At 66.9% G+C, this 55,309-nt stretch carries 58 protein-coding genes and 1 pseudogene (1 of these 59 cut by a window edge); 25 read left to right on the top strand and 34 right to left on the bottom strand.

Going from position 1 to position 55,309, the window contains the following annotated elements:
* From AAHM44_RS09280 to AAHM44_RS09230, 11 genes and pseudogenes are all read right to left on the bottom strand, one after another.
* Window positions 1-323 carry the 5' portion of a DUF6628 family protein gene (locus AAHM44_RS09280; RefSeq protein WP_342249788.1) on the bottom strand. It extends 109 nt beyond the left edge of the window, so 323 of the gene's 432 nt are visible here — the first part of the coding sequence; the start codon lies at window positions 321-323; its stop codon lies off the left edge, out of view.
* Window positions 324-452: 129 nt separating this feature from the next.
* Entirely contained in the window at window positions 453-1,760 is a 1,308-nt protein-coding gene (locus tag AAHM44_RS09275) for a bifunctional folylpolyglutamate synthase/dihydrofolate synthase (RefSeq protein ID WP_342249787.1), read from the bottom strand.
* A gap of 22 nt (window positions 1,761-1,782) precedes the next feature.
* Complete coding sequence (accD, locus tag AAHM44_RS09270; RefSeq protein WP_184166047.1) at window positions 1,783-2,637, bottom strand: acetyl-CoA carboxylase, carboxyltransferase subunit beta; 855 nt, start codon at window positions 2,635-2,637, stop codon at window positions 1,783-1,785.
* Window positions 2,634-3,434, bottom strand: a complete 801-nt coding sequence (trpA, locus tag AAHM44_RS09265) for a tryptophan synthase subunit alpha (RefSeq protein WP_342249786.1) — start codon at window positions 3,432-3,434, stop codon at window positions 2,634-2,636. The genes accD and trpA overlap by 4 nt, the downstream gene beginning before the upstream one ends.
* Complete coding sequence (locus AAHM44_RS09260) at window positions 3,421-3,849, bottom strand: hypothetical protein (protein WP_342249785.1); 429 nt, start codon at window positions 3,847-3,849, stop codon at window positions 3,421-3,423. Before AAHM44_RS09260 ends, trpA begins: the two co-directional genes overlap by 14 nt.
* Entirely contained in the window at window positions 3,846-4,052 is a 207-nt protein-coding gene (locus tag AAHM44_RS09255; protein ID WP_342249784.1) for a hypothetical protein, read from the bottom strand. Before AAHM44_RS09255 ends, AAHM44_RS09260 begins: the two co-directional genes overlap by 4 nt.
* The gene (locus AAHM44_RS09250) at window positions 4,049-4,240 is read right to left on the bottom strand and encodes a hypothetical protein (RefSeq protein ID WP_269575369.1); all 192 of its coding nucleotides are present in this window, start codon (window positions 4,238-4,240) and stop codon (window positions 4,049-4,051) included. Before AAHM44_RS09250 ends, AAHM44_RS09255 begins: the two co-directional genes overlap by 4 nt.
* Window positions 4,237-5,460 (bottom strand): tryptophan synthase subunit beta, encoded by a 1,224-nt coding sequence (gene trpB / locus AAHM44_RS09245; protein WP_342249783.1) that lies wholly within the window; start codon window positions 5,458-5,460, stop codon window positions 4,237-4,239. Before trpB ends, AAHM44_RS09250 begins: the two co-directional genes overlap by 4 nt.
* Before the next feature lie 96 nt (window positions 5,461-5,556).
* Window positions 5,557-6,180, bottom strand: a pseudogene (locus tag AAHM44_RS09240) (phosphoribosylanthranilate isomerase); the annotation flags it as partial.
* A complete protein-coding gene (locus AAHM44_RS09235; RefSeq protein ID WP_269575372.1) occupies window positions 6,180-6,689 on the bottom strand; it encodes a GNAT family N-acetyltransferase in 510 nt (169 codons plus the stop codon). The gene AAHM44_RS09235 and the pseudogene AAHM44_RS09240, both read right to left, overlap by 1 nt.
* A 157-nt stretch (window positions 6,690-6,846) precedes the next feature.
* Window positions 6,847-7,236: a winged helix-turn-helix transcriptional regulator gene (locus tag AAHM44_RS09230; protein ID WP_342249782.1), complete on the bottom strand. Its 390-nt coding sequence runs from the start codon at window positions 7,234-7,236 to the stop codon at window positions 6,847-6,849.
* 98 nt (window positions 7,237-7,334) lie between these two features.
* Between AAHM44_RS09230 and AAHM44_RS09225 the strand changes: the two genes are divergently transcribed.
* The gene (locus tag AAHM44_RS09225; protein ID WP_342249781.1) at window positions 7,335-8,075 is read left to right on the top strand and encodes an SDR family oxidoreductase; all 741 of its coding nucleotides are present in this window, start codon (window positions 7,335-7,337) and stop codon (window positions 8,073-8,075) included.
* Between the two features lie 3 nt (window positions 8,076-8,078).
* Here the strand turns inward: AAHM44_RS09225 and AAHM44_RS09220 are convergent, their stop codons facing one another.
* From AAHM44_RS09220 to purM, 10 genes are all read right to left on the bottom strand, one after another.
* Window positions 8,079-8,528, bottom strand: coding sequence for a hypothetical protein (locus AAHM44_RS09220; protein ID WP_342249780.1), 450 nt, complete (start codon window positions 8,526-8,528; stop codon window positions 8,079-8,081).
* Between the two features lie 22 nt (window positions 8,529-8,550).
* Window positions 8,551-9,225, bottom strand: a complete 675-nt coding sequence (gene pyrF / locus AAHM44_RS09215) for an orotidine-5'-phosphate decarboxylase (protein WP_269575376.1) — start codon at window positions 9,223-9,225, stop codon at window positions 8,551-8,553.
* A complete protein-coding gene (locus AAHM44_RS09210; protein ID WP_269575377.1) occupies window positions 9,222-9,569 on the bottom strand; it encodes a lipopolysaccharide assembly protein LapA domain-containing protein in 348 nt (115 codons plus the stop codon). The genes pyrF and AAHM44_RS09210 overlap by 4 nt, the downstream gene beginning before the upstream one ends.
* 62 nt (window positions 9,570-9,631) lie before the next feature.
* Window positions 9,632-11,926, bottom strand: a complete 2,295-nt coding sequence (locus AAHM44_RS09205) for a patatin-like protein (protein WP_342249779.1) — start codon at window positions 11,924-11,926, stop codon at window positions 9,632-9,634.
* A complete protein-coding gene (locus AAHM44_RS09200) occupies window positions 11,926-12,621 on the bottom strand; it encodes an endonuclease/exonuclease/phosphatase family protein (protein ID WP_269575379.1) in 696 nt (231 codons plus the stop codon). The genes AAHM44_RS09205 and AAHM44_RS09200 overlap by 1 nt, the downstream gene beginning before the upstream one ends.
* Before the next feature lie 43 nt (window positions 12,622-12,664).
* Entirely contained in the window at window positions 12,665-12,865 is a 201-nt protein-coding gene (locus AAHM44_RS09195) for a hypothetical protein (protein ID WP_269575380.1), read from the bottom strand.
* 103 nt (window positions 12,866-12,968) lie between these two features.
* Window positions 12,969-13,346: an MmcQ/YjbR family DNA-binding protein gene (locus AAHM44_RS09190; protein ID WP_269575381.1), complete on the bottom strand. Its 378-nt coding sequence runs from the start codon at window positions 13,344-13,346 to the stop codon at window positions 12,969-12,971.
* A 10-nt stretch (window positions 13,347-13,356) separates the two neighbouring features.
* Window positions 13,357-13,833 (bottom strand): energy transducer TonB, encoded by a 477-nt coding sequence (locus AAHM44_RS09185; protein WP_342249778.1) that lies wholly within the window; start codon window positions 13,831-13,833, stop codon window positions 13,357-13,359.
* The gene (gene purN / locus AAHM44_RS09180) at window positions 13,824-14,390 is read right to left on the bottom strand and encodes a phosphoribosylglycinamide formyltransferase (RefSeq protein WP_342249777.1); all 567 of its coding nucleotides are present in this window, start codon (window positions 14,388-14,390) and stop codon (window positions 13,824-13,826) included. Before purN ends, AAHM44_RS09185 begins: the two co-directional genes overlap by 10 nt.
* Complete coding sequence (gene purM / locus AAHM44_RS09175; protein ID WP_342249776.1) at window positions 14,383-15,477, bottom strand: phosphoribosylformylglycinamidine cyclo-ligase; 1,095 nt, start codon at window positions 15,475-15,477, stop codon at window positions 14,383-14,385. Before purM ends, purN begins: the two co-directional genes overlap by 8 nt.
* Before the next feature lie 223 nt (window positions 15,478-15,700).
* Here purM and AAHM44_RS09170 point away from each other — a divergent pair, with 223 nt between their 5' ends.
* The 5 genes from AAHM44_RS09170 (at window position 15,701) to AAHM44_RS09150 (ending at window position 22,438) form a co-directional block, all read left to right on the top strand.
* Window positions 15,701-16,996: a heavy-metal-associated domain-containing protein gene (locus AAHM44_RS09170; protein WP_342249775.1), complete on the top strand. Its 1,296-nt coding sequence runs from the start codon at window positions 15,701-15,703 to the stop codon at window positions 16,994-16,996.
* Window positions 16,993-17,598 (top strand): DnaA ATPase domain-containing protein, encoded by a 606-nt coding sequence (locus AAHM44_RS09165; protein ID WP_269575386.1) that lies wholly within the window; start codon window positions 16,993-16,995, stop codon window positions 17,596-17,598. The genes AAHM44_RS09170 and AAHM44_RS09165 overlap by 4 nt, the downstream gene beginning before the upstream one ends.
* 46 nt (window positions 17,599-17,644) lie before the next feature.
* A complete protein-coding gene (locus AAHM44_RS09160; protein ID WP_269575387.1) occupies window positions 17,645-19,786 on the top strand; it encodes an RNA degradosome polyphosphate kinase in 2,142 nt (713 codons plus the stop codon).
* On the top strand, window positions 19,783-21,282 hold the full coding sequence (locus tag AAHM44_RS09155) for a Ppx/GppA family phosphatase (protein WP_342249773.1): 1,500 nt from the start codon (window positions 19,783-19,785) through the stop codon (window positions 21,280-21,282). The genes AAHM44_RS09160 and AAHM44_RS09155 overlap by 4 nt, the downstream gene beginning before the upstream one ends.
* A 67-nt stretch (window positions 21,283-21,349) precedes the next feature.
* Window positions 21,350-22,438 (top strand): serine hydrolase domain-containing protein, encoded by a 1,089-nt coding sequence (locus AAHM44_RS09150; protein WP_342249772.1) that lies wholly within the window; start codon window positions 21,350-21,352, stop codon window positions 22,436-22,438.
* A 6-nt stretch (window positions 22,439-22,444) separates the two neighbouring features.
* On the opposite strand, the gene AAHM44_RS09145 is transcribed toward AAHM44_RS09150, so the two are convergent.
* The 3 genes from AAHM44_RS09145 to rnd all read right to left on the bottom strand — a co-directional run bounded on the left by AAHM44_RS09145 (window position 22,445) and on the right by rnd (window position 24,375).
* Window positions 22,445-22,732, bottom strand: a complete 288-nt coding sequence (locus tag AAHM44_RS09145; RefSeq protein ID WP_184165989.1) for an I78 family peptidase inhibitor — start codon at window positions 22,730-22,732, stop codon at window positions 22,445-22,447.
* A gap of 177 nt (window positions 22,733-22,909) precedes the next feature.
* On the bottom strand, window positions 22,910-23,200 hold the full coding sequence (locus tag AAHM44_RS09140) for an I78 family peptidase inhibitor (RefSeq protein ID WP_269575391.1): 291 nt from the start codon (window positions 23,198-23,200) through the stop codon (window positions 22,910-22,912).
* A complete protein-coding gene (gene rnd / locus AAHM44_RS09135; RefSeq protein ID WP_269575392.1) occupies window positions 23,197-24,375 on the bottom strand; it encodes a ribonuclease D in 1,179 nt (392 codons plus the stop codon). Before rnd ends, AAHM44_RS09140 begins: the two co-directional genes overlap by 4 nt.
* 175 nt (window positions 24,376-24,550) lie before the next feature.
* On the opposite strand from rnd, the gene aspS reads away from it, so the two are divergent.
* The gene (gene aspS / locus AAHM44_RS09130) at window positions 24,551-26,389 is read left to right on the top strand and encodes an aspartate--tRNA ligase (RefSeq protein ID WP_342249771.1); all 1,839 of its coding nucleotides are present in this window, start codon (window positions 24,551-24,553) and stop codon (window positions 26,387-26,389) included.
* 165 nt (window positions 26,390-26,554) lie between these two features.
* Entirely contained in the window at window positions 26,555-27,946 is a 1,392-nt protein-coding gene (locus AAHM44_RS09125) for an L-serine ammonia-lyase (protein WP_269575394.1), read from the top strand.
* Between the two features lie 6 nt (window positions 27,947-27,952).
* Here AAHM44_RS09125 and AAHM44_RS09120 read toward each other — a convergent pair whose 3' ends face one another.
* On the bottom strand, window positions 27,953-29,134 hold the full coding sequence (locus tag AAHM44_RS09120; protein WP_184165977.1) for a PQQ-dependent sugar dehydrogenase: 1,182 nt from the start codon (window positions 29,132-29,134) through the stop codon (window positions 27,953-27,955).
* Between the two features lie 277 nt (window positions 29,135-29,411).
* Between AAHM44_RS09120 and AAHM44_RS09115 the strand changes: the two genes are divergently transcribed.
* The 6 genes from AAHM44_RS09115 to AAHM44_RS09090 all read left to right on the top strand — a co-directional run bounded on the left by AAHM44_RS09115 (window position 29,412) and on the right by AAHM44_RS09090 (window position 35,061).
* On the top strand, window positions 29,412-30,428 hold the full coding sequence (locus AAHM44_RS09115) for a 2-hydroxyacid dehydrogenase (protein WP_269575396.1): 1,017 nt from the start codon (window positions 29,412-29,414) through the stop codon (window positions 30,426-30,428).
* A 92-nt stretch (window positions 30,429-30,520) separates the two neighbouring features.
* Entirely contained in the window at window positions 30,521-31,894 is a 1,374-nt protein-coding gene (locus AAHM44_RS09110; protein ID WP_342249770.1) for a serine hydrolase domain-containing protein, read from the top strand.
* Window positions 31,895-31,908: 14 nt separating this feature from the next.
* On the top strand, window positions 31,909-32,457 hold the full coding sequence (locus tag AAHM44_RS09105) for a hypothetical protein (RefSeq protein ID WP_342249769.1): 549 nt from the start codon (window positions 31,909-31,911) through the stop codon (window positions 32,455-32,457).
* A 58-nt stretch (window positions 32,458-32,515) separates the two neighbouring features.
* Window positions 32,516-33,289 (top strand): polyphosphate kinase 2 family protein, encoded by a 774-nt coding sequence (locus AAHM44_RS09100; protein ID WP_342249768.1) that lies wholly within the window; start codon window positions 32,516-32,518, stop codon window positions 33,287-33,289.
* Window positions 33,290-33,385: 96 nt separating this feature from the next.
* Entirely contained in the window at window positions 33,386-34,420 is a 1,035-nt protein-coding gene (locus AAHM44_RS09095; RefSeq protein ID WP_342249767.1) for a S41 family peptidase, read from the top strand.
* A 62-nt stretch (window positions 34,421-34,482) separates the two neighbouring features.
* Complete coding sequence (locus tag AAHM44_RS09090; RefSeq protein ID WP_342249766.1) at window positions 34,483-35,061, top strand: NAD(P)H-dependent oxidoreductase; 579 nt, start codon at window positions 34,483-34,485, stop codon at window positions 35,059-35,061.
* Here the strand turns inward: AAHM44_RS09090 and AAHM44_RS09085 are convergent.
* Entirely contained in the window at window positions 35,058-35,687 is a 630-nt protein-coding gene (locus AAHM44_RS09085) for a carbonic anhydrase (RefSeq protein ID WP_184165958.1), read from the bottom strand. The two genes, AAHM44_RS09090 and AAHM44_RS09085, sit on opposite strands and share 4 nt — an antisense overlap.
* Window positions 35,688-35,812: 125 nt before the next feature.
* Between AAHM44_RS09085 and lipA the strand changes: the two genes are divergently transcribed.
* The gene (lipA, locus tag AAHM44_RS09080; protein ID WP_269575402.1) at window positions 35,813-36,739 is read left to right on the top strand and encodes a lipoyl synthase; all 927 of its coding nucleotides are present in this window, start codon (window positions 35,813-35,815) and stop codon (window positions 36,737-36,739) included.
* 162 nt (window positions 36,740-36,901) lie between these two features.
* Window positions 36,902-37,408 (top strand): type II toxin-antitoxin system RatA family toxin, encoded by a 507-nt coding sequence (locus AAHM44_RS09075; RefSeq protein ID WP_184165952.1) that lies wholly within the window; start codon window positions 36,902-36,904, stop codon window positions 37,406-37,408.
* Here the strand turns inward: AAHM44_RS09075 and AAHM44_RS09070 are convergent.
* Both AAHM44_RS09070 and AAHM44_RS09065 read right to left on the bottom strand, forming a co-directional pair.
* Window positions 37,324-37,869: a CinA family protein gene (locus AAHM44_RS09070; RefSeq protein ID WP_260396040.1), complete on the bottom strand. Its 546-nt coding sequence runs from the start codon at window positions 37,867-37,869 to the stop codon at window positions 37,324-37,326. The genes AAHM44_RS09075 and AAHM44_RS09070 overlap by 85 nt on opposite strands.
* Window positions 37,870-38,056: 187 nt before the next feature.
* A complete protein-coding gene (locus AAHM44_RS09065; protein ID WP_269575403.1) occupies window positions 38,057-39,181 on the bottom strand; it encodes a bifunctional 2-C-methyl-D-erythritol 4-phosphate cytidylyltransferase/2-C-methyl-D-erythritol 2,4-cyclodiphosphate synthase in 1,125 nt (374 codons plus the stop codon).
* 89 nt (window positions 39,182-39,270) lie between these two features.
* Between AAHM44_RS09065 and AAHM44_RS09060 the strand changes: the two genes are divergently transcribed.
* The 8 genes from AAHM44_RS09060 (at window position 39,271) to hflX (ending at window position 49,164) form a co-directional block, all read left to right on the top strand.
* Window positions 39,271-39,648 (top strand): TonB family protein, encoded by a 378-nt coding sequence (locus AAHM44_RS09060; protein ID WP_342249765.1) that lies wholly within the window; start codon window positions 39,271-39,273, stop codon window positions 39,646-39,648.
* A 357-nt stretch (window positions 39,649-40,005) separates the two neighbouring features.
* Window positions 40,006-41,004, top strand: a complete 999-nt coding sequence (gene dusB / locus AAHM44_RS09055; protein ID WP_342249764.1) for a tRNA dihydrouridine synthase DusB — start codon at window positions 40,006-40,008, stop codon at window positions 41,002-41,004.
* A complete protein-coding gene (locus AAHM44_RS09050; RefSeq protein WP_446745977.1) occupies window positions 40,980-42,083 on the top strand; it encodes a two-component system sensor histidine kinase NtrB in 1,104 nt (367 codons plus the stop codon). The genes dusB and AAHM44_RS09050 overlap by 25 nt, the downstream gene beginning before the upstream one ends.
* Window positions 42,080-43,525: a nitrogen regulation protein NR(I) gene (gene ntrC / locus AAHM44_RS09045; RefSeq protein ID WP_342249763.1), complete on the top strand. Its 1,446-nt coding sequence runs from the start codon at window positions 42,080-42,082 to the stop codon at window positions 43,523-43,525. The genes AAHM44_RS09050 and ntrC overlap by 4 nt, the downstream gene beginning before the upstream one ends.
* A 60-nt stretch (window positions 43,526-43,585) precedes the next feature.
* Window positions 43,586-45,841: a sensor histidine kinase NtrY-like gene (locus AAHM44_RS09040; RefSeq protein ID WP_269575408.1), complete on the top strand. Its 2,256-nt coding sequence runs from the start codon at window positions 43,586-43,588 to the stop codon at window positions 45,839-45,841.
* Window positions 45,838-47,217 carry a nitrogen assimilation response regulator NtrX gene (gene ntrX, locus AAHM44_RS09035; protein ID WP_342249762.1) on the top strand — a complete coding sequence of 460 codons (1,380 nt, stop codon included), beginning with the start codon at window positions 45,838-45,840 and terminating at the stop codon, window positions 47,215-47,217. The genes AAHM44_RS09040 and ntrX overlap by 4 nt, the downstream gene beginning before the upstream one ends.
* Before the next feature lie 94 nt (window positions 47,218-47,311).
* On the top strand, window positions 47,312-47,866 hold the full coding sequence (gene hfq, locus AAHM44_RS09030; protein ID WP_342249761.1) for an RNA chaperone Hfq: 555 nt from the start codon (window positions 47,312-47,314) through the stop codon (window positions 47,864-47,866).
* An 8-nt stretch (window positions 47,867-47,874) separates the two neighbouring features.
* Complete coding sequence (hflX, locus tag AAHM44_RS09025; RefSeq protein ID WP_342249760.1) at window positions 47,875-49,164, top strand: GTPase HflX; 1,290 nt, start codon at window positions 47,875-47,877, stop codon at window positions 49,162-49,164.
* 3 nt (window positions 49,165-49,167) lie between these two features.
* Here hflX and AAHM44_RS09020 read toward each other — a convergent pair whose 3' ends face one another.
* From AAHM44_RS09020 to metG, 6 genes are all read right to left on the bottom strand, one after another.
* Complete coding sequence (locus tag AAHM44_RS09020; protein WP_342249759.1) at window positions 49,168-49,497, bottom strand: low molecular weight protein tyrosine phosphatase family protein; 330 nt, start codon at window positions 49,495-49,497, stop codon at window positions 49,168-49,170.
* Window positions 49,494-50,255, bottom strand: coding sequence for a nucleoside triphosphate pyrophosphohydrolase (mazG, locus tag AAHM44_RS09015; protein WP_342249758.1), 762 nt, complete (start codon window positions 50,253-50,255; stop codon window positions 49,494-49,496). The genes AAHM44_RS09020 and mazG overlap by 4 nt, the downstream gene beginning before the upstream one ends.
* Window positions 50,256-50,488: 233 nt before the next feature.
* Window positions 50,489-51,133, bottom strand: a complete 645-nt coding sequence (locus AAHM44_RS09010) for a retropepsin-like aspartic protease family protein (RefSeq protein WP_342249757.1) — start codon at window positions 51,131-51,133, stop codon at window positions 50,489-50,491.
* Window positions 51,130-51,897 carry an MBL fold metallo-hydrolase gene (locus AAHM44_RS09005; RefSeq protein ID WP_342249756.1) on the bottom strand — a complete coding sequence of 256 codons (768 nt, stop codon included), beginning with the start codon at window positions 51,895-51,897 and terminating at the stop codon, window positions 51,130-51,132. Before AAHM44_RS09005 ends, AAHM44_RS09010 begins: the two co-directional genes overlap by 4 nt.
* Window positions 51,894-52,673 (bottom strand): TatD family hydrolase, encoded by a 780-nt coding sequence (locus AAHM44_RS09000; protein WP_342249755.1) that lies wholly within the window; start codon window positions 52,671-52,673, stop codon window positions 51,894-51,896. The genes AAHM44_RS09005 and AAHM44_RS09000 overlap by 4 nt, the downstream gene beginning before the upstream one ends.
* Window positions 52,670-54,169: a methionine--tRNA ligase gene (gene metG, locus AAHM44_RS08995; protein ID WP_342249754.1), complete on the bottom strand. Its 1,500-nt coding sequence runs from the start codon at window positions 54,167-54,169 to the stop codon at window positions 52,670-52,672. Before metG ends, AAHM44_RS09000 begins: the two co-directional genes overlap by 4 nt.
* A gap of 362 nt (window positions 54,170-54,531) precedes the next feature.
* Between metG and AAHM44_RS08990 the strand changes: the two genes are divergently transcribed.
* Window positions 54,532-55,167, top strand: a complete 636-nt coding sequence (locus AAHM44_RS08990; RefSeq protein WP_342249753.1) for a hypothetical protein — start codon at window positions 54,532-54,534, stop codon at window positions 55,165-55,167.
* The last annotated feature ends 142 nt before the right edge of the window (window positions 55,168-55,309 follow it).

Here is a 55,309-nt window from a genome sequence, read left to right as displayed (position 1 = left end):
AGCACTGCGGAGAGCTGGGGCTGGGTGCGGACGCGGCCGAGCACCTGGAGCAGCGCGGCTTCCGCGCCGGTCATCCGGGCGCAGCACCAGGGCGCGATCTGGATCGGCCCGGCGGAGAGCGCCGACATCTCCTGCATAAGCGCGCGCAGCAGCACCAGCGGGCGCTGGAAGCTCTTGCCGAAAGCGGTGACGAAGGCGTGGGCGGTACAGGCGTCGTGGATGCCGTGCGCGCCCATCTGGCGGACGCCGAACAACAGCAGCCGCGCGCCGGGATCCTCGGGCTGGAGTTCGGGCAGGGCGGTGAGGGTTGCGCTGACGGTCATGGGGACTCCGATCACTATGACCGGAAATCTTGCGCATCCGCTATTGATAGTCAATCGCATTAGCAAAGAATGCGGGATGCAACTGGTCGTGTTTGCTGAACCGTTCCCCGGTGAAAACCGGGAGCAGGATCAGGTGGGCAATTCCTCGTTAGCCGCAAGCACGGTGCCCGCGAGATAGAGCGAGCCGAGCACCAGCACGAGCGGGGCACCCCCCTCGCGGGCGATCGCGGTGAGCGCGCGAGGCACGTCGGGCGCGACCGAGGCGTGGGGGATGCCGAGCGTCTGCGCGACTTCGGCAAGCCTGGCGGGGACGTGGTGCTCATGGCCGGGCACCGGTACCGCGTGCAGGCCGGCCGCGAGCTTCGCGAAGGGCGCGAGCAGGCCCTGCGCATCCTTGTTGGCGAGCATGCCGAGCACGAGTTGCACCGGGCGGCCCTGCGCGACCTGGGCGAGCGTGGCACTTACTGCGGCGGCGGCGGCTTCGTTATGCCCGCCGTCGAGCCACAGCTCGCTGCCCGGGGGCAGGAGGTGGAGGAGGGGGCCGTCGCCGAGCTTCTGCATGCGCGCGGGCCAGCGCGTGCCGGTCGCCGTGGCGGCGAAGGCGGCGTCCGGCACCGTGAGCGCCTGCTGGTGGCGCAGCATCGCGATGGCGAGCGAGAGATTGGCCGGCTGGTGCGGCCCGGCCATGGCGGGGAGGGGCGTCTCCACCTCGCCGCGGGCATCGCGGTACACGAGCCGGTCGCCACGCGTCTCGAAATCCCAGGCGGTGCCCTGCGCGAACACCGGCGCGCCGGCAGCGGCGACGATCTCGGCGATGTGCGGGGCATAGCGCATCGTCACCAGCGGCACGCCGGGCTTGGCGATGCCGGCCTTCTCCGCCGCGATCTTCTCCAGCGTGTCGCCAAGGAAGCTCTGGTGGTCGATGCCGAGCTGGGCAATGCCGGTCACCGCCGGCCGATCGACCACATTGGTCGCATCGAGCCGCCCGCCAAGGCCCACTTCGAGGACCAGCGCATCCGCCGGTACCCGGGCAAAGGCAAGGAAGGCGGCGGCGGTGGTAACCTCGAAGAAGCTCGCGCCGATATCGCCGCCCGCGTCGAGCACTTCCTCGAGCAAGGGCGCCAGGATCGCATCTGCGATCAGCTCGCCCGACAGGCGAATACGCTCGTTGAAGCGGACGAGATGCGGGCTCGAATAGACATGCGCGCGCATGCCCGACGCCTCTATCGCGCCGCGCAGGAAGGCACAGGTCGAGCCCTTGCCGTTGGTGCCGGCGACATGAAGCACCGGCGGCAATGCAAGCTGCGGGCTGCCGACCCGCTCGAGCAGCCGGGTGATCCGGTCGAGCCCGAGGATGTCGGCACCCGGCGAGAGCGCGGTCAGCCGGTCGAGCTGCCGCTGGACATGCGGATCGGAGGAGACGGCGTGGTCGGCCATGGCTCTGCTTCCAGCCCGGGCCTTACGCTGCCTTCTTGCCCTCGCAGAGCAGCCCGATCAGCTGGCCGAGCGTCTCGCGCAGGTCCTTGCGGTGGGTGACCATGTCGATCAGGCCGTGCTCGCGATAATATTCCGAGGTCTGGAAATCGTCGGGCAGCTTCTCGCGGATCGTGTTCTCGATCACGCGGCGGCCGGTGAAGGCCAGGGTGGCGCGCGGCTCGGCGATCTGGACGTCGCCCAGCATCGCATAGGCCGCCATCACGCCGCCCGAGGTCGGGTCGGTCAGCACGACGATATAGGGCAGGCCGGCATCGTGGAGCATCTCGATCGCCACGGTGGTGCGCGGCATCTGCATCAGGGAGAGGATGCCCTCCTGCATGCGCGCGCCGCCCGAGGCGGTGAAGGCGATGAACGGCGCCCGCGCGGCGATCGCCGCCTCGACGCCTTGGATGAAAGCCTCGCCCACGGCCTGGCCCATCGAGCCGCCCATGAAGGCGAAGTCCTGCACGCCGATCACCGCCTTGCGGCCAAGGATCTTGCCCGAGGCGTTGATGAATGCGTCCTGCTCGCCAGTGCTGGTCCGCGCGGCCTTGAGGCGCGCAGGGTAGGGTTTCTGGTCGCGGAACTTGAGCGGATCCTCGGCCACCTTCGGCGTGGCGAGCACGGTGTAGCTACCCTCGTCGAACAGATAGGCGAAGCGCTCGGCCGGGCCGATGCGGTCATGATGATCGCAATGCGGGCAGACATGCTGGTTCGCCTCCAGCTCCTTCATGAAGGTCATCTGCCCGCAACCCTTGCACTTGTGCCAGAGGTTGTCGGGGGTGTCCTTCTTGGGCGTGAAGGCCAGGACGTTGCGGACGCGATCGATCCAGCTCATGCGACTTCTTTCCTTGCGGCCTCCACGGCCGTCTTGAGGGAGTGGATATAGGCGCGGATGGGTTCCGGCGCATCCTTCCCGTGTTTTCCGACAAGTTCAACGATTGCGGAGCCGACGACGACGCCATCGGCCACCCGCGCGATCGCCTCGGCCTGTTCCGGCGTACGGACGCCGAAGCCGACTGCGACGGGGATCTCGGTGGCGGCCTTGAGCCGTGCCACGGCGTCCTCGATCGATCCCTGGGCAGCCTGTTGCAGCCCGGTGATCCCGGCGACCGAGACGTAGTAGAGGAAGCCCGACGCGCCCTTGAGTACCGCCGGCAGCCGCGCGGCATCGGTGGTGGGGGTGGCGAGGCGGATCACGTCGATGCCGTTCGCGGTAAACGGCGCGACTTCGGCGGCCTCTTCGGGCGGGATATCGACGATGATGACGCCGTCCGCACCAGCCTCGGCCGCCTTTGCGGCAAAGGCTTCGGGCGTGGGCCGGGTCATCGTGTTGGCATAGCCCATCAGCACCAGCGGCACGTTCGGGTGACGTGCGCGGAACCCGCTGGCGATGGCGAGCACATCGGCGGTGCGCGTGCCGGCACCGAGCGCGCGCAGGTTTGCCGCCTGGATCGCCGGGCCGTCGGCCATCGGATCGGTGAAGGGCATGCCCAGCTCGATCACGTCCGCACCGCCCGCGACCAGCGCGTCGAGATTGGCGGCAGTATCGCCGTCACCCGCGGTGATGAAAGTGACCAGCGCGGCATGGCCTCGGGCCTCCGTACCGGCAAAGGCCGTCTCAAGCCTGGACATGCGACGTCCTTTCAAAGCGCGAACGATAGAAGATGAAGAGGCCGCCGAAGAGGATTCCGCTCATCACGATATAGGCAGTCAGGTCGCTGCCAGCCTGCTTCCGCCAGAGTTCGAAAACCACCGGGTCGCACGCGAGAACGGCGACTGCGCCAGCTTGGATCTGCTGCCGAGCATGGTCCAGGCATGCAGTCTGGTCCAGCCCGGCGACATGCCGGCGGTAAACCATCAGTGCGGCCATAGTCCCAAGGCTGAGCAGGAAATGGCTCACTGCGGCGATCGGCAGAATTGCAGCATTGAAGTGTCGTTGGGCGACGCGGGCGCGAATGAACAGCGCAAGACCGAAGAGCGCGACCAGCACCACAGTTGCGACCAGCAGGAAAGGGGCAAGGTTCGCCACGTAGCCGAGGGGCGTCACGACCGCACCCTGCACTGCGGCTTAGCTCCGGCACGCGTGAAGGCGCGCATGCCGTACACGCTGATCAGCACGCCCGCAGTCATGGTCAGCAGGCGGTAGACATCGGCGGGAATCTGCCAGGCCTCGGCGATCTCGCGCATCAACGCGACGTCGAACAGCAGCGCCAGCACCAGCGCGGCGATCAGGATCGGAAGTCGGCTCATTTGATGGCTCCGGTTGGAGCGAAGAACCGGTCGAACACCGTTCCTCCCGTGAGCAACGCAGCCACGCCAAGTACGGCACCCAGACCGCCGCCCCATCCGAAGAAAGACTGGCCGATGCCAATACCCACGGCCATCGCCACGATAACGAGCGCGATAATGAAGGCTGCCCGAGCGAACCTACGGCTCACAGCTCCACTCCTAGCGCGTCCGCCACCGTGAAGATGTCCTTGTCGCCACGGCCCGAGACGTTGACCACGATGATCTTGTCCGGCCCCATTTCCCGTGCCTTGGTCTCCAAGGCTGCGAGTGCGTGCGAACTTTCGAGCGCGGGGATGATCCCCTCCAGCTTGCAGCAGAGCTGGAAGGCGTCGAGTGCCTGCTGGTCGGTGATCGGGAAATATTCCACCCGGCCGCTCTCGTGCAGCCAGCTATGCTCGGGGCCGATGCCCGGATAGTCGAGGCCCGCCGAGATCGAGTGCGCCTCGGTGATCTGGCCGTCTTCGTCCTGGAGCAGATAGGTGCGGTTGCCGTGGAGGATGCCCGGGCTGCCGCCCTTGAGCGAGGCGGCATGCTGGCCGGTCTCGATGCCGTGACCTGCCGCTTCCACGCCGATCATCGCGACGTCCGCATCGTCTAGGAAGGGATGGAACAGCCCGATCGCGTTAGATCCGCCGCCCACCGCAGCGATCAGCAGGTCGGGCAGGCGGCCCTCCGCCTTCTGGATCTGCTCGCGCGCCTCGATACCGATCACGCTCTGGAAGTCGCGAACCAGCTCGGGATAGGGGTGCGGGCCCGCCGCAGTGCCGATGATGTAGAACGTGTCGTGGACGTTCGCGACCCAATCTCGAAGGGCTTCGTTCATCGCGTCCTTGAGCGTCTCCGCGCCGCTGGTCACCGGATGCACTTCGGCCCCGAGCAGCTTCATCCGGAATACGTTCGGCTTCTGCCGCTCGACATCCTTGGCGCCCATGAAGATCACGCAGGGCAGGCCGAAGCGCGCTGCAACCGTCGCGGTGGCGACGCCGTGCTGCCCCGCACCGGTCTCGGCGATGATCCGGGTCTTGCCCATCCGCATCGCGAGCAGGATCTGACCGATGCAGTTGTTGATCTTGTGCGCGCCGGTGTGGTTCAGCTCCTCGCGCTTGAAGTAGATCTTCGCGCCGCCGTAATGCTCGGTCAGCCGCTCGGCGAAATAGAGCGGGCTCGGGCGGCCGACATAATGCTCGAGCAGGTCGTCGAACTCGGCCTTGAACGCAGGATCCGCCTTGGCCGCGCGATATTCGCGCTCCAGGTCGAGGATCAGCGGCATCAGCGTCTCGGCGACGAAGCGGCCACCGAACTGGCCGAAATGGCCATGCTCGTCAGGCAGGTTGCGCAGGGAATTGGGCAGGGTTGCAGGGTCGGTCATTGCGTCTCTCATGATTTCGGATGGCGGGCGCTGGCGTGGGAGCGAGCGATCAACGCCATCGAAACTCGATGCGGACAGGGGCGAACGGCCTCAACATTGCCCGACCGCTTTAAGGAATGCAGCGATCTTGGCAACATCCTTGACGCCCGGCGCGCTCTCTACGCCCGAGGAGACATCGACCAGCCTGGCGCCCGTGACGCCCACCGCCTCGCGGACGTTGCCGGCATCGAGCCCGCCTGAAAGCGCCCAGGGCAAGGGCTGGGGGAGGTTCTCGAGCAGCTTCCAATCGAAACGCAGGCCCATGCCGCCGGGCAGGGCGGCGCCCTCCGGGGTTTTCGCGTCGTAGAGGATGCGATCGGCTGCGCCGCGATACGCAGCGGCCTGGCCGAGATCGGCGCGGGTCTTCACCGCAATCGCCGCCCAGACGGGCACGCGCATCCGGATCGCGGCGGCACGGTCGGGCGCGGTCTTGTGGAGCTGTACCGCCTGGATACCGGTGGCGAGCGCGGCGCTGAGCAGCGCCTCGTCCGGATCGACGAACACGCCGACGGTGCCGACATGTGCCGGCACCCGCGCGATCAGCGCGCGGGCCTGTTCGAACGAGAGGTTGCGCGGGGAAGGCGGGAAGAAGACGAAGCCGACATGGCTCGCGCCACCCTGCACCGCGGCATCGAGCGTCTCGGGCGTGGACAGGCCGCAGATCTTGGCAGTGACCGGCATCAGAGGCCCTTGACCAGCACGACCATGAACAGGGGTGGGTCGAGCGGCACCGGGAAATCGCGCTTCTCGCCCGAATTGCGATAGCCGCGGCGCTCGTAGAAGGCGATCAGCTCGGCGCGCTTGTCGATCACCGTCATCTCCATCACGCTGGCGCCGAAAGTCTCGCGCGCGCAATCCTCGGCGGCGGTGACCAGCTGCTTGCCGAGTCCGCCCGACTGCAGCCCCGGGTCGACGCAGAGCAATCCGAGATAGGCGAGGCCATCGCCCTTGCTGGTCACCTGCACGCAGCCGAGCAGGCCATTGCCGGTGTCGGCGACCAGCAGGCGCTGGCCAGGATCGTCGACGATGGCAATCAGCGTCGCGATGTCGGTCCGCGGGCTGTCGATGATCAGGTCCGCCTCATGCGTCCATCCGGCGCGCGCGGTCTCGCCGCGATAAGCGCGCTCGATGATCGGGTGGATCGCGGGCAAGTCATCGCGCGTGGCGGGACGGATGATGGGGTCAGGCATGGGGCTGCTGTCGGATGGTAGGCCGCGTTTGGCAAGTACACCTAATCTGTTCACCGGCGAAGACCGGGGGCCAGTCTCGGCGCACTATCGATGGCGCGTAAGACTCTCGAACGACTTGGCAACTAGACCCGACCTTCGCCGGGGAACGGATGGATTGCTAGTCGATGGCCCGCGCATCGAAATCCGCCCGTGACGTCTCGATCCGCTCCAGGTTGCGCGCCGCCCATACCCATACGCCGCAGAATGCCTCGGCCAGGCTGCCGCCCAGTTCGGTGAGGCGATATTCGACGCGCGGCGGGATCACCGGGTGGACGGTACGGATCAGCAGCCCGTCGCGCTCCATCTGTCGCACCGTCTGGGTGAGCATCTTCTGACTGATCCCGCCGCATTCCGCACGCAGCTTCGAGAAGCGCAGCTCGCCATGCTCGGTCAGCGCCTCGAGCACGATCATCGTCCATTTGTCGGCGACGCGGCCGATGATCTCGGTGACGAGCGCCTCCACCCGCGGATCGAGATCGGGATAGTCGTGATGGGGATTGGTCGCCATAGTTTCCAAAAGGTATGTATGAATATTTTGGGTGCCTACTCCCCATTAGGTACCACGATACGATATCCGGCGTCCAGACATTCGAAAGGAGCTCGACCATGGACATCACCGGCAACACCATCCTGATCACCGGCGGCGGCACCGGCATCGGCCGCGCGCTTGCCGAGGCGCTACATGCGCGGGGCAACAAAGTGATCGTCTCGGGACGCCGGGCCAGCGCGCTGGAGGAAGTCGCCGCCGCCAATCCGGGCATCGCCACCGCGACGCTCGACGTCGCCGATGCCGAGGACATTGCCCGCTTCGCCCGCGAGATCGTCGCGGCGCATCCGGCGCTCAACGTCGTGATCCATAATGCCGGGATCATGCAGGCCGAGAAGCTGGTCGCACCGGGATCGGACCTGGCCATCGCCGAAGCGACGATCGCCACCAACCTGCTCGGGCCGATCCGCCTCAACGCCGCGCTGCTGCCGCACCTGCTGGCCCAGCCCAGGGCGACGGTCGCCACGGTGAGCTCGGGCCTGGCCTTTGTCCCGCTCACTGCCACGCCGACCTATTCGGCGACCAAGGCGGCGATCCACAGCTGGAGCCAGTCGCTGCGCGACCAGCTCAAGGGCACCAGCGTCGAAGTGATCGAGATCGCGCCGCCGGCGGTGGCCACTGACCTGATGCCGGGCCATGCCGAGGACCCGCGCTCGATGCCGCTCGCCGACTATATCGCCGAGACGATGGCGCAGTTCGAGGCGGGCGCGGCCGAGAACCTGACCGAGCGGGTCAAGTTCCTGCGCTTCGCCGAAGCGCGAGGGGACTATGCGCAGGTGTTCGCCGCGCTCAACGGGTAAGCGTCAGGCCATGCCGTTGAAGGCGAGATGGCTGATCGCATCCATCTCGACATCATATTCGGCGCCGAAGAAGCCGGGGCCGCCATCGCAGACCATGATTGGATGGCGACCCCGGCCCGGCTCGTACTGCTCGACCGAAGCCGGTGCGAAATTGCCGTAAATGAAGCGCTTTCCGCCGCGGACTATGCCCACATATTGGCGGATCCAGCCCTTGGGCGCGCTCTGGAGTACGAGCTCCTTATAGGCATAGGGACTCAGTGCCGCGACCTGGAATGCGCCGGGAAGCTTCGCTTCAAGCCTGGCAATGTCCGCCACAGTCGGTGTCCAACCGCCTTCGCCGGGCTTCGGCACCGAGCGCGAGCATTGGCTAAGCAGCTCTCTCGCCCGATCCGGCTCGAAGATCACGATGCCGCCCGATGGTGGCGCGGTCTGCGGAAACAGCAGCGCGAGCAACAGAGCCGCGCCACCGATCATGCTAGAGCGTCGCCTCGATCTCGCGCGCGGCGAGATCCGGGTCGGCGGCCTGGGTGATCGGGCGACCGACCACCAGGATCGAGGCACCGGCATCGAGCGCGGCGCGGGGGGTGACCACGCGCTTCTGGTCGCCGATCACGCCGTTCGCCGGGCGCACGCCGGGGATGACGAAGAAGCCATCGTGCCAGATCTTCTTGGCCGCCGCGACTTCGTTGCCCGAGCAGACGATGCCGTCGACTCCCGAGGACTTGGCCAGTTCGGTCAGCCGCATCACCTGCTCATGCGGGTCGGGCTTGAGGCCGATCGAAGTGAGGTCGCTGTCGTCGAGGCTGGTGAGCATCGTCACCGCCACCACCTTGGTCCCGGTCGGTGCCGCGGCCTTGGCGTCTTCCAGCATCGCGCGGCCGCCGGCTGCGTGCACGGTCAGGATCGCCGGCTCGAGCGGGCGCAGCGCCTGGATCGCCTTGGCGACGGTGTTGGGGATGTCATGGAACTTCAGGTCGAGGAAGATCGGCAGGCCGATGTCATGCATCTCGTGCACGCCGGCGCGACCGTTCGCCATGAAGAATTCGAGGCCGAGCTTGATGCCCCCGACATGCGCCTTCACGCGTTGGGCGATGCTCTTGGCGCGCTCCAAGTCGGGCGTGTCGATCGCGACGTAGATGGGGCTCATCATGCGTCTCCCAGCGGCAGGCCGCCCTGGGGCGAAGCGGGGAGGGCAGCTACGGGCTCGGGCGTGACCGGCGCGGGCTCTGGCATCGCATTGATTGCGCGCACATCGTTCAGCGCGCGCTCCAGTCCGGTGATCCGCTGCCGCATCCGCCAGCGCAGCGCATGATAGGCGAGCAGCACGGGCAGCAGCCCGGCGAGAAAGACGAGGATCAGGAGCAGCGGCAGGCTGAAATCGGCGATCAACCCGCTCCACAGGTGCACGTTCACGCGCTCGTCGCCATTATAGATCACGAAGCCCGCGACAAGGCCGCCCAGCAACAGCCAGAACAGCACCTTCAGAAACCGCATCCGTCTCCCTTCCCGCGTTAGGTCGAGGCGGTTCTATGCCGGGAAGCACGATTTGGCCAGCCTCAGCCGATCTCCGCCCGCAGCTCCGCGAACAGGCCGGGGATCCTGGTCAACCGCGGCTCCTCCTCGTCGAGGATCGCATGGAACATCCGCCGCTTGATCGCCGCCGTCCGCTCCTCCGACAGCCGCACCGCGGGATCGAGGGTGGAAAGGACGATGTCGATCAGCCGGTCCGCGCCGTGCAGGCGGCCCCAGAGATAGTCGTTCTCGCGGTATGCCCGGCTGAAAAAGGCACCGAAGCTGTTGAACTGGATGCCCTTGAGCGTCGCCTCGGCGCCGCCGGTGCGGATCGCCGTGGCGTCGTCGGGGGCGATGCGGTCCACCCGGATCGGGTCGAACTCGTCGACGCCCTCGCCCTGGAGCAACGGCAGCGTGGCGATGTCGTAGAAGGGGAAGCCGAGATGCGCGAGCAACATCGGCCGGCGCAGCTCCTTCGACAGCGTGCTCAGCCCCTCGGCCAGCCGCGCATCGGTCTCGCCATCCAGCTTCTTGAGCTGCATCCGCTCCGCCAGCCGATCGAGGATCGGGCCGGCATCGTCGGTCATCATACGGATCTCGTCGCGCAGATCGGCATAGGTGTCGGCGCGCTTGAGCTCGAGATAGCTGGCAAGCGAATCATAGATCGCCTCGCGCATCGGCCTGAGTTCGCCGTGGCTGGTCGGCAAGTCGATCTCGGTCAGGCGCCGGGCAAGCAGGCGCAGCCGACGGATTCGAAAGCCCAGGTCGTGCGCGCGCAGGAACTCCAGTGTCTCGGGCGAAGCGCCATTGGAATGCATCGCGCCGAACCGGTCCGCCCCGCGCGACTGGACCGCGGCGGCCAGTGCTTCGCGGATCTCGTGCAGCCGCTCAGGACCATGCTGCTCGCCGACCGTATAGAGCAGCCGCGCGGTGCGATCGATCGCGCCCTCGACCTTGAGCAGGCCGTAGGCCGTGTGCCCATAGCCCGCCTTGGCCGCCGCGGAGACCTGGGCGCGCTTGCGCCAGGCGGCGAGCCGCTTGGGGTTGGGATAGTCGAGCCACAGCGTGTAGCCGAACAGCGCCTCGACCTGGGTTTCGACATCGGCGCGGATCTCGGCGAGGATACCCAGCATCCGCTCGATCCGGTGCGAACGCCGTGCGATCTCGTCGAGATTGTCGCGGATCGGCTGCTCGCGCGGCAGCTCGGACAGCGCGCCGATAATCGTGGCGAAGAAGCCGGGGGGCGTCCCTTCGTCGCCGCCGTAAAAGTCGAAGCGGAAATTGGGGAAGGGATCGACGAAGACAAAGCGCCGGTCGACCTGGCGACGGGCGGGGCGTTCCTTCAGTGCTTCCATGGCCGGGCGGAAGGGCGCGTTGGCGAGCACCGATCCGTCGATCAGCACCGCCTTCTCGGCCTTGTTCTCCGCCCATTGGCGCGGCAGCACCCGCTGGAGGAACGCGCTGCGCTGCGGCCAGGCCTGTTTCCGCTCGGCGAGCAGGTCGTCCATCTCGGCCAGGGTCATCGGCGGGAAGGCGCCCGGGAAGCTGGAAGTGGCGCGCGCCGCGAAGGTGAGGCTCGGCGCGTCGGCGAACTTCTCGTCCGGATAGCCGCGATCGGTGAACGAGAAGACCAGCCGGTGTTCATTCTCCATGACGCTGGCCGGCGAATTGAGCCGCAGCGCCTCGGGATGGCCGCGGAAATCGGTGACGGTGACGAACAGGTCGAGCGGCTGCCCCTCGGGCAACAGACGCTTCTCCTTCGGCCCCTTGGCCATCGCGCCAAAGGCGTCGAGGATCGTGTTGGCCAGCCGCTTGCCGCCAAAGGGCGGCTCGAACCAGCGCGAGCGGACGAAATGCTCGAGCTTGGTGCGCACTTCCTCACGCGCGCCGGCTTCCACCGTCTCGTCGACCGTCTTGGAGCGATTGGCGACAAGCCAGGCGATCGGCACCGCCCATAGCTTGGCGAAGCGGTGCGACGGGCGCTGGCGCGGCTCGAGCAGCGCCTCGACATCGGCATTGTCCATCCACAGGTCGGTCAGCGGATCGAGCGACTGGCCGGTGGCGATCGCCTGGGCTAGGAACACCGTGTTGATCCCACCTGCGCTGGCGCCGGCCAGGATATCGACCAAAACGCGCAGGTTCACCCCGCAGCTCTCGCGGATCTCCTCGAGCAATTCGCGATAGACATCGGGGCCGCCATTGGCACCGTCGCGCTCGGCGCAACTCGCCCGGGCGAGGCGCCAGATCTCCTTGGTGATGCCGTGCATGTACACGGCCAGGCTGATCCCGCCGTAGCAGACCAGTGCGAGCCGCAGTTCCTTGTCGCGCGTTTCGGCCATTAGACCTTTATAGTCGCCCAGATGGGCAGGTGGTCGGACGCGGTGCGCGCCTGCAGGCTGTCGTGCACCCCGGCATCGGTTATGGTCAACTCCGGACTGGCCATGATCCGGTCGAGCCGCGCCATCGGGCGGCGGGCATGGAAGCTCTTGCCGGTGCTGGCGAATGCGTAATGGCTGGAGAAATCGCGAAGGCAGCCGGACTGGGCGCTCCATTCGTTCAGGTCGCCCATCAGGATCGTCGGATACTGGTGGGTGCTCGCCTGGAGGTGCGTGATGATCGCATGCGCCTGACGCCGCCGCCACAGGCCGGACAGATCCAGATGCATGCCGACCACCCGCACCACCGTTCCGCCGGCGAGCCGCACATCGGCCATCACCGCGCCGCGCGGCTCCAGCGCGGGCAGGTGGATCGCTTCGCAATCGAGGATCGTCGCGTCCTTGCGGACCAGCAGGGCATTGCCATGCCAGCCCATCGATCGCGCCTTGGTGCCGAAGGGCACGGGCTTGTAGTCGCTATGCTCGGAGAGCAGATGCTGGGTGAGCACAGCCGAACGCTCGCCGAAACGGCGATCGGCTTCCTGGAGCGCAACGATATCGGCGCCGATCTCGCAAAGCACCTGCAGCGTGCGCTCCGGGCGTCGACGGCGGTCGGTACCGATCGACTTGCGCATATTGTAGCTGGCGACCTTGATCATCGGCGCCCCTTATCGCGGGGGCGGGGGAAGTAGCGCAAGGGGTTCAGCTCGGATGCGCCTGCGCGCTTCCCTGGCTGGCCGCTTCCTGCGCCGCCGCGACGAGGCGGCGACCGGTCTCCTCGGCAGCCTGGGGCGTCATCGAAATGGCAACGCCATTCGGCCCGTCGAGCAACACCACGCCTTGCTCCGCAGTGGCCACGCCGGCCACTTCTTCCGGTTCTGCGGGCGAGATCTTCTGTCCCATGCTTCTTCCTTGTCCGCCGTGCCCGGCACAGGAGGATGAATGGGGAACTAACAAAGGTGAACAGGAAAATATCCGGGGCAAGCGACGAAAAAGCGCCGTTTTTTCAGCGTCCGCCGGCTTCGAGCAACCGGCGTGGAGCGGCCAGTTCCCAGCTCCGCGCAATCCGGTCGCCGACAAAGTCCCAATCGACATCGGGCCCGCCGAGCGCAATGCCGACCCAGCCCACCCCGAAATAGGCGACCTTCGAATAGGTCTCCGGCGCGATGCCGATCAGGTTCGGCCCTTCCTCGTCATCGGCGGTCTTCACCGCGACGATGGTGCGGCCGTCGCCATGATGATCATGGCGGAACTGGGCGAACTGCTTGCCGGCGACGAAGAAGGTCGGCTGGCCATGGCTGGGGCGTTCCTCGGTCTCGGGAAGCTCCAGCGCGATCGCGCGGACCTGGACGAGGACAGCGTCTTGGTCGGGGCTCAGCGGCATCGCTTTTCCTTCACTCCGTGGGAATCTGCCAGGTGATGGGCGCGAGGACATAGCTTCGTACCGGGTCTCCCTGTTCGTTGCGGGCTGGTTCGAAGCGGGCACGCTGCATCACCAGCCCGCAGGTGTGGCTGTCCAGGGCGGGAAAGCCGGTGCTCTGCCTGATTTCGCACGCGGTCGGTTCACCCGATGCCGAAATCTGGATGGTGACGACGATGCGCCCCTGCGCGCCCGCCGCGATCAGGGCGGCCGGATAATCGTCCGGCCCGACAATAGCGGTGAGCAGCCGCGGCGGCACCGCCGGTCGCGCGGGCAGGGGGGCGGGCTTGAACGGTTCCGGCGCCCTGGTCGGGACGGTGACGAAGCCGCCGGGCTTCCTGTCGTCGCCGGTTGTCCGGGGCGGAACGGCCTGCGCGGCGGCGGGTACGGCCGGAGCGGCGGCAGTGCCGATAGCGAAGAGAATCCGGATCGAGTGTCGGTTCAGCGGCATAGGAACTCGGCGACTACCCTTGGGTAGAGCCGATGTTCCTCCTTCAGCACGCGCTGCGCAAGGCTTTCAACCGTGTCGCCGGGCAGGATCGCCACTTCGGCCTGGCCGAGCACTTCGCCGGCGTCGAGCTCCTCGGTGACGATATGCACCGATGCGCCGCCATGGCTGTCCCCCGCCGCGATCGCACGGGCATGGGTATCGAGGCCCTTGTACTTGGGCAGCAGCGAGGGATGGATGTTGACGATCCGTCCGCGCCAGCGCGCGACGAAATCGTCGGTGAGCAGGCGCATGTATCCGGCGAGTGCGATCGCCTCGACCCCGGCCTCGTGCAGCGCCGCGTCGATCTTCGCTTCATATTCGGCCTTGGGCATGCCCTTGGGGCTCTGCGCGAAGGTGGCGACCCCCTGCTCGGCGGCCCAGGCAAGGCCTTCGGCCGCCGGCTTGTCACTGGCGACGAGCGCGACTTCATAGGGGCAGTCGGCAGCTTTCGCGGCCTCGACAAGCGCGGCCATGTTCGAACCGCGCCCGGAAATCAGGATGCCGAGCTTCTTACGCATCGTGGGTGGCGGACCACTCCCCGCGCGCGCTCCAGGTCTCGCCACCGCCGAACACGGTGCAGCCGCGTTCGCCCTCGACGACTTCGCCGATCACGAACACTTCCTCGCCCGCGTCATAGAGTTCCGCCTTCACCGCTTCCGCTACGTCGGGCGAAACCACCGCGACCATGCCGATGCCGCAGTTGAAGGTGCGCGCCATTTCCTCGGGCTCGATATTCCCCTGCGCCTGGAGGAAGGCCATCAGGCGGGGCAGCGGCCACGAACCGGCGTCGATCCGTGCATGGCAGCCTTCGGGCAGCACGCGCGGGACATTCTCGAGCAGACCGCCGCCGGTGATGTGCGCCAGGCCGTGGATCGTGCCCTTGCGAAGTTGCGGAAGCAGGCTTTGCACATAGATGCGGGTCGGCGCCATCAGCGCATCGAGCAGGATCACTTCCTGATCGAACAGCGCCGGGCGGTCCATCTTCCAGCCCTTGTCGGCGGCGAGGCGTCGGACCAGCGAGAATCCGTTCGAGTGCACGCCGGTCGAGCCCAGGCCGAGCAGCACGTCTCCCGGGCGGATCGCAGAACCGTCGAGCAGACGGTCGCGCTCGACTGCGCCGACGCAGAAACCGGCCAGGTCATAGTCCTCATCGGCGTACATGCCCGGCATCTCGGCGGTCTCGCCACCGATCAGCGCGCAGCCGGCCTGGCGGCAGCCCTCGGCGATGCTGGCGATCACGCGCTCGGCGGTCTCGGGCACCAGCTTGCCGCTGGCATAATAGTCGAGGAAGAACAGCGGCTCGGCGCCCTGGACGATCAGATCGTTGGCGCACATCGCGACCAGGTCGACGCCGACGCCGTCATGCGCGTTGTAATCGATCGCGAGCTTGAGCTTGGTGCCCACGCCGTCGTTCGCCGCGACCAGCAGCGGATCGGTGAACCCGGCCGCCTTCAGGTCGAACACGCCGCCGAACCCGCCGAGATCGGCATCGGCACCGGCGCGGCGCGTGGACTTGGCGAGCGGGCCGATCGCCCGGACCAGCGCGTTGCCGGCCGCGATCGAGACACCCGCCTGGGCGTAGGTATAGTTCTTCTGGTCGCTCATGCGGCGCGCATAGCGCCGACTTCGCCCCGCGTCACCCCGGCAGTACCGCAACCGTCACCCAATAAGCGTCATCCCCGCGAAGGCGGCGATCCAGAGCCAGGCAGCGCAGACCTTTGTGACCCTGGATCCCCGCCTTCGCGGGGATGACAGAAAAGGAGTGTAGGGCCGCACCCTGCACATGACGCTTGGATTTCCCCGCGCCCTTCGCCAAAAGGGCCGTCGCATGACCCTTGCCCGCAAATCCCTCACCATCGGCATTGCCTCCGCGCTCGCGCTTGCGGGGCTCGGTGCCGTGCTCGCCGAAGGGGAGAAGGCCGCGGGCGGCAGCGCCGTGCCGATCGACGCCTCGGGCAGCTTCGAAGTCTCGGGCGTCGATGTCGACGTCAAGGGCAAGGATGCCGATGCCGCGCGCTATGGCGGCTGGCGGCTCGCCCAGCGCAAGGGCTGGGAGATGCTGTCGCGCAAGCTGACCGGCAAGCCCACCAGCATGTCCGATTCGGCGCTCGATTCGCTGGTAACCGGCATCGTTGTCGAGAAGGAGCAGATCGGCCCGACGCGCTATATCGCGCGCCTCAGCGTGCTGTTCGATCGCAACAAGGCCGGCAGCATCCTCGGTGTGTCGGTCGCAGTGAACCAGTCGCCGCCGATGCTGATCGTCCCGCTCGAATATTCGGGCGGATCGGGCCTGGTCTTCGAGCGCGAGACCGCCTGGGCCAAGGCGTGGAACCGCTTCAAGAGCGGCGGCAGCACGGTCGATTATGTTCGCGTCCAGGGCAACGGCCCCGATTCGATGCTGCTCAACGCCGGCCAGGTGCTGCGCCGCGGCCGCAACTGGTGGCGCTCGGTGCTCGACCAATATGGCGCCGCCGACGTGCTCATCGCAGAAGTGCAGATCCGCCGCGAATATCCGGGTGGGCCGATCATCGGCATCTTCTCCGCCACCCATGGTCCCGATCGCCAGAAGATCGCGGACTTCGCCCTGCGCGTCGACAATGGCGATTCGCTCGACACGCTGATGGACGCCGGCGTGCAGCGCCTCGACAAGGCCTATCAGCAGGCGCTGGCGCTCGGCCTGCTCGGCACGGACCGGCTGCTTGCCACCCGTCCGCCCGCGCCCAAGACCGAGGAAGAGAAGCCCACGGACGAAGCGACCGAAGTCGCGACGCCCACGCCCGACGCCGGCGCGATCAACGCTGCCAGCACCAGCGGCGTGAATATCCAGTTCGACACGCCCAATGTCGGTGCGGTCAATGCCGGCGAGGCGGCGCTGCGCGGCATTCCGGGCGTGCGCTCGGCGGTCACCTCCAGCCTCGCGCTGGGCGGCATCTCGGTGATGCGCGTCTCGTTCGACGGCCAGATCGCGTCGCTGCGCGCCCAGCTTGAGGCGCGCGGCTGGAGTGTCCAGGAAGGGGTGGGGGTCCTCCGCATCCGCCGCCCGGGCAATGGCGGGGGCGGGGCGGGGCAACAGCCGATACCGGCCCCCACCGGCACCGGCACACCAGCTCCGAACGGCGGATGACGCAGCTTCGCCTGCCGCTTGGACTGCCCGAGGCGCGCGAGACGGAATTCCTGGTCAGCGACTCCAACGCCCGCGCGGTCCATCAGCTCGAACATTGGGGCACCTGGCCCGTCATGTCGGCGCTGCTCGTGGGGCCGCGCAAGTCCGGCCGCAGCCTGCTCGCGCGCATCTTCGCGGCGAAGACGGGCGCGCGCATCTTCGACGATGCCGATCTCGGCAAGGAAGCGGAGGTGTTCCACGCCTGGAACCAGGCCCAGGCCGATCACCGCCCGCTGCTGATCGTCGCGCAGGCCGCGCCGCCGGCATGGGCGGTCAAGCTGCCCGACCTCAAGTCGCGCCTCGCCGCTTCGCCGCTGCTCGAGATCGGCCCGCCCGACGACGAACTCATTCCCCAGCTGCTCGAACGCGCCTTCGAGCGGCACCTGCTCCACGCCAAGCCCGACGTGATCGCCTGGATCGCGAAGCGCATCGAGCGCAGCCATATCGCGATCCTGCGCGTTGCCGATGCGCTGGAGCTGGAGGAAAGCCGGCGCTTGTCGATCCCGAGCGTGCGCGCCACATTGATCGAAGCTGGTCTCATAACCGCAACGGAGGGCGACTAACGGCATGGTCAAGGCAGCGAAACAGCGCGCCGATGAAGGGGTTTCGATGACCGAATTGCCGGACACTTCCGTACGTTACTTCAATCGCGAGCTAAGCTGGCTGGCCTTCAACCGCCGGGTGATGGAAGAGGCGACCAACCCCGCCCATCCGCTGCTCGAGCGGCTGCGCTTCCTGTCGATCTCCGGCTCGAACTTCGACGAGTTCTTCATGGTCCGCGTCGCCGGCCTGATGGGGCAGCAGCTCCAGAAGGTGGAGACCCGCTCGGTCGATGGCCTCACCCCGGGCCAGCAGCTCGACGCCATCTCGGCCGAGGCCGAGGCGCTGGCCGACAACCAGCAGGCGGTGTGGACCAGCATCCGCGCCGATCTGCTCGAGACCGATATCCATGTCCTCGACGCCAATGCGATCGAAGGCGAGACCGAGGCCTGGCTGGAAACCCATTTCCGCGACCAGATCTTCCCGATCCTGACGCCCCAGGCGCTCGATCCCGCGCACCCGTTCCCGTTCATCCCCAACCAGGGATCGAGCGTGATCTTCGATCTCGTCCGCAAGTCGGATCGCGAGCCGGTGCGCGAGCTGGTCCTGCTGCCCACCGCGATCAAGCGCTTCGTCCGGCTTCCCGGCAACCCGGCGCGCTATGTCGCGGTCGAGGCGGTGCTCAAGCATTTCTCGCACCTGCTCTTCCCGGGCTATGAATCGCGTGGGGCGGCTGCATTCCGCGTGCTGCGCGACAGCGACATCGAGATCGAGGAAGAGGCCGAGGACCTGGTCCTGACCTTCCGCTCGGCGATCAAGCGCCGCCGGCGCGGCCGGGTGATCCGTCTCGAGATGGAGGAGAGCATCTCGCCCGAGCTGGAAGCGGTGCTCAAGGAGGAGCTGGGCGGCAGCGAAGCGCTGCTCACCGAGACCGGCGGTTTCCTCGGCATCGGCGACCTGGCGATGCTGGTCGACGAGGACCGGCCCGACCTGAAGTTCACCCCCTATACGCCGCGCTTCCCCGAGCGGATCCGCGAATATGGCGGCGATTGCTTCGCGGCGATCAAGGCCAAGGACATCGTCGTCCACCACCCTTATGAGAGCTTCGACGTCGTCATCTCGTTCCTGCAGCAAGCGGCATCCGATCCGGACGTGGTGGCGATCAAGCAGACGCTCTACCGAGCAGGCAAGCAGCCCGCCGTGATCAACGCGCTGATCGCCGCGGCCGAGGCCGGCAAGTCGGTCACCGCGGTGGTCGAATTGAAAGCCCGCTTCGACGAGGAGCAGAATCTCTATTGGGCGACTGCGCTGGAGCGGGCGGGCGTCCAGGTCGTCTATGGCTTCATCGACTGGAAGACCCATGCCAAGGTCTCGATGGTCGTACGGCGCGAGGGCAATGGCTATCGCACCTATTGCCACTTCGGCACCGGCAACTACCACCCGATCACCGCCCGTATCTACACCGACATCAGCTTCTTCACCGCCGATCCGCGGGTGGGCCGCGATGCCGCGCAGATCTTCAACTATGTCACCGGCTATGTGGAGCCGCACGGGCTGGAACTGATCGGCATCTCCCCGCGCGACCTGCGCAACCGTCTGGTCGGGCTGATCGATGACGAGATCGCCCATGCCCGCGCCGGCCGCCCGGGCCAGCTCTGGGCCAAGATGAACTCGCTGGTCGACCCCGCCGTGATCGAGAAGCTCTACGAGGCGAGCAATGCCGGAGTGGAGATCGAGCTGGTGATCCGCGGCATCTGCTGCCTGCGCCCCGGCGTTCCCGGCATGTCCGAGAACATCAAGGTCAAGTCGATCGTCGGCCGCTTCCTCGAGCACAGCCGCATCTGGGCGTTCGGCAACGGCAAGGCGCTGCCCAATGACGGCGCCAAGGTCTACATCTCCTCGGCCGACTGGATGCAGCGCAACTTCGATCGCCGGGTGGAATTCATGCTCCCGATCCTCAACAAGACGGTGCACGACCAGGTGCTCGATCAGGTGATGGTGGCGAACCTGCTGGACAATGAGCAGAGCTGGGTGCTCGGCAGCGACGGGCACTATACCCGCATCACCCCCGGCGAGGATGCGAACTTCAACCTGCACCGCTATTTCATGACCAACCCGTCGCTTTCGGGCCGCGGCGCCGCGCTCGACGCACGCAAGCCGGTCCCCAAGCTCCAGCTGAAGCGCAAGGCGAGGACCAGGGCCAAGGCATGACGACATTGCCGTTCCGCAAGGCGCGCACGAAGCCATCCGTTGTCGAGGATCGTACCGCGATCATCGATATCGGCTCCAACTCGGTGCGCCTCGTGGTCTATCAGGGCTCCGCGCGCCTGCCGGCGACGCTGTTCAACGAGAAGGTGATGGCCGGCCTCGGCCGCGGCCTGGCCGAGACCGGGGCGATCGAGCCCGCCAGCATGGCCGCCGCCCGCGGCGCGCTGTCGCGCTTCTCGGCGCTCGCCCGCGAGATGCAGGTCGGTGAGCTGCGAACCGTCGCCACCGCCGCCGTCCGCGATGCTTCCAACGGACGCGAGCTGATCGAAACGGCGCGCAACCTCGGGCTCGAGGTCGAGACATTGTCGGGCGAGGAAGAGGCGATGGCCGCCGGCCTCGGCGTGCTTTCGGGCATTCCCGAGGCGGACGGCATCGTCGGCGATCTCGGCGGCGGCTCGCTCGAGCTCGTCCGCGTCGTTGCCGGCACGGTCACCGATCGCGTGTCCTTCCCGCTCGGCGTCCTGCGCCTCGGCGCGATCCGCGCGGAGGGCAAGGCCGCGCTGGAGCGCAAGGTCGCACGGCTGCTCGGCGATGCCGGGTGGAAGGGGCGGGGGAAGGGGCTGCCCTTCTATCTCGTCGGCGGTTCCTGGCGCAGCCTTGCCCGGCTCGACATGCACCTGAAGCATTATCCGCTGCCGATCGCCCACCAGTACCCGATGGCCGTCGCGCGGATCGGCGAGCTGGCCAGCTCGATCGCCGCCATGCCCAAGGCGGACCTCAAGGCGATCCCCAATCTCTCCAGCGCCCGCGCCGGCTCGCTGGAGGACGCCGCTCTGCTCCTGTCCCAGGTGCTCAAGCAGCTCGGCAGCAAGGGCACGATCGTCTCGGCCTATGGCCTGCGCGAGGGGCTGCTCTACCAGCGCCTCTCGCCCGAGCTGCGCCAGCAGGACCCGCTGATCGCCGCTACCCGCGACGAAGGCGAGCGGCTCGGCCGCTTCCCCGAGCATGGCGACCTGCTCGACCAGTGGATCGCTCCGCTCTTCGCCGGTGAGCCGCCCGAGATGGCCCGGCTGCGCCACGCCGCCTGCCAGCTCGTCGATGTCGGCTGGCACGCCAATCCCGAATTCCGTGCCGAACGCGGCCTCGACGCGGCGCTGCACGGCAATTGGGTGGCGATCGACTCGATGGGCCGCGCCGCACTCGGCCAGGCGCTCTACACCGCCCTCGGCGGCGGGCTCGACACGCCGGCGCCGCTCCCCCAGCTCGCCGATGACGATACGCTCTGGCGCGCCAAGCTCTGGGGGCTCGCCATCCGCCTCGGCCAGCGCCTGTCGGGCGGCGTCGCTGCGCCGATCAAGCGCTCGGAGCTGCACATGGACGAAGAGACGCTGGCGCTATGCCTCGATCCCGAGGATGAGGCCCTCTACGGCGAAGCGGTCGAGAAACGCCACAAGGCGTTGGCCGCGGCGTTCGGCAAGGAGCCGATCCTCGAAGTCTAGTAACATGGCGTTCATGTCGCCCCCGCAATGAATCAGCGCTGTGTAAGGCGTAGGGAGGGACGACTTGATGAGGATCGACAGACGCGCGCTGCTGCAGGGTGGCGCGGCCATTGGGATGACCGCACTGGCACCGCTGCCCGGCTGGGCAAAGGGCCATCCGGACGACGCGAAGATCGACGCCTTCGTTAAGGACAATGGCTTTGCCGGCACGATCCTTCGCGCCAAGGCCGGCAAGCAAGTCTATGTCCGCAATTTCGGGCTGGCGAACATCGCCACCAAGGCGCCGGTGACCACCGACACGGTCTACGGTATCGCCTCGATCTCGAAATTCCTCACCACGGTGACCATCCTCAAGCTGGCCGAGGCAGGTAAGGTCGCGCTCGACGCGCCCATCGCGACCTTGCTTCCCGGCTATCGCGCCGATACCGGCGCCAAGGTTCAGCTCGCGCATCTTCTGTCCAACACCAGCGGCATACCCAATGGATTCATGCCCGAGCTCAAGACCGAGCCCGACCTGGTCACCCGCGACATCGGCACTGCGGAATCGGTCCGCCGCTTCTGCTCGGGCGACCTGATCTTCGAGCCGGGCAGCAAGTTCGACTATCTGCTGACGAACTGGTTCATCGTCGTCGCGATCGTCGAGACGGCGACCGGCAAACCCTTCCAGCAGGCGATGCGCGAGATCACGCTCGATCCGCTCGGCCTTGCCCATACCACCGCCGCGCTCGGCACCGAGAACCAGCCCGGCTCGGCCCTGTCCTATCGCACCGTCGATCCGGTGGTCGAATGGCCCAATCCGCGGACGCCGGTGATGGCGGCCTCGGGCGGCTATTTCAGCAACGCGGCCGACCTGCTGCGCGCCGGTCATGCAGTGTTCGACAAGGGGTTCGTCTCGCCCGCCTCGCTCAGGGCGCTGCGCACGGTGCGCGTCGCCGAGCAGGACTATTCGCTCGGCGGCCGGGTGCGGACGATGACGATCGCCGGCAAGCCGGTCGAGGCGGCGTGGGAAACCGGCCGTACCGCCGGCTATCGCAGCCTGCTCGCGCACCGCTACGACACGCAGGAAAGCATCGTCCTGCTCAACAATACCGGCATCTCGCAAAAGGCGATCGACCTGTTCGCCGACGACCTGTTCGGCGCCGCGCCCAGGGTCTGAGCGCCTCTAGACGCAGCGCAGCCCGCTGATCCGCCCGCGCTGGTTGACGTCCACCGTCAGCCGGTCGCGGCGGAAATCCATCGTCACGGCCTCGCCCGGACGCACCACGCGCACGCTCGAGGCGCCGCTGCGTGCCCGCAGCCGTGGCTGGAGCTGCGGCGACATCGGCGCGCCGATAAAGCGCTGTACCGCACCGGCATTGCAGATGCGCGGCCCCGGCATCGGCGTGGGCCTGCCGTCGTTCATGCAGCCGGCAACCAGCAGGGCAGTCGCGATCGTTCCGATGGCGCGCATGTCTCTCTCCTCGGTCGCCCCCCGGCGGCGCGGCTTATAACCCGGATGCGTAACGAAGGGGAGGGCACGAGGTGCTTAACCCGGTGCTTACCCGCGGGGCACGGTTCGATGCGAAACCTCGGCCCTGATGATAGCCGTCCCCGGCGAAGGCCGGGGAGCAGGTAAGAAGGACGCCGCTTACCCGCAGCGGGCCGAGCCGATCTTGCCGTCGGTGCCGAGATGCAGGTTCAGCCGGTCGGGGCGGAAATCCATCGTCATCATCGATTCCGGCGTCAGCCAGCGCACCGTCTTCGCGCCCGACAGCTTGAGCGCCTCGGCCTCGACTTCGGGACTACGCGTCTTGCCGACCAGGTCGCCCAGCTTCGACGCATTGCACTCCACGCCCGGGATCGCCTCGGGCGGCGTCTTCGGGGTGCAGGCACCGGTCATCACCAGGGCAACAGCGGCAGGCAGGACGAGGCGAATCATGCGGTGGGTTCCTCGGTACGGGTCATCTTGAGCTTACCATTCTTGACGGTGAACCCCAGCTGACCCTCGACCAGGTTGAGCGCGTCGCGGCCGAACTGCTCGTAGCGCCAGCCCTCCAGGATCGCGAGCCCGTCGCGCACCCCCGCGGCCAGCGACTCGAGATCGTCCGAGCGGGCGAGCAGGCGCGGCGCCACGTTGATCTCCTTGGCGCGGATCTTGAGCAGCAGCTTGAGCAGGTCCGCGACCAGCGCGCCGTCCTTGCCGAGCGAGGGCTTGCGATCGTCGCGCGGCGGCATCTCGGCCGTGGACATCGGCTCGGAACCGTCGAGCGCCGCCATCAGCCGCCCGCCGATATCGTTGCCCGCCCAGGCGGCGGAGAGCCCGCGCACCTTGCCAAGGTCGCTCTGCTTGCGCGGCGGGTTGCCGGCGAGGTCGGCCAGCGTCTCGTCCTTGACGATGCGGCCGCGCGGCAGGTCCTTGCCCTGCGCCTCGAGCTCGCGCCAGCGGGCGAGCGCCTTCAGGCGGCCGAGCACTTCCGGCTTGCGGCTGGAAACGCGCACGCGCTGCCAGGCCTCGTCCGGGTCGTTATGATAGTTCTCGGGATCGGCGAGCCGCTCCATCTCCTGGTCGAGCCAGGCACCGCGACCGGTTTTCTTCAGCTTCTCCAGCATCTTGGGGAAGATCTTGGAGAGGTGGGTCACGTCGGCGATGGCGTAGTCGATCTGGCGCTTGTCGAGAGGGCGGCGGCTCCAGTCGGTGAAGCGGGCACCCTTGTCGATGGTGAAGCCCAGATAGGTGTCGACCAGGTTCGAATAGCCGATCTGCTCGCCAAGCCCGAGCGCCATCGCGGCGACCTGGGTATCGAACAGCGGGTGCGGGGTCTTGCCCGTCAGGTTGTAGACGATCTCGATGTCCTGGCCGCCGGCATGGAAGACCTTCAGCACCTCCTCATTGTCGACCATCAGGTCGAGCAGGGGGGTGAGATCGATTCCCGGTGCCATCGGATCGATCGCCGCGGCTTCTTCGTCGTCGGCGATCTGGATCAGGCAGAGTTCGGGCCAATAGCTGTTTTCGCGCATGAACTCGGTGTCCACGCAGACGTAAGGCTTGTTGGCGAGGCGGGCGCAGAGGTTGGCGAGAGTCGCGCTGTCTTCAATCAGACCATGGATATGCATCCTAGGCCCATAGACCGGTCTTCGGGTTGACAAAAGTGGGGTCTGCAAGGAATGCGCGCCCACGCTAATTTATTCGTCATCCCTGCGCAGGCGGGGATCCAGAGCCCCAGGCAGCACGGCTCGTGACCCTGGACCCCCGCCTTCGCGGGGGTGACGAGCAAGGGAAAGACCGGAAATGCACGCCTATCGCACGCACACCTGCGCCCAGCTCCGCGCCGAACATGTCGGCCAGGAAGTCCGCCTTTCGGGCTGGGTCCACCGCAAGCGCGACCATGGCGACCTGGTCTTCATCGACCTGCGCGACCATTATGGCATCACCCAGATCGTCACCGAAGTCGACGGTCCGGCCTTCCAGGTGATCGAGTCGCTGCGCAGCGAATCGGTCGTGACGATGACCGGCAAGGTCGTCGCCCGCTCGGCCGAGGCGGTGAACCCGAACCTGCCGACCGGTGAAGTCGAGATCCGCGTCACCGACGCGAAGATCCAGAGCCAGGCGCAGGAACTGCCGCTGCCGGTGTTCGGCGATGCCGAGTACCCCGAGGAAATCCGGCTGCGGAACCGCTTCCTCGATCTGCGCCGCGAGAAGGTCCACAAGAACATCATGCTGCGCTCGAGCGTCATCGCGTCGCTGCGCCGCCGGATGATCGACCAGGGCTTCACCGAGTTCCAGACGCCGATCCTCACCGCGTCGAGCCCCGAGGGCGCCCGCGACTATCTCGTGCCCAGCCGCGTCCACCCGGGCAAGTTCTACGCGCTCCCCCAGGCGCCGCAGATGTTCAAGCAGCTGCTGATGGTCGCCGGCTTCGACAAGTATTTCCAGATCGCGCCCTGCTTCCGCGACGAGGACGCCCGCGCCGATCGCTCGCCTGGCGAGTTCTACCAGCTCGATTTCGAGATGAGCTACGTCACCCAGGACGACGTGTTCGCCGCGATCGAGCCGGTGCTGCACGGCGTGTTCGAGGAATTCGCCGACTGGGAAGGCATGGGCCGCAGCGTCTCGGCGCTTCCGTTCAAGCGCATCCCGTACCGCGAATCGATGCTGAAGTACGGCAACGACAAGCCCGACCTGCGCAACCCGCTGCTGATCACCGACGTGAGCGAGTTCTTCAAGGGCTCGGGCTTCGGCCGCTTCGCCTCGATCGTCGAGGGCGGCGATGTCGTCCGCGCCATCCCGGCGCCGAACACGCATGAGAAGAGCCGCAAGTTCTTCGACGACATGAACAGCTGGGCCCAGTCGGAAGGCTTCCCGGGCCTCGGCTATGCCACCCAGAAGGACGGCGTGTTCGGCGGCCCGATCGCCAACAACCACGGCCAGGAAGGCATGAAGGCGATTGCCGACGCGATGGGCCTCGGTCCGAACGACGGCATCTTCTTCGCCGCCGGCAAGGAAGCCCAGGCCACCAAGCTCGCCGGCCTTGCGCGCACCCGCGCCGCCGAGCAGCTCGAGCTGATCGACAAGAAGCGCTTCGAATTCTGCTGGATCGTCGACTTCCCGATGTTCGAGTATGACGAGGACGCCAAGAAGGTCGATTTCAGCCACAACCCCTTCTCGATGCCGCAGGGCGAGCTGGAAGCGCTGGAGACCAAGGACCCGCTCGACATCCTGGCGTACCAGTATGACATCGTCTGCAACGGCATCGAGCTGTCCTCGGGCGCGATCCGGAACCACCGTCCAGAGATCATGTACAAGGCGTTCGAGATCGCCGGCTACACCCAGGCGGACGTCGACACCAACTTCGCCGGCATGATCAACGCGTTCAAGTTCGGCGCCCCGCCGCACGGCGGCTCGGCCCCGGGCGTGGACCGCATCGTCATGCTGCTCGCCGACGAGCCGAACATCCGCGAAGTCATCGTCTTCCCGATGACGCAGAAGGCCGAGGACCTGATGATGCAGGCCCCGTCCTATGTCAGCGAGAAGCAGCTCAAGGAGCTCAACATCCGCCTGGCGCCGCAGGTCGCGGCGGACCTCGCCAAGAAGGGCACCGACGGCATCGTCGATCCCTCGGCGGGCTGAGTTTCGCGGTCGCGTGACCGCCCTCTCTGTTCCCCGGCGAAAGCCGGGGAACAGAATTACAAGGGGCCTCTCGCCCGCTTGAAGTTATAAAACTTCAACCTACAGACATAAAACTACAACCAAGATCAGCAATCCGGCCGACAGAGTCGGGACGCAGGAGTAGCAATGTCTGAAGACAACACCGCGCGGGCGCGTGCCCGGGCGGAGGCGACCATTGGGCTCGCCGACCTGTTCACGATCGGTATCGGCCCGTCGAGCTCGCACACCGTCGGCCCGATGCGCGCCGCCGCGGCCTTTGCGGAAGCGGCGCTCGATCGCGGAACGCCGACCGCCGTCTCCTGCGAACTCTATGGCTCGCTCGCCCTTACCGGGCGCGGCCACGCGACCGATATCGCGACGATCCTCGGCCTTGCCGGCTACCAGCCCGAGAGCGTCGATCCCGACGCGGTGAACACGATCGTCGACACGATCCGCGCCGAGCAGCAGCTGGCGCTGGGCGGCCACGTCGTGGTGCCATTCGTCGAGGGCCGCCACCTGATCTTCCGCGACGACAAGTTCCTGCCGGCCCACCCGAACGGCATGCGCTTCGTGGCGCACTATCCCGAGGGCGAGCCTTGGGAGACCTTCTACTATTCGATCGGCGGCGGTGCGATCGTCGAGGGTGGCTGCGAGGCGCCGCAGACCAACGTCAAGTTGCCCTTCGCCTTCACCTCGGGCGCCGAGCTGCTCGCCGTGGCGGCCGCGCAGGACGCCAGCATCGCCGATATCGTCCGCGCCAACGAAGCCGCCTGGCGCGATGACGCCGAGACCGACGCGTTCCTCGACAGCCTGCGCGCCGCGATGTCGGCCTGTATCGATCGCGGCATGCGCGGGGAGGGGGAGCTGCCCGGCGGCCTCAAGGTCAAGCGCCGCGCCCGCGATCTTCACCAGCGGCTGATGGCGCGCGGACCGCGCAGCGATCCGTCGCTTGTGTTCGACTGGGTCAGCCTCTGGGCGCTCGCCGTGAACGAGGAGAACGCCGCCGGCGGCCGCGTCGTCACGGCGCCCACCAATGGCGCGGCGGGGGTGATCCCGGCGGTGTTGCGCTACTACGAGACCTTCTGCGCCAACCCCACGCCCGCGGGTTCGCGAACCTTCCTGCTGACCACCGCGGCGATCGGTTTCCTCTACAAGAAGCGCGCCTCGATCTCGGCAGCCGAGATGGGCTGCCAGGGCGAAGTCGGCGTCGCCTGCTCGATGGCCGCCGCCGGCCTGGCCGCGGCGCTCGGCGCAACCAACGCCCAGATCGAGAACGCCGCCGAGATCGGCATGGAGCATAATCTCGGCCTCACCTGCGATCCGATCGGCGGCCTCGTCCAGATCCCCTGTATCGAGCGCAACACGATGGGCGCGATCAAGGCGATCAACGCCGCCTATCTCGCCATGCATGGCGACGGCAGCCATGTCGTCAGCCTCGACGCGGTGATCGAGACGATGCGCCAGACCGGCGAGGACATGCGCTCCAAGTACAAGGAGACGGCCCAGGGCGGCCTGGCGGTGAACGTCGTCGCCTGCTGAGGCCGCTCAGTTCGGCCGGGGCGAGACGCGCAGCACGCGCCCGGTGCCGGTATCCTCGAGCACCCAGATCGCCCCGTCCGAGCCTTCGCGGACATCGCGGATGCGCGCGTGGAGCGGCAACCGGGCGACTTCGGCCGCGCTCGTCCCGTTGAACTTGACGAACACCAGCCCCTGCGACTGCAGGCCGCCCATGATCGCATAGCCGGCCCATTGCCGGAACATCTTGCCCGAATAGATGATCATGCCCGCCGGCGCGATCACCGGGTCCCAATAGGTCACCGGCGCCACATAGCCGTCGCCGGTCGCCGGCTTGGGGATCAGCCCGCCGTCATAGTTGTTGCCCCAGGAGACTTTCGGCCAGCCATAATTGCCGCCGGGAACGATCAGGTTGAGCTCGTCGCCGCCCTTGGGACCCATTTCGTGCTGCCACTGGCGCCCGGCGGCATCGAACGCGATGCCATAGGGATTGCGATGCCCGAGCGTCCAGATCTCCGGCATCGCACCGGGCGTCTTCACAAAGGGATTGTCCGGCGGGATCGTGCCGTCGGCGAACAGCCGGATCGTCTTGCCCAGCGTATTGGACAGGTCCTGCGCCGGATCGAAGGTCGCGCGCTCGCCGGTGGTGATGAACAGATATTTGCCGTCCGGCGAGAAGGCGAGCTTGCCGCCGAACTGGCCGGCAGTGGTCGTCTTGGTCTGCCTCCAGATGGTCTTGAAATTCTCGAAGCGCGGCTCGCCATCGGTCGGCAACACCAGCTCCGCCGTCGCCACGGCGAGCCCTTCCGCTCCGTTGGTGCCCGGCTCGTCGAAGCTGATGACCACCTTGTGCGACGTGGCGTAATCGGCGCTCAGTATGATGTCGAACGCGCGGAAACCCTTGGGCAGGCCGGCAAGCGGCGCGGAATAGGACCCGTTCTGGGCAACCAGCCGGATCCCGTCAAAGGCCTGGGTCACCAGGAGGCGCCCGTCGGGAATGAAGTTGATCGCCCAAGGATATTCGAAGGCAGCGATCGGCGCGATGTCGACGGTCACGCCGTCGCTGGTGGTCGCGGTTTCCTTGGGCACCGGCGTGGGCGTGGGGGTGGGAGTCGGCGTCGGGCTGACCGTCGGCGCCGGGGTCGGGCCGGCAACGCCGCCGCTGGGTCCGGAGCCGGTGCCGCCACCGCCGCTGCAGGCGGCAAGCGCCATCACGCACGCGCAAGGGCCTGCGCCCAGACGCCACATCGAACCGATTTTCATGAAATCCCCCAAGAACGCTGAAACCCGGAGCGCAGCTCCGCAGCGGAAAAAGCATATAATTCAGCTATTATTCAAGGGAAGTTGCGACGATTTTCATTCGTCACGCGCCCAATTTCATCCGAAATGGTGTGGTTGACGCATGATAGGGCGCATGTCCGGGCACCACTGGCCGCCGCCGGGCCGCTGCGGTATCCGAAATGGCCGGCACATCCGGCGGGAGACATGCATGCGTATCGCGGTGTTCAACACCAAGTCCTATGACCGCCGCTTCCTGACCGAAGCGAACGCGGCATTCGGCCATGACCTGCATTTCCTCGAGCCCCGCCTCGAGCCCGCCACCGCATCGCTCGCCGCCGGGCACCAGGCGGTGTGCGTCTTCGTCAACGATGTCGTCGATGCCGAGGTGCTGGAAGTGCTGGCCGGGCAGGGGACGCGGCTGGTCGCGCTACGCTGTGCCGGGTTCAACAATGTCGATCTCGCCGCCGCGCATCGGCTCGGGATCGCCGTGGTCCGCGTGCCCGCCTATTCCCCCCATGCCGTTGCCGAGTTCACCATCGGGCTCCTGCTTGCGGTAGATCGCCATATCCCGCGCGCCTGGGCGCGGGTGCGCGACAATAATTTCGCGCTCGACGGCCTGATCGGCCGCAATCTCCACGGGCGCACCGTCGGCGTGATCGGCACCGGCAAGATCGGCGCGCTGGTCGCCCGCGGCCTCAGGCTCGGCTTTGGCTGCGAGGTGCTGGCCGCCGACCTCTATCCCGACCCCGAGCTGGAGCGCATCGGCGTCCGCTACCTTCCCCGCGACGAACTGCTGCGCACCGCCGAGATCGTCACCCTCCATTGCCCGCTCACCCCGGACACCCGCCACCTGATCGATACCGCGACGATCGACGCCGCCCGTGACGGCCTGATGATCGTCAACACCAGCCGCGGCGCACTGATCGATACCGCCGCGCTGATCGAGGGGCTCAAGTCCCGCAAGATCGGCGCCGTTGCGCTCGACGTCTATGAACAGGAAGCCGATCTGTTCTTCGAGGATCTGTCGAACGAGATCATCTCCGACGACCTTTTCCAGCGCCTGCTGACCTTCCCCAACGTGCTGGTTACCGGCCACCAGGCCTTCCTCACCGAGGAAGCGCTGGCCGCCATCGCCGAGACGACGCTGCGCAGCGCCGCCGATGCCGAAGCGGGCAAGATGCTCCAGAACCGCGTCGATGCCGATCGGATCGCTGCTTCGAAGTGAGCAGGTCGACTTTCATCGCATAGCCATTCCCGGCAGGTTCCCGGCGCGGCTAGCCCGATTTCGGGCAGTCTTGCTCGTGTCGGGAGGGTTGGATGCGTTACCTGGCTGGTGTGGCCGCCATGGCCCTGTTCGCAGCGGCGCCCGCAAGCGCCGATGCCGTCGATGACTATGTCCGCACCCAGATGGAAGCCGGGCACATCCCCGGGATCGCCGTCGCCGTGGTCCGCAAGGGCAAGGTCGAGACGGTGCGCAGCTACGGGCTCGCCAATCTCGAATGGAACGCACCCGTGGGGCCGGACACGCGCTTCCAGACCGCGTCCGCCACCAAGATCTTCACCGGCATCGCGCTGATGCGGCTGGTCGAGGCCGGCAAGCTCCGCCTCGACGACACGCTCGATCGCTTCTTCCCCGATGCCCCCGCCAGCTGGCGCGAGATCACGATCCTCAACCTCGCCAGCCACAGCTCCGGCCTGTCCGAGAAGCTGCCCGAGCATAAGGACAACGTCGCGGACACGCTCGCAGCCGCGATGCAGGCGCCGCTGGCCTATGCGCCGGGCGCCGAGAGCCGCTATGGCTTCACCGATTTCGTCGTGCTGCGCGCGGTGATGGAGAAGGTGGCGGGCAAGGACATCGCCGCGATCTTTCGCGACGAGATCTGCGTTCCGCTCGGCCTGAAGGACACCGGCTTCAACTTCGAGCGCCAGGGTGGACCGTTCCGCTCGTCGCTGCCGCTCCCGCACCGCGCCGCCATCCATGCCTGGCGCGACGGCGAGCAGCGGATGAGCAGCTTCGTCTATGGCGAGACCGGCTATGCCGCCGGTGGCCTGCACAGCTCGGCGCGCGATTTCGCCGCCCTGTTCGCCGCGCTCGATCGCGGGGAGCTGCTCAAGCCCGAAAGCCAGCAGCTGCTCGAGACGCCCCCCTTGCTCAAGACCGGCAAGCCCGCCGGCTTCGGCGTGGGCTGGACCGCCGGCACCTATCATGGCGTCAAGGTCGTCGGGCACAGCGGCGGCCCCGCGCTCGCCGACATCCTCCATGCCGATGCCGAAGGGCTGACGGTGATCGTCCTCACCAACCAGCAGCGTTACTATCCGCTGCTCGCGCGTGGCATCGCCGATTTCTACCTGCCCAGGCCGGCCGCGCCCAGGGCGATGCCGGATACGAAGCCCGAACTCACCGCGCTGATGCGCGAAGCGATGGCCGAAGCGGCGGCGGGCAAGCTCGATCGCAAGCGCTATGCCGAAAGCGCACTCAAGGGGCCGGTGCCGTTCCTCGAGGATTACGGCCAGCCGCTGCTCGCCGCGCTCGGCCCGGTCCAGCGCGTCACCCTGGTCGCGGATACGCCCGGCAAGGACGAGCATGTCCGCCTCTATGCGATCGCCTTCAGGAACCAGTCGATGACCTGGCGCTTCGGCATCGATGCCGCCGGCAGGATAACCGACCTCCACCCGCCTTCGGACGACTGACCGGGAGCTTTGCCATGACTCGCCATCCCCCCATTCTCGCCTTTGCCGCCTCGCTGCTGCTCGTTCAGGGCGCGGCCGTCGCGCAGGATGTGCCCCAGCCGCCGGCGCCCGCCGGGCCGCCCGCCGAGGATCCGGTCTGCACCAAGCTGCGCGCCGAAGTCGCTCAGGCCGAGCGCGACATGCAGGCCGAGAGCATCGGCATGACCAGGATGGCGGAGGACATGCGCAAGAAGATGCAGGCGCGATCCAAGGCTGCGCGTACCGGTGGGCTGCTCTCCAGCCTGGCGGGTCTTATCCCCGGCGTCGGCACGGCGGTGTCGATGGGTGGCTCGCTGATGTCCAGCGCGGCGACCGCCGGCATGGGCAGCAACGGCATGCCGAAGGAGATGGATCAGGCGATGGACCGCCAGTTCGCGCTCAGCGAGCGGATGCTCACCGCGTCGCAGGCGCTGCACAATCGCTGCGGCGACAGCGGCTCCGGTCCGGACGCGCCGATGTCGCTCGAGGAACTCAAGGCCCTGCGCGCCGAGACCGCGAAGGTCGCGGCCGAAAACCCCGACTGAGGCGGTTGGCGCAGCCTTATCCTGCCTCTATCGTTCCTCCATTGAATGGAGGAACGGCGTGACGATCGATCTGTCGGACTATGAGAAGGGCGAGAAGCTCCACGGCGACTATGAAAAGGCGCTGGCCAAGGTCCAGAAGCGGCTGAGCCACATCCACTACGCCCATATCGTCCACCGCCGCCGCGCGATCGTCGCGTTCGAAGGGTGGGATGCGGCAGGGAAGGGCGGCATCATCCAGCGCCTCACCGCCGAATGGGACCCGCGCTACTACGAAGTCTGGCCGATTTCCGCGCCCACCCAGGAGGAGCTAGCCCATCATTTCCTCTGGCGCTTCTGGCGCCGGCTGCCCGCCCAGCACAATATCGCGATCTTCGACCGTACCTGGTACGGCCGCGTCCTGGTCGAGCGGGTCGAGGGCTTTGCCGGCAAGGCCGAGTGGGAACGCGGCTATGCCGAGATCAACGATTTCGAGGCCCAGCAGGTCACGGCCGGCACCACCCTCGTGAAGGTCTTCGTCCACGTCACCCAGAAGACCCAGGACAAGCGGCTCAAGGACCGGCTCGAACATCCCTGGAAGCGCTGGAAGACCGGGCTCGACGATTATCGCAACCGGGCGAAGCGCCCCGACTATCTCGAGGCGATGCACGAGATGTTCAAGCGCACCAACACCGAGCATGCGCCCTGGATCGTGATCGACGGGAACGACAAGAAGTCCGCCCGCATCACCGCGCTCACCGCGATCGCCGATGCGCTGGAAAAGCATGTGCCGATGACCCCGCCCGAGCTCGATCCCGAGGTGGAGAAGGTCGCAAAGAAGGCGCTCGGCCTTTGATCCGGTCGCGGCAAAGTTGAGTTTCGTCGCAAGGAAATCGCGTTCCGCACCGAAGTGGTTTGTTCAAGCAACACACTTCACAGGTTCGGAACCCCGATGCGCACCCTTGCCGCCGCTGCCCTGCTTCTGCTCGCCGCTCCCGTCTCGGCGGCACCCGATGACCTCACGCCGGCCGCGGCCACCCGCGCGGTCGATGCGCTGATCACCGGGCTCGACACCTATTCCTATCCCGATGTCGGCACGCGCATCCAGGCGCTCCTCCGCAAGGAACGGGGCCGCCTGATCGCGATCCGCGACCGTGAGGCCCTGGTCACGCAGGTCAACGCGCTCCTCGCCGAGAGCCACGACCTGCATCTCAAGATCAGGATCAACACGATCACGCCGGATCGCACGCCGGTCCCGAATGAAGCCGCGCTGCTCGAGAAGCATATCGCTCACGGGCTGATGGGCGTGCGCCGCCTGCCGGGCAATATCGGCTATCTCAAGCTGCGCTACTTCGCTCAGGACGCCGATGGCGCCGTGATGATCGATCGCGCGATGGAGATGCTCCGCGATACCAACGCGCTGATCATCGACCTGCGCGAGAATACCGGCGGCGGCGGTACTACGGATTCGCGCCTGCTCGGCCATCTCTCGGCCACCCCGATCCCGATGGCGAAGATCACCTGGCGCAACCGGGACGGCACCACCGAAGTCGAGCAGCGCCACGCCGATATCCCGGCCGGCGGCTCGCTCTATCTCGACAAGCCGGTGTTCGTGCTCACCGCCAACCGCACCTTCTCGGCGGCGGAGGGCTTCGCCTATGACCTTCAGGCCGCCCACCGCGCCGTGCTGGTCGGCAAGCCCACCCGCGGCGGCGCCAATCCGCAGAACCGCCCGGTCGAGCTCGGTGCCGGCATGAGCGCCTTCGTCCCCAACGGCCGGGTCGAGCATCCGACCACCCATGACAATTGGGAAGGCAAGGGCGTCCAGCCCGATATCCGCACCGAGCCGCGCGCCGCACTGGTCGAGGCCTATCGCCGTGCGCTCGCCGCCGCGAAGCCGCTGGTCGCCACACCCAAGTCCGAACAGGAGCGCGCCGACGCGATCGCCGATCCGGAAGGCACGCTGAAGACCGACGCCGGGCTCTGACCACGCCAGCCATTTGACCCTGCGCAAGGCGAGGTGGGACAGGGCGGGGCAGGGTCATGCCCATGACCCGCATCCTCTTGCTCGATGGCCATCCGGACCCCGATCCCGCCCGCTACGGCCATGCGCTGGTCGATGCCTATGCCGAGGGGGCGGTAGGCGCGGCGCACGAAGTCCGCCGCGTCCGCATCGCCGATCTCGATTTCCCGATCCTGCGCACCCAGGCCGAATATCGCGAGGAGCCGGTCCTCCCGGTGATCGAGGCGATCCAGCGCGACCTGCTCTGGACCGAGCATGTCGCGATCTTCTATCCGCTCTGGCTCGGCGACGTGCCGGCGTGGTTCAAGGCGTTCCTCGAACAGTTGCTCCGCCCCGATTTCGCCTTCCGCTATGTCAAGCAGGGCTTTCCCGAGCCGCTGCTCCAGGGCCGCTCGGCGCGCGTCGTGGTGACGATGCAGACGCCCGCGCCGGTCTATAGCTGGCTCTACCGCGCCCACAGCCTCAAGAGCCTGGAGCGCAACATCCTGCGCTTCTGCGGGCTCGGCCCGGTCCGGCACAAGATCATCGGCAGCGTCGATGGCGGCTGGACCCCGCGCAAACGCTATCTGGAGGAAGTCGCCGAACTCGGCGCCGCCGCGCGTTAGGCCGGCGCGAACTCGCCGTCGTCGCCCATCACGTGCAGCACGCCGTCCGCGATCGCGAAATAGGCGCCGTGGATCTTCAGCCGTCCCTCGGCCAGCCGCTTGCTGACGAAGGGGAAGGTGGTGAGGTTGGTCAGCGACACCCGCACCGTCTCCAACTCGAGCGCGCGCACCGCCTCGGGCCCGGTGCCATATTTGGCGACGACCTGCTCGCGCGCCGCATCGAGCATGTCGACCCAGTGCGCGATGAACCCGCCTTCACCGTTCGCCGCGCCCTTGAAGCGCTGCGACAGCGCCGCGCCGACACCGCCGCACGCGCCATGGCCGAGCACCAGGATCTCGGGCACCTCGAGCTGGTTCACCGCGAACTCCAGCGCGGCCGACACGCCGTGGCGGCTCGCATCATCCTCGAACGGCGGCACCAGGTTGGCGACATTGCGCACCACGAAGATCTCGCCGGGCACGGTATCGAAGATCTGCGCCGGATCGACCCGGCTGTCCGAACAGGCGATCACCATCACCCGCGGGCTCTGGCCTTCGCTCAGTCCCGACCAGCGGTCGCGATGCCGCCGATATTCGCTGGTCCGGAAGCGCTGATAGCCGTCGAGCAGGTCGGTGAAGTCGGTCATGGCGGATGCCCTAGCGTCCGCTTTTCCGACTGCCAAGGTTTGTATCGAAGTGTTGCGGAGGCCACAGCTTGACGAAAGTGCAACCAGGGCTGGAAACGCCGGCCCAGCCGCTCTATCTGGCCCCCATGAACGATCTCTCCGCAGCACCGCGTCCCGAGCGTCAGCGCAAGCCCGACTGGATCCGCGTAAAGGCTCCGACCTCGGAAGGTTTCGCGAAAACCCGGGCGCTGATGCGCTCGAAGAACCTCGTTACCGTCTGCGAGGAAGCGGCCTGTCCGAACATCGGCGAGTGCTGGACGAAGAAACACGCCACGGTGATGATCCTGGGCGACGTCTGCACGCGCGCCTGCCGCTTCTGCAACGTCAAGACCGGCATGCCGCGCAAGGTCGATCCGCTGGAGCCGCAGCACGTCGCGGAAGCCGCCGCGCAGATGGGCCTCGAGCACATCGTCATCACCTCGGTCGATCGTGACGATCTGCCCGACGGCGGCGCCAGCCAGTTCGTCAAGGTGATCGAGGAGATCCGCAAGGCCAACCCGACCACCACGATCGAGATCCTGACGCCGGACTTCCGCAACAAGCATGAAGCCGCGATCGAAGCGATCGTCGCTGCCCGCCCGGACGTCTACAACCACAACCTGGAGACCGTCCCGAGGCTCTACCCGACGATCCGCCCGGGCGCGCGCTATTATGCGTCGCTGCGCCTGCTGGAGACGGTCAAGCGCCTCGACCCGACGATCTTCACCAAGTCTGGCATCATGCTCGGCCTGGGCGAGCAGCGCCTGGAGGTCCACCAGGTGATGGACGACATGCGCTCGGCCGACATCGATTTCCTGACGATGGGCCAGTATCTCCAGCCGACGCCGCGCCACGCCAAGGTCGAGGAGTTCGTCACGCCCGCCGCCTTCCAGGCCTATGGCGCGATCGGCCGGGCCAAGGGCTTCCTCCAGGTCGCCTCCTCGCCGCTGACCCGCTCGAGCTATCACGCCGGCGAGGACTTCGCCGAGATGAAGGCCGCGCGCGAGGCGAAGCTGGCGAAGGGGGCCAAGTGAAATTTCTCCCCGGAGCGGGGAGGGTATTCCACCATCGTCATCCCCGCGAAGGCGAGGATCCATTCATCCTGAAATCGGGATAGATGGGCGACGGCACCGCCAATGGATTCCCGCCTTCGCGGGAATGACGGCAATAGGAAGCGTTTCGAACCAGAAGAGACAATGCCCAAGCATTCCGAAACCCGCCCGCTGCCCTACACCCCGGAGCAGATGTTCGACCTCGTCGCCGACGTCGCCAGATATCCGGAATTCCTGCCCTGGGTCAGCGCGATCCGTGTCCGCTCGAACAGCGATACGCAGATGCTCGCGGACATGATCGTCGGCTTCAAGGGCCTGCGCGAGACCTTCACCTCGCGCGTCACCAAGGCGCGCCCGGCCAGCCTGCACATCGAATATGTCGATGGCCCGCTCAAGCACCTCAACAATGACTGGGGCTTTCGCAGCGACGGGCAGGGGGGCTGCCTGGTCGATTTCACCGTCGACTTCGCCTTCAAGAACCGCGTGTTCGAGATGCTCGCCGGCCAGATGTTCGACCGGGCGCTGCGCAAGATGATCAACGCGTTCGAGGAACGCGCTGCCCGGCTCTACGGCGATTCGACGTCGGCTTCGTCCGCCTCGGGCGCCGCGGCACCCGGCATCAGCAGCTCGAGCGCGCACAACGCCGCCTGAAGGCGGATGCCGGCACGGCCGTTATTCTCGAAATGGCGGGCATCCGCGACGATGTGATCGGGATCGGCGTTGCGCACCGCCTGGGCGAACACCACCGTGCCCACCGGCTTCTTTTCGCTGCCGCCATCGGGGCCGGCGATCCCGGTGATCGCCACCGCGACATCGGCATGGGTGCGGGCGAGGGCGCCCTGCGCCATGCTCCAGGCGACCGCGATCGAGACCGAGCCGAAGGTCTCCAGCACGTCGCTGCCGACCTTGAGCACATCGTGCTTGGCTTCGTTCGAATAGGTGACGAACCCGGCGTCGAAGACGTCGGAGGAGCCGGGGATCTCGGTGAGCGCGGCCGAGACGAGGCCGCCCGTGCAGCTCTCGGCCACGGCGACGCGGCGCCCGGCTGCGCGATTGGCTTCAAGCACCTTGCGCGCTGCGGCGACCAGCTCCGGCGGGAGAATCGTGTCCATAGGGCGGGGCATGTGCCACCGTAATGTTGCCGACGCGAGTCAGTTCGTTCCCTGAGGCGGCGGGGAGAGTGTCCCACGCCCCCAATGCTCGGCAGTTCCCCGATGAAGGCCGGGGCCCAGGGTTTCTCTGCCATTTCGCTTGTGACCCTGGGCCCCGGCTTTCGCCGGAGAGCCGCAAGACCATCACTCAGGCAGGCACCCGCACCGTCGCCACCGCCTGCGCGGCCATGCCCTCGCCGCGCCCGGTGAACCCCAGCCGCTCGGTGGTCGTCGCCTTCACGCTCACTTCGGAAACCCGCAGCCCCAGGATCGCGGCAATGCTCGCCCGGATCGCCTCGCGGTGCGGGCCCACCTTGGGCGCCTCGCAGATGATCGTGACGTCGACGAAATCGATCACGCCACCCTCGGCCGCCACCAGGCCCGCCGCATGCTGGAGGAACTGCGCCGAGGCCGCCCCGCGCCATTTCGGGTCGCTCGGCGGGAAGTGCATGCCGATATCGCCCGCGCCGATCGTGCCGAGCAGCGCGTCGGTGATCGCGTGCAGCACCACATCGGCGTCGCTATGCCCGGAAAGCCCGCGCGAATAGGGCACCTTCACCCCGCCCAGCCAGAGCTCCTCGCCCTCGGCGAAGCGGTGCACGTCATAGCCGGTCGCGGTCCGTACCCGCATCGAAGCCCCGAACCGCGCCTCGGCGGCGGCGAAATCATTGGGGTGGGTGATCTTCTCGAGCATCGTGCTCCCTTCCACGACTGCAACCGTCTTGCCGAGTGCGCGCACCATCTGCGCGTCATCGGTCGCTTCCTGATCCGGCGGCCACGCCGCATGCGCCTCGGCGATATCGGCCCCGCGAAACGCCTGTGGCGTCTGCACCCGCACCAGCCCTTCGCGCGGAACAGACGCTCCGGACGCGGAAACAAGCGTATCCGCCACCGGCAGGCCCGGAATGGCTCCGGCATGATCGTCCAGCGCCGCCAGCAGTCGGTCGATAACGGCGTGCGACAGGAAGGGGCGGGCGGCATCGTGGATCAGCACGCGGTCCGCATCCCCCGCCAGTACCAGACCGTTCTGTACGCTTTCCCGCCGCGTCGCCCCGCCGATCGCAAGGGGCACATCCCCCAGCACCGCGTGCAGCGCCGATTCCTGGCCTTCGCCAACAACTACGACCACAGCGTCCACTTCAGGATGGGACGTCAAGGCGTCGAAGCTGTGCCGGAGCATCGGCTTGCCGGCCAGCGGCGCGAACTGCTTGGGCACGCTCCCCCCGGCCCGGGTACCGCTCCCGGCGGCGACGATAATGGCGACAGTCCTCATCGCCAGTCGCCTAGCGTATGCCCCGTAGCGCTGCCACCATTTGATTTCCCCAACTACGCGCATAGTATCTGCCGGCATTGGAGGCCCGCATGCTCATCCTCACCTTGCTCGCACTCCTCGCCCAACAGGATGTCCCCGAGCAGGACTATGGGCGGAGCGAGATGATCTCGACCGGCGCGAGCCCCCTTCACTCCGAAAGCTGGATCACCGATCACGACTATCCAGCGGAAATCCGCCGAAAGCTCGGGCGCCGAAGCGTCAAGGTGGCCCTGGCCGTCGGCGAGCAGGGGCAGGTGGGGGGATGCAAGGTTGCCAGGTCCAGCGGATCGCGATGGCTTGATCGCGAGACCTGCAGGCTGCTGCTGAAGCGCGCCGAGTTCACGCCCGCCATCACGCCGATGGGCAATCTTGCCACGGAGTTTCGCATGATCATCCATTGGCCGCCAAAACCAGGCGAGCCTGAATAGCCTTCCAATGTAGGAAATCCTCCGGCAGCCTCGAAGCTCAGCCGGTTCCCACCGGCCGCTCTTTGAACTGTCGATACGCCGAAGCGAGCACAGGATTTCCCGCACTCGCGCAACGGCTTGCCGCAACGCTGCGAGGGCACCGCGCCAACATCCGCGTTCAAGGCGTCAGGCAATGCGCACATCGACTCCGCGGAAACCCGCGCGTTTCCGCCATTCCTGGCTGATTTCCATTCCCCGGAGCGCCACCGCGCAACCCGCCTGGCGTGCAACCAACGCCAGCTTCCGCGTCCGGAACCGTCTACTTGCCAATATCTGCTTGTACCTGTAGGTGCCGCTGCCTATTTTTCAGGCATTGTCATGAGCGAACTCGCCCCCATCCAGATCGGCCCGGTGACGGTCGAAGACCCGGTCATTCTCGCGCCGATGACCGGCGTGACCGACCTGCCGTTCCGCCGCGCCGTGCGCCGTTACGGCTCGGGCCTCAACGTCACCGAGATGATCGCCAGCGCCGCCGCGATCCGCGACACGCGCCAGTCGATCCAGAAGGCCGCCTGGGATCCGATCGAGGAGCCGGTGTCGATGCAGCTCGTCGGCTGCTCGCCCGCCGAGATGGCCGAGGCCGCCAAGCTCAACGAGGATCGCGGCGCCGCAATCATCGACATCAACATGGGCTGCCCGGTCCGCAAGGTCACCAATGGCGATGCCGGCTCGGCGCTGATGCGCGACCTCAAGCATGCCGCCTCGCTGATCGACGCCTGCGTCAAGGCGGTCGACGTGCCGGTCACGCTCAAGATGCGCATGGGCTGGTGCCACGACAGCCTCAACGCGCCGGAACTGGCCCGCATCGCCGAGGATCTCGGGGTGAAGATGGTCACGGTGCATGGCCGCACCCGCAACCAGATGTATCGCGGCTCGGCCGACTGGGCGTTCGTCCGCACGGTCAAGGACGCGGTGAAGATCCCGGTGATCGTCAATGGCGACATCTGTTCGGTCGAGGATGCCCGCGAGGCGCTGCGCCAGTCGGGCGCGGACGGGGTGATGATCGGCCGCGGCGCGTACGGCAAGCCCTGGGTGCTGCGCCAGGTGATGGATGCGCTGACGGGCAAGGGCGAGCGCGCCGACCCGAGCATCGACGAACAATATCGTGTTATTATCGAGCATTACGTCGATAGTCTCGAACATTATGGTGAGATGACCGGCGTCAACATGATGCGCAAGCATCTCGGCTGGTACACCAAGGGCCTCACCGGCTCGGCCGAATTCCGCAACAAGGTCAACCAGATAGCCGACGCCAAGACGGTGCTGGCGATGCTCGACGAATTCTACGCGCCGTGGCGTTCCCGCGCGGCGGCCTGAGGCGGCTGCGGCCTGCGCCGCCCGCCACTGGCCCCAGCTTCGCGGAGATGTTCGCCGCGCTCCCCGTCGCGGTCCTCGTCATCGATCCCGACGGTCGCATCGCCCATGCCAATGCGGCGTGCGAGGCGATGCTCAACCATGCCGAGACCACGATGATCGGCCAGCCCTATGACGCGGTGCTGAGCCCGCCCGATGGTTATGTCGATCGACGTGACGGGCACGGCTTCGCTGCCTTCGACATCGAGATCGAGGCGATCCGCGGCCCGCGCATCCGTGTCGATTTCGTCGAGACGATGGTCGCCGATCATCCGGGCTGGCGCATCGTCACCCTCCATCACGCGCCCCAGTCCCGCCGGGTGGCGCAGGGCGCCGACCGTAGCGCCGGCGCCCGTGCCGCGGTGGGTGCCGCCGCGATGCTGGCGCATGAGATCAAGAACCCGCTCTCGGGCATCCGCGGCGCGGCGCAGCTGCTCGCCAGCTCGGGCGAGGACCGCGAGCTCACCGGCCTGATCACCACCGAAGTCGATCGCATCGTCGCGCTGATCGACCGGATGCAGGATTTCACCGACACGCGGCCGCTCAAGCTCGAGCCGACCAATGTCTATCCGCTGCTCGACCATGCCCGCCGCGTCGCGCTGGCCGGCTTCGCCCGCGGCATGGTGATCGAGGAGCGCTTCGATCCCTCGCTGCCGCAGGTGCTGATCGATCCCGACGCCTTCCAGCAGGTGATGATGAACCTGCTCAAGAACGCCGCCGAGGCGCTGGGCGGGCTGGCCCAGCCACGCATCGTGCTGACCACCGCCTATCGCCACGGCATGTCGGTCAGCACCGGCGCCGGCCGCCCGCGCGTGCCGCTGCCGATCGAGATCTGCGTCATGGACAATGGCCCCGGCGCGCCCGAGGACATTGCCGAGCACCTGTTCGAGCCCTTCGTATCGGGCAAGCCGGAGGGGAAGGGGCTGGGCCTCCCGCTCGTCGAGAAGCTGGTCCGCGACATGGGCGGGATCATCCAATATGCCCGGGAACGCCCCCCTGAAATGACAGTCTTCCGTATTCTGCTCCCGCGAGCCAAGGCATGAGCGGCTCGGTCCTGGTCGTCGACGACGACAGCGCGATCCGCACCGTGGTCGCCGCCGCGCTGCGCCGCGAAGGCCATGCCGTCACGACGGCAGCCAGCCTCGCCGAGCTGCGCCGCGCGATCGGTGCGGCACTACCCGATGTGCTGGTCACCGACGTGGTGCTGCCCGACGGCAACGGCCTCGACGAAGTCGCCAGGCTCACCGCCGAGCATCCCGCCCTGCCGGTGATCGTCTTCTCCGCGCAGAACACGCTGGCGACGGCAGTCCGCGCCACCGAGGTCGGCGCCTTCGACTACCTCCCCAAGCCCTTCGACCTCGACGTGCTCGGCCAGGCCGTGCGCAGCGCCATCGCCCGCGGCCGCCATGCCCCCGCCGAGCAGCCCGATGAAGAGCTGAGTGGCGGCTCTTCGCTGATCGGCCGCTCGCCGGCGATGCAGGAGGTCTACCGGGTCATCGCCCGCGTCGTCTCGAACGACCTCACGGTGCTGATCTCGGGCGAATCGGGCACCGGCAAGGAGCTGGTCGCCAAGGCGATCCACGATCTCGGCCCGCGCCGCCGCGCGCCCTTCGTCGCGCTCAACATGGCCGCGATCCCGCGCGAGCTGATCGAGGCGGAGCTGTTCGGGCATGAGCGGGGTGCTTTTACCGGCGCTGCCGCCCGCGTCGCCGGCAAGTTCGAGCAGGCGGCCGGGGGCACGCTGTTCCTCGACGAGATCGGCGACATGCCGATGGACGCGCAGACCCGCCTGCTCCGCGTGCTCCAGCAGGGCGAATTCACCACCGTCGGCGGTGCCCGCGCGATCAAGGCGGACGTCCGCATCGTCGCTGCCACCAACAAGGATCTGGCCGCGCTCGTCCAGGCCGGGCAGTTCCGCGAGGACCTGTTCTACCGCCTCAACGTCGTCCCGATCGCGCTGCCGTCGCTGCGCGAGCGCCGCGACGACGTGCCCTTGCTCGCCCGCCACTTCCTCGATCGCGCCGCCGAGGACGGCCTGCCGCGCAAGAGCCTCGCGGCCGACGCGATACGGGTGCTCGAAACCTATGACTGGCCGGGCAATGTCCGCCAGCTCGAGAACCTCATGCGCCGCATTGCCGCGCTCAGCCGTGACGAAGTGATCGACGGCGACGCCCTGCGCCGCGCCCTGGGCGAGGCCAGTGCCGCACCGGTCCAGGCGACTCGAGACGAAGGCATCGAGGCCGCCGTCCGCGCCCGGCTCGAGCGCATCGCCATCGAGGAGCCCCGCGCGCTCGACGACGGCACGCTCTACGATCGCATCATCGGCGAGGTCGAGCGCCCGCTGATCGAGGCGATGCTCGCGCGCCACGGCGGCAACCAGCTCCGCGCCGCCCGCGCGCTGGGGATCAACCGGAATACGCTGCGGAAACGGCTCGATACGCTCGGCATCGATGTCGGCCCCAATCGCCCGGATGGTGCCGAATAGCGACAGACTGCGCACGATTATGTGTTCTTTTTGCCACAATCTCGATCTAGCTTGGCCACGATGGATGCCGTCACCGCCGATTCCCTGATCGAGGTCACGCCGAAAGGGCGGCAGTTGGCGCCTATCCGGCTGCTGGAAATCGTGGTGCTGGCGCTGGCCGTGGCCACGCCGGTCGCCACATTCCTGTTCGTCCGCAACTTCTCGCACCAGGTCTTCAATCCCGGCGTCGCCGCATCGCTGCTGCTGGCGAACCTGCTGCCCTATGTCGCGCTGATCGTGCTGATCGGCCGCCGTATCGCCATCCACCGCGCCGCCAAATCGGCGCTGGCGGGTGGCGGACGCCTCCATGTCCGCCTCGTCGCGGTGTTCACCCTGATGGCGAGCATCCCGATCGTGCTGACCGTGATCGCGGCATCGGTGATGTTCCAGTCGGGCGTTCAGCTCTGGGGCTCGGAGCGCGCGCGCAACGCCTTCGACGCGACGACCGACCTCGCCAAGGAGGGCCGCGGCCTCGTCGCCCAGCGCTGGGCCACCGAAGCGCGCACCATGGTCGATGACCTCACCGGCGATTTCCCCAAGATCCCGGTCAATTCGCAGGCGTTCCAGAGCAGCCTCCTCCAGCAGCTCTATTACCGCTCTTTCGATCAGGCGGTCGTGTTCCGCGTCGTCGGCGGCAAGCAGGTCGAGGCGATGTACGCCTGGGAAGCACCTCCCGCGAAGACCTTCGCCGCGCGTGTCTCGGGCCAGGTCCTCAACCTGCTCAAGGACGAGCAGAGCTACACCAATTTCGATGCCGAGAAGCAGTGGGTCGTCACCCCGCTCGATCGCTCGCAGAACATCTTCCTCTACGTCGCGAACAGCGTGAACGTGGACTTCATGAACCGGCAGAATTCGGGCGCGGACCGCATCGTCGCCGAGTTCAACGCCCTGCAGGCACGCTCGCGGGCGCTCCAGCTCCAGTTCAACGCCGTCCTGTTCGGCGTCGCGCTGCTGATCGTCAGCATCGCCACCTGGATTGCGCTCGCGGTGGCCGATCGCCTGGTCAAGCCGGTCGAGCAGCTCGTCACCGCCGCCCGCCGCGTCGCCGGCGGCGACCTCGCCGCGCGTGTCGACATCCCGCAGACCGGCGACGAGATCAGCACCTTGGGCGACGCCTTCAACGGCATGACCGAGCGTCTCGAGCAACAGACCGGGGCACTCAGGACCGCCAACGCCCAGCTCGAAAGCCGCCGCGTGCTGATCGAAGCGGTGATGTCGGGCGTCTCGGCGGGCGTCATCTCGATCGACGCCCAGCGCAACGTCCGACTAATCAACGAATCCGCGATCGAGCTGCTCCACCAGGGCGAGCAGGAGCTGGTCGGCCACCCGCTCGCCGAGCTCGCGCCCGAACTCAACGACCTGCTCGACACCGGCGACCGCGAGGCAGTGATCCAGCTCGGCACCGGCGGCGATGCGCGCACGCTCGCCGTGAAGGTCACCAGCGACGAGGCGGGTCAGGTGCTCACCTTCGACGACATCACCCAGCAGCTCAACGACCAGCGCCGGGCCGCCTGGTCCGACGTCGCGCGCCGCATCGCGCATGAGATCAAGAACCCGCTCACCCCGATCCAGCTCGCCGCCGAGCGCCTCAAGCGCCGCTATGGCAAGAAGATCGAGCCCGAGGACGGCACTTTCGCCCAGCTGACCGACACGATCGTCCGCCAGGTCGGAGACCTGCGCCGCATGGTCGACGAATTCTCCTCCTTCGCGCGCATGCCCAAGCCGATGTTCCGCCAGGAATCGCTGCTCGACATCGCGCGCCAGGCAATGTTCCTCCACGAAGTCGCGCATCCGACGATCCGCTTCGAGATGGACGCGCCCGATCCGGCTCCCGGCCTGATCTGCGATCGCCGCCAGATCGGCCAGGCCTTCACCAATATCGTCAAGAACGCCGTCGAGGCGATCGAGGCGCGCGGGGAAGGGGAGGCACTGCCCCAGGGCCAGGTCGTCATGACGATCAGCCCGGAGGAAGGCGGCAGGATCACCCTGACGCTGGCCGACAACGGCATCGGCCTGCCGGTCGAGCGCGACCGGATCGTCGAGCCGTACATGACGACGCGCAGCCGCGGCACCGGCCTTGGCCTCGCGATCGTGAAGAAGATCGTCGAGGAGCATTTCGGCACCATCGCCTTCTCGGATCGTCCGGGCGGCGGCACGCTGGTGACGCTCTGCTTCGATACCGATCAGCTCGCCGAGATGGTGAGTTCCCCTGAGGGCGAGGGCGGCGAAGAACCGCGTCCCGCCGTGCTTACCCGTACTGGAAGTTCCAAGTCATGAGTCTCGATATCCTGGTCGTCGACGATGAGCGCGACATCCGTGAACTGGTTGCCGGCGTGCTGGAGGACGAGGGCTATTCGACGCGCGGCGCCGCCAATAGCGACGAGGCGCTGGAAGCGATCGCGGAACGGCGTCCCAGCCTCGTGCTGCTCGACGTGTGGCTGCACGGCTCGCGGCTCGACGGGCTGGAGATCCTCGACGAGATCAAGCGCCGCGATCCCTCGATCCCGGTGCTGGTGATCTCGGGCCATGGCAATCTCGACACCGCCGTCGCCGCGATCCGTCGCGGCGCCTCGGATTTCATCGAGAAGCCGTTCGAGGCCGAGCGCCTGCTGTTCCTCGTCGAACGCGCCACCGAGACCGAGCGGCTCAAGCGTGAAGTCGCCTCGCTGCGTGCCTCGGCAGGCCGCGAGGAGGACCTCACCGGCCAGTCGGGCTCGATCAACACCGTTCGCGCCACGCTCAAGCGCGTCGCCTCCACCGGCAGCCGCGTGCTGATCACCGGCGGCGCCGGCACGGGCAAGGAAGTCGCCGCCCGGCTGCTCCATGGCTGGAGCCAGCGCGCTACCGCGCCCTTCGTCATCGTCAGCGCCGCGCGCATGCAGCCCGAGCGCGTGGAGGAGGAGCTGTTCGGCGTCGAGGAGGGCGGGGATCTGGTCCGCACCGGCCTGCTCGAACAGGCACATGGCGGCACGCTGTTCCTCGACGAGATCGCCGACATGCCGGTCGCCACCCAGGCGCGCATCCTGCGCGTCCTGACCGACCAGAGCTTCACCCGCGTCGGCGGCACCCGGGTGGTCAAGGTCGATGTCCGTGTCGTCTCGGCGACCGCGCGCGACCTGATGAGCGAAATCGCCGAGGGCCGCTTCCGCGAGGACCTCTATTACCGGCTCAACGTCGTGCCGGTGACGATCCCGCCGCTCACCGATCGCCGCGAGGACATCCCGGTCCTGGTCGAGCATTTCGTCGCGCACTATGCGAACGAACGCCGCGTACCGACGCCCGAGATCGCGCCCGATGCGATGGTCGCGCTGCAGAGCTATGAGTGGCCGGGCAATGTCCGCCAGCTCCGCAACGTCGTCGAGCGCACCGTGATCCTGGCGCCGGGCGACCGCATCGGCCGTATCGACATCGACCTGTTGCCCCCCGAAGTGCTCGGCCGCCCCGCCGATACCGGCGGCGGCATGGGCACCAGCGCGATCATGGGTGCCCCGCTCAAGGAAGCGCGCGAGAGCTTCGAGCGCGAGTATCTCCGCGTCCAGATCCGCCGCTTCTCGGGCAACATCTCGCGCACGGCGAGCTTCATCGGCATGGAGCGCTCGGCGCTGCACCGGAAGCTCAAGCTGCTCGGGATCACCGACAGCCGGGAAGAATAGGGCGGGGCTACGGCCCCAACCAACGTCTGAAGCATTCCCCGGCTGGACGATTCGGCCGCCAACGCATAAAAGGGCGCCGCTGCGCACCACACGGGTGCACGGACCCGACGCCGGAGAACGGCGCCAAGCGGGAAACTCCCGCCAACAAAGAGAGTCACGTACGATGGCCGAAAAGCAGACCTCGCTTCAGGATCTGTTCCTCAACTCGCTGCGCCGGTCGAAGACCCCGGTCACGATGTTCCTCGTGAAGGGCGTCAAGCTCCAGGGCATTGTCACCTGGTTCGACAATTTTTCGGTGCTGCTCCGCCGCGACGGCCAGTCGCAGCTCATCTACAAGCACGCGATCTCCACGATCATGCCCTCGGGCCCGGTCGATCTTGCGCCGCTCCTCGAAGCGGTGGGAGAATATCAGTCCAAGAACCCGGTATTGCAGGAGATTTTCCTGAACGCGGTCCGCCGCCAGCAGGAAAATGTCACGATGTTCCTGGTCAATGGCGTGATGCTCCAGGGCCAGATCGCGGCCTTTGACCTGTTCTGCATGCTGCTCCAGCGCGAGGGCATGGCCCAGCTGGTCTACAAGCATGCTGTCTCGACGATCCAGCCGGCGCACCCGCTGAACCTCGCCGAGGAACAGAATAGCGACGACTGAGCGATCGTATGAGCACCGGTTTCGAGCGCGACCCCGATGAATTCACCCGGGGCGCGCGAGCGGTCGTGGTCTATCCGGACCTCGGCGGCAGCTCGCGTGATGCGGATGCGCGTCTGGAGGAAACTGCCGGCCTTGCCGCCGCGATCGGCGTCGAGGTGGTCGAGCGGGTAGCCTTGCGCATCCGCGCGCCCAAGCCCGGCACGCTGATCGGCTCGGGCCAGGTGGAAGCCCTGGCCGAGACGGTCCGTGACAGCGAACTGACGCTCGCCGTGTTCGACGCGAGCCTCACGCCCGTCCAGCAGCGCAACCTCGAAACCGGGCTCAGCTGCAAGGTGATCGACCGTACCGGCCTGATCCTCGAGATTTTCGGCGAGCGCGCACGCACCGCTGAGGGCCGGCTCCAGGTCGAGCTCGCGCACCTCGATTACCAGGCCGGGCGTCTCGTCCGCAGCTGGACCCACCTCGAGCGCCAGCGCGGCGGCTTCGGCTTCCTTGGCGGCCCGGGCGAAACCCAGATCGAGGCCGACCGCCGGTTGATCCGCGACCGCATGGCGCGCCTGCGCCGCGAGCTGGATTCCGTCAGCCGCACCCGCACGCTCCACCGCGACCGCCGCCAGCGCGCACCCTGGCCGGTGATTGCGCTGGTGGGCTATACCAACGCCGGAAAGTCGACGCTTTTCAATCGCCTGACCGGAAGTGACGTCATGGCGGAGAACCTCCTCTTCGCCACGCTCGATCCGACCCTGCGACAGATCTCGCTGCCCGGCATCGACAAGGCGATCCTCTCGGACACGGTGGGTTTCGTCTCCGAACTGCCGACCCAGCTCGTCGCCGCCTTCAAGGCAACGCTGGAAGAGGTGGTCTCGGCCGACCTGCTGATCCATGTCCGCGATATCGCGCATCCGGACAGCGAAGCGCAGAAGGACGATGTCGAGGCCGTGCTCGCCGATATCGGCGTCGCGGAGGCCACGCCGCGCTTCGAAGCCTGGAACAAGGTTGATCTGCTCGACGACGAGCACCGTGAGGCACTACTCGCCGAGGCCGCGAAGCGCGAGGACGTGATGCCTGTCTCGGCCGTGACCGGGGAAGGGGTAGACGCCCTCATCACCGCGGTCGCCGCCCGCCTCACCGAAGGTCACCGTCGCTACACCCTCCATCTCGATCCCGCCGACGGCGCCGCAGCCGCTTGGCTGCACCAGCATGGCGAAGTGATCGAGCAGGGGATGGACGGCGATCAAGCAGTCTACGAGGTGCGCATGGCACCGCGGGACTATGAGCGGTTCCTGACGCGGAGCTGAGGCTCAGGCGGGCGGCAGGTAGCGCGCCATCCGCGCGCGCAGCAGTGCGATCAGCTCGGAATCCATGAACGCATATTCGTCGGGAATGTCGAGAACGACGATGTTCTTGCCGTTCAGCGCCGACCGATAGCGCTTCCGGATCTTGCTGCGATGCTCGCGTTCCATCGCGAAGATCAAATCCGCCCATTCGATCAGTTCGGCATCGAGTGGATTCTCGGCGTCGTTGTTGGTCCCGGCGGAACTCGTCTCTATCGCCGGATGATCGGCGAAGATCTGCTCCGCCGTCGGGCTTCGCAGCTTGTTCTGGCTACAGACGAACAGAACATTCTTCATCGTGTGGTGATCTTTGCTCTCACCCAGAGTTCTTCCTTGGCATCGAGGCTCAGTCCTTCGAACGCATCCCCAGCTTCATCCTCCATGGCCTTGAAACGCTTCTCGAATTTCTTGTTAGCACCACGCAATGCAGCCTCGGGATCGACACCCAGCTTGCGTGCCCAGTTGACCACCGCGAACAGCAGGTCACCGACCTCTTCCTCGACCTCTGCCGGGGTGACCGCAGCCTCGACCTCGGCCAGCTCCTCGTCGACCTTGGCGCGGGCGCCACTGGGGTCTGGCCAGTCGAAGCCAGTGCGGGCGGCGCGCTTCTGGAGCTTTTCGGCGCGGAGCAGGGCGGGGAGGCCGATCGCCACACCGTCCAGCGCGCTTTCATGGCCCTTTTCGCCCCGCTCCGCGGCCTTGATTTGTTCCCAAAGGTGATGGCCGCCCTCGGCCGCGCCCAGGAAGATGTGCGGGTGGCGACGCTCCATCTTGTCGCTGATCGCGTTGGCGACATCGGCCAGGACGAAGTCGCCGGCTTCCTCGGCCATGCGGCTGTGGAACACGACCTGGAGCAACAGGTCGCCGAGTTCGTCCTTCAGATCCGCCATGTCGCCGCGCTCGATCGCATCGGCAACTTCATAGGCTTCCTCGATCGTATAGGGCGCGATCGTGGCGAAGGTCTGGACCGTATCCCATTCGCAGCCCGTCTTCGGGTCGCGCAACCGCGCCATGATGGCGACAAGGCGGTCGATGGCGGGAGCAGGGTTGGTCAATTGGGCCTCCAGGAAATGCTCCGCGAGCCTAGGCAGGCGATCACGCGAAGGAAAGGCTCAGGGTCGATCGCGCCAAGGGTGCGGCATTCTCATTGGGCACATTGGGCAAAAACCGCCGGAAAACAGCGCCAGGGGGCCTCGGAGAGAAGTCCGGAACGCGCTTCGTGTTAGATCGATAATATACATTATGTAAAATAAGAAGCAGTTCTGCGGGTGCGATCTGGCCCCTCGACTTATTCCCGGTCTCGCGAACGCGGGATAACCAGCTGGGCTTCGGTTTGCTTGCGCGGCTCGAGGATCAGCGTGCGATCCTCGACGCGCCACGACTTCAACCGCGACAGAAAGTTCATGCCGAGCACGTCGAGGTCGCCAAAGCTCTCGCCTACCACCAGTGGCAGGCCTTGCGTCGAAAGCGGCCCGATCGCGACTTCCTCGGCGCGAGCCGACTGCGCCTGCACGGTGCCATTGGCTGTCTCGATGAGCACGGGTGGTGCCAATGCGGGTTTGACGTCGGCGGCCTCGGCCGTGTCGCGCGAGATTGCGGTGATCGTGGCACCGCTGTCGACCAGCATGCGTCGCTCAACGCCATTGATCTGCACGCGCGCCCAGAAATGCCCGTCCGGGCTCATCTTGATGCGCACCGTATCGCCAACGACGCTCTGCTGCTCATAGCCGAGCTTTTCGGACGCACGAGCCAACAGGCCGCCCAGTTCCTGGCGATGATAGAGCACGATCACCATCGTTACGCCGATGATGCCCCAGAGCAGCACCGTCTGGAGCAACCCGCGCAGGCTGATCCGCTGCGCCGACAGCGCCCGGAGCGCCAGCATCAGCGCGCCGAGCAGCAAGATCAGCTGGATGATGCGATCATCGGTCACAGCACGACCTCCATGCCGTCAAATCCCGGCGCCACGCCCTCGGGCAGCGTCGCGACGAGCGTGGCATAATCCATCGAATTGTCCATGTGCGACAACAGGGTCCGGCGCGGCTGGAGGTCCCTCACCCATTGCAGCACCTCGCCCAGATGCGCGTGCGTAGGATGCGGTTCGCGGCGGAGGCAATCGACCACCCACAGATCCAGATCCTGATACAGACCACGCATATTCATCGTCATCTCGCTGAAATCTATAGCATAAGCTATTGATCTTCCATTAGCGTCGAAGCGTAGCCCGGCTGAGGTTATGCCGCCGTGCGGCTGATCGACTACCCGGATGTGGATATCGCCGATCGTGATTGTATCGGGCAGCGGCTCGATCGCGATCGTCGGCCGGTAAAGCGCGCGGCCGTGAAAGGCATAGGAGAAGCGCAGGTCGAGTTGCTCGAGCGTGAAGGGCCTCGCCAGGCCCCGCACCGGCTCGCCGTTCCTTGCGTGCATGATCTGGCGGAGGTCGTCGATGCCGTGGCAGTGATCGGCGTGGTCATGGGTCCAGATGACCGCATCGAGGTCGCTGAACCCGGCCGCGAGGGCCTGCTCGCGGAAATCGGGGCTGGTATCGACCAGGATCCGGGTCGTTTCCGTCGAGACCAGGACCGAGGCCCTGGTCCGCCGGTTCCTGGGTTCCAGGGGATCGCAATCGCCCCAGTCGTTTCCGATCCTTGGCACGCCGGAGGAGGTTCCGCAGCCCAGGATCCGGATTTTCATGCGCGGGTCTTGGCGAACAGCGCGTGAAAATTGGCCTGGGTGGCCAAGGCGAGGGATTCGAAACTCTCTCCGCGCAGCTCCGCAAGAAAGCGGCAGGTGTCGGCGACAAAGGCCGGCTCGCCGGTCTTCCCGCGATGTGGCACCGGCGCCAGGAACGGCGCGTCGGTCTCGATCAGCAGGCGATCCAGCGGCAGCTGCGCCGCGGTATCCTGCAAATCCTTCGCGTTCTTGAAGGTCACGATCCCCGAGATGGAGATGTAGAAGCCCAGTTCAAGCGCGATCTCCGAAAATTCCCGGCTCGCGGTGAAGCAGTGGATGACGCCCGGAAAGGCCCCCTTCCCCATCTCGTCGCGCAGGATCTCGGCGGTATCCGCCTCGGCATCGCGGGTGTGGACAATCAAGGGCAGCTGGGTCTCGCGCGACGCCGCGATATGCGCGCGGAAGCTCGCCCGCTGGCGATCGCGGTCGCTGTGATCGTAATAATAATCGAGCCCGGTCTCGCCGATGCCGACAACGCGCGGATGCCGCGCTTTCTCGATCAGCTTCGCCGCACCGACATCGGGATGCTCGTCCGCCTCATGCGGATGGATGCCGACCGAGGCCCAGACATCGGGCTCGCGCTCGGCGACCGCGATCACCTCGTCCCATTCGCGCTCGCGCGTCGAGATATTGAGCATCGCCGCGACGCCGGCGGCACGCGCACGCGCCAGCACCTCGGGCTGCTGCTCGCCCAGCCCCTTATAGATCAGATGGCAGTGACTGTCGGCGAGGTTCACGCTTCTTCCTTGAGTTCCAGACGCGGGAAGATCGGGGTCGGCGGCGCGATCCGGAAGTCCGCATCCCCTTCCGGCCCGAGCTGCGCGAGCAGCTTCTCGGCCGAACCCGGCACCACCGGCGCGATCGTGACGGCAAGACGCCGGATCGCGCGCAGCAGCGTGTTCAGCACCGCATGCATCCGCTCGGGATCGGTCTTGCGCAGGCCCCAGGGCGCCTGGGCATCGATATACTGGTTGCAGGCGAACACCCCGGCCATCCACAGCTCGACGCCCTGGCTCAGCGCCAGATCCTCGAACGCGCGGATGAACCCGCCACAGGCATTCTCGACCTCGGCGATCAGCACGCCGTCCGCCTCTTCCACGCGCCCGGTCTCGACATGCCCCTCGCAATTCTTGGCGATGAAGGCGAGCGTGCGCTGGGCGAGATTGCCGAAGCTGTTCGAGAGATCGGCGTTCGCCCGGGTGACGATCGCCTCGTCGCTGAACGTGCCGTCATTGCCGAAGCTGACATCGCGGAGCAGGAAATAGCGCAGCGCGTCGACGCCGTAATAATCGGCCAGCGCCATCGGATCGACGACATTGCCGACCGACTTGGACATCTTCTCCCCGCGGTTGAGCAGGAAGCCGTGGCCGAAGACCTGCTTGGGCAGCGCGATCTTCGCCGACATCAGGAAGGCGGGCCAGTAGACGGTGTGGAAGCGGACGATGTCCTTGCCGATCAGGTGGATATCCGCCGGCCAGTATTTCGCCAGGCGCGCCTGGTCGTCGGGATAGCCCGCGCCGGTCAGGTAGTTGGTCAGCGCATCGACCCAAACATACATCACATGGCCGGGCGAACCCGGCACCGGCACGCCCCAGTCGAAGCTGGTGCGGCTCACCGAGAGATCGGCGAGCCCGCCCTCGACGAAGCGCAGGATTTCGTTGCGGCGCGATTCCGGACGGATGAAGTCCGGGTTGGCGGCGTAGAAATCGAGCAGCGGCTTCTCATATTTGGAGAGCTTGAAGAACCAGGTCTCCTCGGCGGTCCACTCGACCGGCGTGCCCTGGGGCGAGAGCTTCACGCCCCCTTCCCCCTCGACCAGTTCCTTCTCCTCGTAAAAGGCCTCGTCGCGCACCGAATACCAGCCCTCGTAGCGATCGAGGTACAGATCGCCGGCATCGGCCATCGCCTGCCAGATCGCCTGGCTGGCCTTGTAGTGATCGGCCTCGGAGGTGCGGATGAAACGATCGCACGAAATATCAAGCTTCTCGGCCATTTCACTGAAATAGCTCGACATCTCATCCGCCAACTCGCGCGCGGTCATGTCGCGGTCGCGCGCCGTCTTGACCATCTTGAGGCCATGCTCGTCGGTGCCGGTCTGGAAGAAGACGTCACGGCCCTGCTGGCGCTGGAAACGGGCGATCGCGTCGGCGGCGATCATCTCATAGGCATGCCCGATATGCGGGCGGCCATTGGGATAGTGGATCGCGGTGGTGATGTAGAAGGGGTCGGCCATTGCGGCCCTTTAGGCGATCCGTTTCGCTGCGTCACCCCGGCTATGGGTTGGTTTTAGCCCCTCCCCGTCCAGTCCCCTGGCGAAGGCCGGGGCTCAGTTGCCGAGGTCTCTCGATGGCCCGGGACGGTGGAGAGGTTTGGGTCGCGAGGGTTTCCCGCCTCACCGGCTTCGCTGCGACTGGGCCCCGTCCAGTCGGCCGGGGATCAGCTGGGGAGTGGTTCGACGTTTTCCCTTCCTTGTTCCAGGAGTTCACCGGGGAAGCGATGACAACCAAGAGCGGTCCGGCAGAGAAACCCTGGATCCCCGCCTTCGCGGGGATGACGAAAGAGAGTATCAATGCGAACGAACAGGGAGACGAACCCATGCGGATCTGGGCACTCGCGGCACTGCTGATCGCCACACCGGCGGCGGCGCAGACGGCTTCACCGATCAACGACGAGGCGATCAAGAGCTTCCTCGAAAAGGGCGAGGAAGTGGAGAGCCGCACCAATGGCGACCTGAACGGCGACGGCCAGCCCGATACGGTGCTGATCGGCCGGGGCGACGATACGCGCACGCTGAAGGTGCTGCTGCTCCACAAGGGCGAGTTCGACATCGACCTGACGCCGGTGGGCACGCTCAAGCTCGACAGCTATCCGCTCGGCGCCGCCGAGGTCAGCATCGCCAAGGGCGTGCTCAAGATCACCGACCTGACCGGCGGCACCACCGCGGTGAACGCGGTCTATCGCTACCGGCTGGTCCCCGGCCCCAAGCCGCGCATGCGGCTGATCGGGATCGACGCGACGCTCTACAGCCGCACCTATGCCCATGACGGCGCGGAGATCAGCTGGAACCTGCTCACCGGCGACTACATCAACCGCGAGATGAAGCTCAACAAGAAGGGCGGCAATGCCGCCTATGACCCGATCCTCGAGAAGAAGAGCAAGAAGCCGAGCAAGGTGGTGTGGATGGAGGATACGCCCGATCCGAATGAACTGCTGGGCTGGGGGGAGAAATAGGGGGTTCTGGTCTGGTCCACGGGATGGGTTGGGACTGGATGGCGCGTAGCGCGACCTGCTGCTCCCCGGCGAACGCCGGGGCCCAGGGTAACAAAGCGACACGACAGAGAAACCCTGGGCCCCCCGGGGGGGGCGGGGGCAG

It is taken from the genome of Sphingomonas sp. OTU376, from assembly GCF_038440415.1.
Lineage (GTDB): Bacteria > Pseudomonadota > Alphaproteobacteria > Sphingomonadales > Sphingomonadaceae > Sphingomonas > Sphingomonas kyeonggiensis_A.
The sequence above is the reverse complement of the archived record's forward strand: the minus strand, read 5'-3'. Positions and strand labels throughout refer to the sequence as shown.

Coding starts and splice junctions, on each gene's coding strand:
- AAHM44_RS09115 (WP_269575396.1), top strand. CDS start 29,412: ATGCGTATCGCGGTGTTCAACACCAAGTCCTATGACCGCCGCTTCCTG.
- AAHM44_RS09225 (WP_342249781.1), top strand. CDS start 7,335: ATGGACATCACCGGCAACACCATCCTGATCACCGGCGGCGGCACCGGC.
- purM (WP_342249776.1), bottom strand. CDS start 15,477: ATGAGCGACCAGAAGAACTATACCTACGCCCAGGCGGGTGTCTCGATC.
- AAHM44_RS09150 (WP_342249772.1), top strand. CDS start 21,350: ATGAGGATCGACAGACGCGCGCTGCTGCAGGGTGGCGCGGCCATTGGG.
- AAHM44_RS09020 (WP_342249759.1), bottom strand. CDS start 49,497: ATGAAGAATGTTCTGTTCGTCTGTAGCCAGAACAAGCTGCGAAGCCCG.
- AAHM44_RS09145 (WP_184165989.1), bottom strand. CDS start 22,732: ATGCGCGCCATCGGAACGATCGCGACTGCCCTGCTGGTTGCCGGCTGC.
- AAHM44_RS09155 (WP_342249773.1), top strand. CDS start 19,783: ATGACGACATTGCCGTTCCGCAAGGCGCGCACGAAGCCATCCGTTGTC.
- AAHM44_RS09090 (WP_342249766.1), top strand. CDS start 34,483: ATGACCCGCATCCTCTTGCTCGATGGCCATCCGGACCCCGATCCCGCC.
- AAHM44_RS09140 (WP_269575391.1), bottom strand. CDS start 23,200: ATGATTCGCCTCGTCCTGCCTGCCGCTGTTGCCCTGGTGATGACCGGT.
- AAHM44_RS09070 (WP_260396040.1), bottom strand. CDS start 37,869: ATGGACACGATTCTCCCGCCGGAGCTGGTCGCCGCAGCGCGCAAGGTG.
- AAHM44_RS09230 (WP_342249782.1), bottom strand. CDS start 7,236: ATGGCGACCAATCCCCATCACGACTATCCCGATCTCGATCCGCGGGTG.
- dusB (WP_342249764.1), top strand. CDS start 40,006: ATGAGCGAACTCGCCCCCATCCAGATCGGCCCGGTGACGGTCGAAGAC.
- AAHM44_RS09165 (WP_269575386.1), top strand. CDS start 16,993: ATGACGCAGCTTCGCCTGCCGCTTGGACTGCCCGAGGCGCGCGAGACG.
- AAHM44_RS09195 (WP_269575380.1), bottom strand. CDS start 12,865: ATGGGACAGAAGATCTCGCCCGCAGAACCGGAAGAAGTGGCCGGCGTG.
- AAHM44_RS09095 (WP_342249767.1), top strand. CDS start 33,386: ATGCGCACCCTTGCCGCCGCTGCCCTGCTTCTGCTCGCCGCTCCCGTC.
- AAHM44_RS09040 (WP_269575408.1), top strand. CDS start 43,586: ATGGATGCCGTCACCGCCGATTCCCTGATCGAGGTCACGCCGAAAGGG.
- AAHM44_RS09085 (WP_184165958.1), bottom strand. CDS start 35,687: ATGACCGACTTCACCGACCTGCTCGACGGCTATCAGCGCTTCCGGACC.
- AAHM44_RS08990 (WP_342249753.1), top strand. CDS start 54,532: ATGCGGATCTGGGCACTCGCGGCACTGCTGATCGCCACACCGGCGGCG.
- purN (WP_342249777.1), bottom strand. CDS start 14,390: ATGCGTAAGAAGCTCGGCATCCTGATTTCCGGGCGCGGTTCGAACATG.
- AAHM44_RS09065 (WP_269575403.1), bottom strand. CDS start 39,181: ATGAGGACTGTCGCCATTATCGTCGCCGCCGGGAGCGGTACCCGGGCC.
- AAHM44_RS09125 (WP_269575394.1), top strand. CDS start 26,555: ATGTCTGAAGACAACACCGCGCGGGCGCGTGCCCGGGCGGAGGCGACC.
- accD (WP_184166047.1), bottom strand. CDS start 2,637: ATGAGCTGGATCGATCGCGTCCGCAACGTCCTGGCCTTCACGCCCAAG.
- AAHM44_RS09120 (WP_184165977.1), bottom strand. CDS start 29,134: ATGGCGCTTGCCGCCTGCAGCGGCGGTGGCGGCACCGGCTCCGGACCC.
- AAHM44_RS09075 (WP_184165952.1), top strand. CDS start 36,902: ATGCCCAAGCATTCCGAAACCCGCCCGCTGCCCTACACCCCGGAGCAG.
- AAHM44_RS09170 (WP_342249775.1), top strand. CDS start 15,701: ATGACCCTTGCCCGCAAATCCCTCACCATCGGCATTGCCTCCGCGCTC.
- AAHM44_RS09105 (WP_342249769.1), top strand. CDS start 31,909: ATGACTCGCCATCCCCCCATTCTCGCCTTTGCCGCCTCGCTGCTGCTC.
- hflX (WP_342249760.1), top strand. CDS start 47,875: ATGAGCACCGGTTTCGAGCGCGACCCCGATGAATTCACCCGGGGCGCG.
- lipA (WP_269575402.1), top strand. CDS start 35,813: ATGAACGATCTCTCCGCAGCACCGCGTCCCGAGCGTCAGCGCAAGCCC.
- aspS (WP_342249771.1), top strand. CDS start 24,551: ATGCACGCCTATCGCACGCACACCTGCGCCCAGCTCCGCGCCGAACAT.
- AAHM44_RS09060 (WP_342249765.1), top strand. CDS start 39,271: ATGCTCATCCTCACCTTGCTCGCACTCCTCGCCCAACAGGATGTCCCC.
- ntrC (WP_342249763.1), top strand. CDS start 42,080: ATGAGCGGCTCGGTCCTGGTCGTCGACGACGACAGCGCGATCCGCACC.
- pyrF (WP_269575376.1), bottom strand. CDS start 9,225: ATGATGAGCCCCATCTACGTCGCGATCGACACGCCCGACTTGGAGCGC.
- AAHM44_RS09275 (WP_342249787.1), bottom strand. CDS start 1,760: ATGGCCGACCACGCCGTCTCCTCCGATCCGCATGTCCAGCGGCAGCTC.
- AAHM44_RS09200 (WP_269575379.1), bottom strand. CDS start 12,621: ATGATCAAGGTCGCCAGCTACAATATGCGCAAGTCGATCGGTACCGAC.
- trpA (WP_342249786.1), bottom strand. CDS start 3,434: ATGTCCAGGCTTGAGACGGCCTTTGCCGGTACGGAGGCCCGAGGCCAT.
- AAHM44_RS09160 (WP_269575387.1), top strand. CDS start 17,645: ATGACCGAATTGCCGGACACTTCCGTACGTTACTTCAATCGCGAGCTA.
- trpB (WP_342249783.1), bottom strand. CDS start 5,460: ATGACCGACCCTGCAACCCTGCCCAATTCCCTGCGCAACCTGCCTGAC.
- ntrX (WP_342249762.1), top strand. CDS start 45,838: ATGAGTCTCGATATCCTGGTCGTCGACGATGAGCGCGACATCCGTGAA.
- AAHM44_RS09210 (WP_269575377.1), bottom strand. CDS start 9,569: ATGCGGTTTCTGAAGGTGCTGTTCTGGCTGTTGCTGGGCGGCCTTGTC.
- AAHM44_RS09235 (WP_269575372.1), bottom strand. CDS start 6,689: ATGCCTGACCCCATCATCCGTCCCGCCACGCGCGATGACTTGCCCGCG.
- AAHM44_RS09205 (WP_342249779.1), bottom strand. CDS start 11,926: ATGGCCGAAACGCGCGACAAGGAACTGCGGCTCGCACTGGTCTGCTAC.
- AAHM44_RS09255 (WP_342249784.1), bottom strand. CDS start 4,052: ATGAGCCGACTTCCGATCCTGATCGCCGCGCTGGTGCTGGCGCTGCTG.
- AAHM44_RS09190 (WP_269575381.1), bottom strand. CDS start 13,346: ATGCCGCTGAGCCCCGACCAAGACGCTGTCCTCGTCCAGGTCCGCGCG.
- AAHM44_RS09110 (WP_342249770.1), top strand. CDS start 30,521: ATGCGTTACCTGGCTGGTGTGGCCGCCATGGCCCTGTTCGCAGCGGCG.
- rnd (WP_269575392.1), bottom strand. CDS start 24,375: ATGCATATCCATGGTCTGATTGAAGACAGCGCGACTCTCGCCAACCTC.
- metG (WP_342249754.1), bottom strand. CDS start 54,169: ATGGCCGACCCCTTCTACATCACCACCGCGATCCACTATCCCAATGGC.
- AAHM44_RS09005 (WP_342249756.1), bottom strand. CDS start 51,897: ATGAAAATCCGGATCCTGGGCTGCGGAACCTCCTCCGGCGTGCCAAGG.
- AAHM44_RS09185 (WP_342249778.1), bottom strand. CDS start 13,833: ATGCCGCTGAACCGACACTCGATCCGGATTCTCTTCGCTATCGGCACT.